The 41,156-nt window shown below is 40.0% G+C and carries 41 protein-coding genes and 2 tRNA genes; 24 read left to right on the top strand and 19 right to left on the bottom strand.

Annotated elements, in window-relative coordinates; all coding sequences use genetic code 11:
* From IAE19_RS15330 to IAE19_RS15360, 7 genes are all read right to left on the bottom strand, one after another.
* Window positions 1-908 (bottom strand): Ig-like domain-containing protein (locus IAE19_RS15330; protein ID WP_200461782.1); only part of this gene is annotated, 908 nt, incomplete at its 3' end.
* A gap of 314 nt (window positions 909-1,222) precedes the next feature.
* Entirely contained in the window at window positions 1,223-1,648 is a 426-nt protein-coding gene (locus IAE19_RS15335; protein ID WP_200461783.1) for a hypothetical protein, read from the bottom strand.
* Window positions 1,649-2,096: 448 nt separating this feature from the next.
* The gene (lptB, locus tag IAE19_RS15340; protein WP_200461784.1) at window positions 2,097-2,843 is read right to left on the bottom strand and encodes an LPS export ABC transporter ATP-binding protein; all 747 of its coding nucleotides are present in this window, start codon (window positions 2,841-2,843) and stop codon (window positions 2,097-2,099) included.
* Window positions 2,844-3,392, bottom strand: a complete 549-nt coding sequence (gene lptA / locus IAE19_RS15345) for a lipopolysaccharide transport periplasmic protein LptA (RefSeq protein WP_200461785.1) — start codon at window positions 3,390-3,392, stop codon at window positions 2,844-2,846.
* Complete coding sequence (gene lptC, locus IAE19_RS15350; protein WP_200461786.1) at window positions 3,376-3,924, bottom strand: LPS export ABC transporter periplasmic protein LptC; 549 nt, start codon at window positions 3,922-3,924, stop codon at window positions 3,376-3,378. Before lptC ends, lptA begins: the two co-directional genes overlap by 17 nt.
* A gap of 38 nt (window positions 3,925-3,962) precedes the next feature.
* Window positions 3,963-4,502 carry a KdsC family phosphatase gene (locus IAE19_RS15355; protein ID WP_200461787.1) on the bottom strand — a complete coding sequence of 180 codons (540 nt, stop codon included), beginning with the start codon at window positions 4,500-4,502 and terminating at the stop codon, window positions 3,963-3,965.
* Window positions 4,503-4,505: 3 nt separating this feature from the next.
* On the bottom strand, window positions 4,506-5,483 hold the full coding sequence (locus tag IAE19_RS15360; protein WP_200461788.1) for a KpsF/GutQ family sugar-phosphate isomerase: 978 nt from the start codon (window positions 5,481-5,483) through the stop codon (window positions 4,506-4,508).
* A 210-nt stretch (window positions 5,484-5,693) separates the two neighbouring features.
* Between IAE19_RS15360 and cysS the strand changes: the two genes are divergently transcribed.
* Entirely contained in the window at window positions 5,694-7,115 is a 1,422-nt protein-coding gene (cysS, locus tag IAE19_RS15365) for a cysteine--tRNA ligase (protein WP_200461789.1), read from the top strand.
* A gap of 64 nt (window positions 7,116-7,179) precedes the next feature.
* Window positions 7,180-7,255: transfer RNA gene (locus IAE19_RS15370), tRNA-Gly, on the top strand.
* Between the two features lie 50 nt (window positions 7,256-7,305).
* Here the strand turns inward: IAE19_RS15370 and tauD are convergent.
* From tauD to tauA, 4 genes are read right to left on the bottom strand one after another with little or no spacing between them, the layout of a single operon-like run.
* Window positions 7,306-8,151, bottom strand: coding sequence for a taurine dioxygenase (gene tauD / locus IAE19_RS15375; RefSeq protein WP_227612297.1), 846 nt, complete (start codon window positions 8,149-8,151; stop codon window positions 7,306-7,308).
* Between the two features lie 15 nt (window positions 8,152-8,166).
* A complete protein-coding gene (gene tauC / locus IAE19_RS15380) occupies window positions 8,167-9,039 on the bottom strand; it encodes a taurine ABC transporter permease TauC (RefSeq protein ID WP_200461790.1) in 873 nt (290 codons plus the stop codon).
* Window positions 9,036-9,827, bottom strand: coding sequence for a taurine ABC transporter ATP-binding protein (locus IAE19_RS15385; RefSeq protein ID WP_200461791.1), 792 nt, complete (start codon window positions 9,825-9,827; stop codon window positions 9,036-9,038). Before IAE19_RS15385 ends, tauC begins: the two co-directional genes overlap by 4 nt.
* A 13-nt stretch (window positions 9,828-9,840) precedes the next feature.
* Window positions 9,841-10,863, bottom strand: coding sequence for a taurine ABC transporter substrate-binding protein (gene tauA, locus IAE19_RS15390; RefSeq protein ID WP_200461792.1), 1,023 nt, complete (start codon window positions 10,861-10,863; stop codon window positions 9,841-9,843).
* Window positions 10,864-11,132: 269 nt separating this feature from the next.
* Between tauA and IAE19_RS15395 the strand changes: the two genes are divergently transcribed.
* The 9 genes from IAE19_RS15395 (at window position 11,133) to pal (ending at window position 19,345) form a co-directional block, all read left to right on the top strand.
* The gene (locus tag IAE19_RS15395; protein ID WP_200461793.1) at window positions 11,133-12,473 is read left to right on the top strand and encodes a deoxyguanosinetriphosphate triphosphohydrolase; all 1,341 of its coding nucleotides are present in this window, start codon (window positions 11,133-11,135) and stop codon (window positions 12,471-12,473) included.
* A gap of 55 nt (window positions 12,474-12,528) precedes the next feature.
* The gene (ruvA, locus tag IAE19_RS15400; RefSeq protein ID WP_200461794.1) at window positions 12,529-13,134 is read left to right on the top strand and encodes a Holliday junction branch migration protein RuvA; all 606 of its coding nucleotides are present in this window, start codon (window positions 12,529-12,531) and stop codon (window positions 13,132-13,134) included.
* A 6-nt stretch (window positions 13,135-13,140) separates the two neighbouring features.
* Window positions 13,141-14,142: a Holliday junction branch migration DNA helicase RuvB gene (gene ruvB / locus IAE19_RS15405; protein ID WP_200461795.1), complete on the top strand. Its 1,002-nt coding sequence runs from the start codon at window positions 13,141-13,143 to the stop codon at window positions 14,140-14,142.
* Between the two features lie 407 nt (window positions 14,143-14,549).
* Complete coding sequence (ybgC, locus tag IAE19_RS15410) at window positions 14,550-14,951, top strand: tol-pal system-associated acyl-CoA thioesterase (RefSeq protein WP_200461796.1); 402 nt, start codon at window positions 14,550-14,552, stop codon at window positions 14,949-14,951.
* Between the two features lie 32 nt (window positions 14,952-14,983).
* A complete protein-coding gene (gene tolQ, locus IAE19_RS15415; RefSeq protein WP_200461797.1) occupies window positions 14,984-15,682 on the top strand; it encodes a protein TolQ in 699 nt (232 codons plus the stop codon).
* Window positions 15,682-16,128, top strand: coding sequence for a protein TolR (gene tolR, locus IAE19_RS15420; RefSeq protein ID WP_200461798.1), 447 nt, complete (start codon window positions 15,682-15,684; stop codon window positions 16,126-16,128). Before tolQ ends, tolR begins: the two co-directional genes overlap by 1 nt.
* A 3-nt stretch (window positions 16,129-16,131) precedes the next feature.
* Window positions 16,132-17,349, top strand: a complete 1,218-nt coding sequence (gene tolA, locus IAE19_RS15425) for a cell envelope integrity protein TolA (protein ID WP_200461799.1) — start codon at window positions 16,132-16,134, stop codon at window positions 17,347-17,349.
* Between the two features lie 98 nt (window positions 17,350-17,447).
* A complete protein-coding gene (gene tolB / locus IAE19_RS15430) occupies window positions 17,448-18,731 on the top strand; it encodes a Tol-Pal system beta propeller repeat protein TolB (protein WP_200461819.1) in 1,284 nt (427 codons plus the stop codon).
* 44 nt (window positions 18,732-18,775) lie between these two features.
* Window positions 18,776-19,345, top strand: coding sequence for a peptidoglycan-associated lipoprotein Pal (pal, locus tag IAE19_RS15435; protein ID WP_200461800.1), 570 nt, complete (start codon window positions 18,776-18,778; stop codon window positions 19,343-19,345).
* A 63-nt stretch (window positions 19,346-19,408) separates the two neighbouring features.
* On the opposite strand, the gene IAE19_RS15440 is transcribed toward pal, so the two are convergent.
* Window positions 19,409-19,600, bottom strand: coding sequence for an NF038105 family protein (locus IAE19_RS15440; protein WP_200461801.1), 192 nt, complete (start codon window positions 19,598-19,600; stop codon window positions 19,409-19,411).
* Between the two features lie 179 nt (window positions 19,601-19,779).
* Between IAE19_RS15440 and IAE19_RS15445 the strand changes: the two genes are divergently transcribed.
* The 5 genes from IAE19_RS15445 (at window position 19,780) to IAE19_RS15465 (ending at window position 23,051) form a co-directional block, all read left to right on the top strand.
* Complete coding sequence (locus IAE19_RS15445; protein ID WP_200461802.1) at window positions 19,780-20,751, top strand: class 1 fructose-bisphosphatase; 972 nt, start codon at window positions 19,780-19,782, stop codon at window positions 20,749-20,751.
* A 50-nt stretch (window positions 20,752-20,801) separates the two neighbouring features.
* The gene (locus tag IAE19_RS15450; protein ID WP_200461803.1) at window positions 20,802-21,578 is read left to right on the top strand and encodes a TrmH family RNA methyltransferase; all 777 of its coding nucleotides are present in this window, start codon (window positions 20,802-20,804) and stop codon (window positions 21,576-21,578) included.
* Between the two features lie 163 nt (window positions 21,579-21,741).
* Complete coding sequence (locus tag IAE19_RS15455; protein WP_200461820.1) at window positions 21,742-22,365, top strand: RNA polymerase sigma factor; 624 nt, start codon at window positions 21,742-21,744, stop codon at window positions 22,363-22,365.
* Complete coding sequence (locus IAE19_RS15460) at window positions 22,352-22,672, top strand: hypothetical protein (protein ID WP_200461804.1); 321 nt, start codon at window positions 22,352-22,354, stop codon at window positions 22,670-22,672. The genes IAE19_RS15455 and IAE19_RS15460 overlap by 14 nt, the downstream gene beginning before the upstream one ends.
* On the top strand, window positions 22,662-23,051 hold the full coding sequence (locus tag IAE19_RS15465) for a DUF3106 domain-containing protein (RefSeq protein WP_200461805.1): 390 nt from the start codon (window positions 22,662-22,664) through the stop codon (window positions 23,049-23,051). The genes IAE19_RS15460 and IAE19_RS15465 overlap by 11 nt, the downstream gene beginning before the upstream one ends.
* Before the next feature lie 44 nt (window positions 23,052-23,095).
* Here the strand turns inward: IAE19_RS15465 and IAE19_RS15470 are convergent, their stop codons facing one another.
* Entirely contained in the window at window positions 23,096-24,352 is a 1,257-nt protein-coding gene (locus IAE19_RS15470) for a GGDEF domain-containing protein (RefSeq protein ID WP_200461821.1), read from the bottom strand.
* A gap of 151 nt (window positions 24,353-24,503) precedes the next feature.
* On the opposite strand from IAE19_RS15470, the gene pyrC reads away from it, so the two are divergent.
* The 6 genes from pyrC (at window position 24,504) to IAE19_RS15500 (ending at window position 30,123) form a co-directional block, all read left to right on the top strand.
* Window positions 24,504-25,538 carry a dihydroorotase gene (gene pyrC, locus IAE19_RS15475; RefSeq protein WP_200461806.1) on the top strand — a complete coding sequence of 345 codons (1,035 nt, stop codon included), beginning with the start codon at window positions 24,504-24,506 and terminating at the stop codon, window positions 25,536-25,538.
* Window positions 25,523-26,188: a ribonuclease T gene (gene rnt / locus IAE19_RS15480; protein WP_200461807.1), complete on the top strand. Its 666-nt coding sequence runs from the start codon at window positions 25,523-25,525 to the stop codon at window positions 26,186-26,188. The genes pyrC and rnt overlap by 16 nt, the downstream gene beginning before the upstream one ends.
* 240 nt (window positions 26,189-26,428) lie before the next feature.
* A complete protein-coding gene (locus tag IAE19_RS15485; protein ID WP_200461808.1) occupies window positions 26,429-27,328 on the top strand; it encodes an alpha/beta fold hydrolase in 900 nt (299 codons plus the stop codon).
* A gap of 123 nt (window positions 27,329-27,451) precedes the next feature.
* A tRNA-Glu gene (locus IAE19_RS15490) sits at window positions 27,452-27,527 on the top strand.
* A 123-nt stretch (window positions 27,528-27,650) separates the two neighbouring features.
* Window positions 27,651-29,069 (top strand): amino acid permease, encoded by a 1,419-nt coding sequence (locus IAE19_RS15495; protein WP_200461809.1) that lies wholly within the window; start codon window positions 27,651-27,653, stop codon window positions 29,067-29,069.
* 130 nt (window positions 29,070-29,199) lie between these two features.
* Window positions 29,200-30,123 carry a hypothetical protein gene (locus IAE19_RS15500; protein ID WP_200461810.1) on the top strand — a complete coding sequence of 308 codons (924 nt, stop codon included), beginning with the start codon at window positions 29,200-29,202 and terminating at the stop codon, window positions 30,121-30,123.
* A gap of 41 nt (window positions 30,124-30,164) precedes the next feature.
* Here the strand turns inward: IAE19_RS15500 and fdhD are convergent, their stop codons facing one another.
* The 4 genes from fdhD to hrpA form a co-directional block, all read right to left on the bottom strand.
* Window positions 30,165-30,968 carry a formate dehydrogenase accessory sulfurtransferase FdhD gene (gene fdhD / locus IAE19_RS15505; RefSeq protein ID WP_200461811.1) on the bottom strand — a complete coding sequence of 268 codons (804 nt, stop codon included), beginning with the start codon at window positions 30,966-30,968 and terminating at the stop codon, window positions 30,165-30,167.
* Between the two features lie 60 nt (window positions 30,969-31,028).
* Entirely contained in the window at window positions 31,029-33,440 is a 2,412-nt protein-coding gene (locus IAE19_RS15510; RefSeq protein ID WP_200461822.1) for an FdhF/YdeP family oxidoreductase, read from the bottom strand.
* 256 nt (window positions 33,441-33,696) lie between these two features.
* Entirely contained in the window at window positions 33,697-34,806 is a 1,110-nt protein-coding gene (locus IAE19_RS15515) for a beta-ketoacyl-ACP synthase III (RefSeq protein ID WP_200461812.1), read from the bottom strand.
* Between the two features lie 30 nt (window positions 34,807-34,836).
* The gene (hrpA, locus tag IAE19_RS15520; RefSeq protein WP_227612299.1) at window positions 34,837-38,658 is read right to left on the bottom strand and encodes an ATP-dependent RNA helicase HrpA; all 3,822 of its coding nucleotides are present in this window, start codon (window positions 38,656-38,658) and stop codon (window positions 34,837-34,839) included.
* A 384-nt stretch (window positions 38,659-39,042) separates the two neighbouring features.
* Between hrpA and ahpC the strand changes: the two genes are divergently transcribed.
* Together ahpC and IAE19_RS15530 are read left to right on the top strand one after the other, a co-directional pair.
* The gene (gene ahpC / locus IAE19_RS15525) at window positions 39,043-39,606 is read left to right on the top strand and encodes an alkyl hydroperoxide reductase subunit C (RefSeq protein WP_200461814.1); all 564 of its coding nucleotides are present in this window, start codon (window positions 39,043-39,045) and stop codon (window positions 39,604-39,606) included.
* 182 nt (window positions 39,607-39,788) lie between these two features.
* Window positions 39,789-39,995, top strand: coding sequence for a KTSC domain-containing protein (locus IAE19_RS15530; RefSeq protein ID WP_200461815.1), 207 nt, complete (start codon window positions 39,789-39,791; stop codon window positions 39,993-39,995).
* A 114-nt stretch (window positions 39,996-40,109) separates the two neighbouring features.
* On the opposite strand, the gene IAE19_RS15535 is transcribed toward IAE19_RS15530, so the two are convergent.
* Window positions 40,110-40,697: an O-methyltransferase gene (locus IAE19_RS15535; RefSeq protein ID WP_200461816.1), complete on the bottom strand. Its 588-nt coding sequence runs from the start codon at window positions 40,695-40,697 to the stop codon at window positions 40,110-40,112.
* Between the two features lie 25 nt (window positions 40,698-40,722).
* Window positions 40,723-40,938, bottom strand: a complete 216-nt coding sequence (locus tag IAE19_RS15540) for a DUF1653 domain-containing protein (RefSeq protein ID WP_200461817.1) — start codon at window positions 40,936-40,938, stop codon at window positions 40,723-40,725.
* Between the last annotated feature and the right edge of the window lie 218 nt (window positions 40,939-41,156).

Consider the following 41,156-nt stretch of genomic DNA (forward strand, 5'->3'; position numbering starts at 1 on the left):
TAGCTGTAACTGCCTGTCGCTGGATCAAGCGTCACTGTGCCGTTTGCAGCTGGCGTGCTCACTCCATACGTGAGGCTATCTCCATCCACATCCTGTGCCACCACCTGGCCAGTGACTGCGGTATCTTCTGCTGTGGTGAGTGGATCGGCACTGGCTGTCGGTGCATCGTTCACGGAGCTGATCGTTACTGGAACCGTCACGGTGGTCGTGCCACCATTGCCATCACTCACCGTCACTTCAAAGCTGTCGCTACCGTGGTAATTGGCATTCGGCGTGTAGGTGTAACTGCCTGTCGCTGGATCAAATGTAACTGTGCCATGTGTTGGTTTTTTAGTAACCGTATAAACTAGAGAATCACCATCTGGATCTGTAACATTTAAAATTTTTCCAGTTTTAGGTGTATCTTCGGTGGTACTAATAGCCTGCTGCTTACTACTTTCTAAAACCTGTGGAGGTTTATTGACTATAGTTTCTTTTTCATCATTACTACTCCCCTCGCTGCTTCCTAAAGCAACTCCCCCTGCAACAGCAACTCCCCCTGCAAGCCAAGGAAGAAATACACCTGAACTGCTACCACTCGCAATAGGCAACAAGACCTCTAAACCTGTAATTTCTCTAAATAAAGGAGCCCCATTGTTCCAGTCAAACCACAAAAAAGCACATTCGTTATCTTCAAAAACCAAATCTGAAACGACTTTATCTTCGTATTGTACAAAGAAGTTTTCAATCGTAATGACATCGCCATTTTGTAATTTTAAAATTAGAGTATTGCCATCTTGAATAAACTCAGCAACATCCTCTCGGTGTAAATTAACCTGAACGATAGCCGCCGCTTTTAAAATAACTTGCGAATTGTCTATACTGCTTTTTTCTAAAGATTTCTTTTCTGTTACTACAAATTTTGTCATGCGTATATACCCAAATAATGGGCAACCCCATTATTTAAACCCTTTATATAATTGGTAATCTGCTTTCTTTTCGGCTCTCATTCCTCTGAGCATCAGCCTGTCAAGAAAGATCGAATCCCGCCATTAACCATTTTTGTGCCGCCAAATGCCACTAAAAATGGGTTGCCATTTATCTCTTTAGAAACAATCATTTATTTAAAAAATTGAATCTATTTTTTTTGAAGTCATATTTAATTAGTTAGAGTAGTTTTACACTTAAATTTATTACCTAAAGATAAGTGTGCTTCATCACTAATGTGGGGTGCTTATCTGAATCAACTTAACTTTTCAGTATTACCTTGAACAATAAAAGGCTTATCATCACTATCAATTGAAATTGTAAAATCGCGATTTTCAAGCTGATTATTCACATTTAATTTAAGTTCATACGTCTCACATATTGTTCTACAACTTTTAACTTTAATGACATACGCATCAGGCTTTAAATAAAAATTAGCCTTATTATTAATATAAAAATCGCCTGCCTTAAAATCATCAATATAGAAACTAACCGGACAGTTCTGTCTACTTTTATCATCATTCAGACAAAGCTTATTATCTCGAAAAACATGAATAACTTGATTTCTAGTATTATCCTGTTTCTGAAATAATAAATTTGAAGGCTTGCTATACATATTAAAAGGTGTAACACAAGCTGTCAGAAAAAGGCTTAGAACGAGAAGACCGCCGCCACGAATCATAAAAACCCCAATAAAATGTTAAATTTTGTACAGATATTACAACATATAATTTACAATAAAAAGAGAAATATTTCACATTTTAATAAATAAATAAAACTCACAATGCACTCATAATTTAACTCAAAAGTCATTAATCATTTGCATCAATTTTATTGATATAAACCAAAATATTTTCTGTTGCTTTATTTAATTTTTATTAAATATATATTTAACTAATGCTTATTCAAAATCTAATAATTTTAAATATATTAATATTTATGTAACTATTCACATGCATTATGAAGAAATAAAGTTATTTTTATTTAAATGTATTTTTTAATTAATTTTCCCGACTCAAATATTTAATTTAATAAAATATATAAAAATTTATCATTTAGTAAAAAAAATCCCTTTTCAAATTTCAAGAAAAGGGATTTTTTAAATAAATTAATGACTATAAATAATAAGTTTAAACTGTAAAATCATCACCTAAGTAGACTTTACGAACTTGTTCATTCTCAAGGATATCCTGAGGTGTACCTTCTGCAATAACTGAACCTTCACTTACGATATAAGCATGCTCACAAATTGCCAGTGTCTCACGTACATTGTGATCAGTAATCAGAACGCCAATTCCACGCTCTTTAAGATTACGAATAATCTCTTTAATATCACCAACTGAAATTGGATCTACGCCTGCAAAGGGTTCATCAAGCAGCATAAACTTTGGATCAGCAGCCAAAGCGCGGGCAATCTCAGCACGTCGACGTTCACCACCAGAAACACTCATGCCTAAAGAATCTTTAATGTGGCCAATTTTAAAATCAGCCAACAATTCATTCAAGCGCTGTTGGCGTTGCTGCTTATTTAAATCTTTTCGGGTTTCCAAAATTGCCATAATATTTTCAGCAATTGTAAGCTTTCTGAAAATAGAAGCTTCCTGCGGCAAATAACCAATGCCTTTTCTTGCTCGTTCATGCATTGCTAAATGGGAAAGATCCTCTTGATCTAAATGAATTTCCCCTTTATCCATCCGCACCAAGCCAACAACCATATAGAAACTAGTAGTTTTACCCGCACCATTTGGTCCAAGCAACCCTACAATTTGACCGCTTTGCATCTGAAATGATACATCTTTCACTACCCAGCGTTTACTATAATTTTTAGCCAGATGCTTAATACAAAGTTTTTGTGATTTTAGAGGCGATTGATCCATTTAATCACGTGCTCCTGGGAAGCTTTTTGAACTAGACGGTGGGATAATCAATTGAACACGGTTTGAACTAGAACCCTGTGCTTCAATATCACCTTTATTCATACTATATTTTAAGCTATTACCACGAATACTTGCGCCATCCTGAAATAGATATGCATTCCCTGTTAAGGTAATAATTCCGCTATCTGCATTGTAAACAATCTTTTGTGCTTCACCACGAGCTACACCTTTTTCAGCGCTAATTTGTTGCTGAAATTTAGATGGTCGCCCATTGGCTGTAATGGTCTGAATTTCTCGTTTGGAATTAAGCTGGGCAACGATTGAGTCTGCCTGTAACTTCATGGTGCCCTGTTCAATGACTACATTTCCAGTATAAGTAGTGACACCCGTTCTATCATTAAATGTAGCTTTGTCAGCCACTAAAGAAATAGGTTGATTGCGATCTGCAGGTAGCGCAAATGCTGAAACAGACAGCATTGCCATCACAGTAAAACCAGCAATCTGTTTCAGGAAAGTCGAACGTGAAGTCGAATTAAGAATTTGGTGCATACTTTCCTCGAATATTAAAAAATTCGTATTGTCCATTTTCCAGATTGGCTTTTAGCCCACTGCTTACAAAAGAAGCTTGCGATGATTGCACATCCACCTGATGCGTTGTTTCTATTATTTTTGTTTTAGGATAAGTCGTTAGCTCATCGGTACGAAAAATAATTTCACCATTTTCAGCAAGTTTTGTTGCAACCACATCTCCAGAAAGAATTACTTTTTCATTATCATCATAGCCATTGGCGACCTTAGAAAAGAAAGTCGCATTTACTTGCCCATTTTGGTACATCGAAGCATGCAAGTTTTCAAGTTTTGAAGTTTGCTTTTGCATATTCTGTTCTAGCCGATCGACTTGAGCACGAATATATAGATGTCCTTGATCATTCGTTTGGGTCAAATGAATGTCCTGAGCAGAATAGGTCATATTTCGACTCGTATCTGCCTCAAGTTTATTTGCTTTCCCACTGTAGTAATAATAGCCACCACTTACAGCTGCGATTGCAATCGCCACGATATATAAAACTCTGGTATCCATAGGCGGCGTAATATCACCTTTTTATTTGGCTTAGAATATTAATGGGGTACTGTAAGATATTTTGCAAGAAGTTCTTCGTAAACTCCTTTTGCATTCAGTAACATATCACAGACCTCGCGTACTGCTCCACGACCACCCATCGCCTGAGTCACCAAATGGGCTCGACGACGTAACTCCACATGTCCGTTTGGTACCGTCACACACATACCTGCAAGCGCAAATGCTGATAAATCAGGCCAATCATCACCCATATATAAACAATCTTTAGGTTTCAAATTAAACTGGGCACAAGCTTCACGCAATGCAACGCCTTTATCTTCACGACCCTGAAAAACTAGATCAACCCCGAGATCCGACATACGTTTTTCAACAATCTGGCTTTTACGACCTGTAATAATAATGACTTTGAGACCTGCTTGCTGAGCCAATTTCATACCCAGACCATCACGAATATCAAAAGATTTGATTTCGTCACCACTATTGGTCAAGGTGACAAAACCATCACTTAAGATGCCATCGACATCTAAAACCAGCGCCTGAATATGACGCGCCTGTTCAAGTAATGCATAAGATGCCATGAATTAATTTACCCCTGCCTGAATTAGGTCATGCATGCTAATAACACCAATCACTTTATTTTCATCATCAACCACAACAAACTGGCTAATTTTTTTAGCATTCAATTGCTTTAAAGCTTCAACAGCGCGAACTTCCTGAGAAATAGTCGCCGGATGTTGAATCATTACTTCAGATACTGGAAGTTTCACATCGAAACCTTGTTGTTTATCGATTAAACGACGCAAATCACCATCCGTAAAAATACCCAATAAATGATCCTGTTCATCTACAATAGTGGTCAAACCCAGACGTTTATTTGAAATTTCGTAAAGTACCTGATTCATAGGAGTATCAGGTGAGACTTTTGGAAGTTCCTCGGCTGTATGCATCAAATGTTTAACATGTAAAAGTAGACGTTTACCTAAAGCACCTGCTGGGTGGGAACGTGCAAAATCATCTGCAGTAAAACCACGTGCCTCAAGTAGTGCCACAGCTAATGCATCCCCCAAAACCAATGTCGCCGTAGTGCTCGAAGTTGGGGCGAGTCCTAATGGACAGGCTTCATTCGATTCACCAAGTGTTAAGGCAACATCTGCATTTTTAGGCATTGGACCTGTAGCATCACGACTGATGGTAATCAACGGAACTTCCAGATGTTTGATCAATGGCATCAGCATCATGATTTCATCACTTTTGCCAGAATTAGAAATGGCAATAAGCACATCCCCGCGTACCAGCATGCCCAAATCACCATGTCCCGCCTCGCCAGGATGCATAAAGAAAGAAGGCGTGCCAGTGGAAGCAAAAGTTGCTGCCATTTTTCGACCAATATGACCAGATTTCCCCATGCCCGTCACAACCACGCGGCCCTGACACTGCAAAATAATTTCACAAGCCTGATTGAAATTGTCATCAATCTGATTTGCCAACACATCCAAGGCGTGCTGCTCAATCGCAATCGTTTCTAGTGCAATTTTTTTAAAATCGATGGTATTGGGCATAAAATATGAGCTCAAACAATTCGCGATAGCCAATCAGACTATCGCGTTTTTAACTGAAAATTTTGCAATATTCTAGCACATCTCATTTCCTATCACGTTTCTAAATGTACAAGTTTTCACTTACTTATAAAAATTATGGATAAACCTTTGTGAAATATGTGGCTTACGTTATGATGTAACGCTATTTTAGTGAATGTTTTTAAGAGTCTTATGCAACCATTCGTTTTATATAACTCAGAGCAACGTAAAAAAGTTGAATTTGTCCCACGTGTTGATGGCCAGATAGATATGTACGTCTGTGGCATGACTGTGTATGACTATTGTCATATTGGACATGCTCGAGTCATGGTTGCCTTTGATTATATTATTCGTTTTTTGCGTAGCCAAGGCTGGAAAGTCCGCTATATCCGCAATATCACAGATATTGATGACAAAATTATCAGTCGCGCCAATGAAAATGGCGAAACGATTCAAGAGCTGACAACGCGCTTCATTACAGCCATGAATGAAGATGCAGCAAGCTTGGGTTGTGCTGAACCTGATGAATCACCTAAAGCAACCGAATACATCAGTCAAATGCAAAATATGATTGGTACTTTAGTTGACAATGGCACGGCCTACCCTGCTGCAAATGGTGACGTGTATTATGAAGTCACCAAATTTGCTAAATATGGTCGTTTATCTGGCCGTAAGCTGGATGATATGCAAGCAGGTGCGAGCGAGCGAGTCGATGTCGAAGTAGAAAAAAAACATCCGTTTGACTTTGTCCTCTGGAAACATGCCAAAGCCAATGAACCATCTTGGCAATCGCCTTGGGGAAATGGTCGTCCAGGCTGGCATATTGAATGTTCCGCTATGTCAACTTGCTGCTTGGGTAATCATTTTGATATTCATGGCGGCGGTTCAGATTTACTATTCCCTCATCATGAAAATGAGATTGCACAAAGTGAAGCTGCGACAGGTGAACAATATGTTAATTATTGGATGCATGTCGGCTTTATTAATGTCGATGGCGAGAAGATGTCAAAGTCTTTAGGCAATTTCTTCACAATCCGTGATGTGATGGAAAAATTCCATCCTGAAGTCATTCGCTATTTTATTGTTTCTTCGCATTATCGTAGTCCTGTAAATTTCTCAGATACTGCCTTAAAAGAAGCAAAAACTGCACTGACCCGTTTTTATCATGCCTTTAAAGCGTATGAACAAAGTTATGGTCAAGTCCATTCTGAACAATTGGATCATGAATTTGTAGAACGTTTTAATGTTGCTATGCTCGATGACTTTAATACTCCTGAAGCAATGGCTGTTCTATTTGACCTAAACCGTGAACTCAATCGAGCTGTTAAAGAGCAACATGCTGAACAAGCCACACGCTATTATGCAACCTTGCGTCATTTAACTTCAATTTTAGGCTTGGTTCAGCACAATGTCGACGACTTCTTAAAATCAGATATTGGCCAACAAGCATTGGGTCTAACTGATGATGAAATTGAAGATTTAATTCAACAGCGTAGCGATGCCAAAAAAGCCCGAGATTTTGCCAAAGCAGATGGCATCCGCCAGTCTTTGCTTGAACAAGGGGTTGCCCTTGAAGATACGCGTCAGGGAACCGTTTGGCGACGTGCTGATTAAATCAACAATTAAAACCGATGCATGTTGACAGTTAAATGAAACTGTCTATAATGCATCTCACATTGCGGGAATAGCTCAGTTGGTAGAGCACAACCTTGCCAAGGTTGGGGTCGCGAGTTCGAGTCTCGTTTCCCGCTCCAAAATTTCAAAAAGCTCTAATCGAAAGATTAGGGCTTTTTTATACGTTGTTTTAACTTGCTTCCCGATAATAAGGAATGTCTCCATTTATCGTAGCGCGATGCATAATCCGATGAGCATTCCCATAATCAAACAATGCCTTATGCTGAGTACAGCGATTGTCCCAAATCGCGACATCACCTTCTTGCCATTTCCAGCGCAGATGAAATTGTTCCCGTGTTGAATGCTGAAATAGAAATGCAAGTAATTCCCCGCTTTCCTGTTCAGTCAACTCATTAATACGTGTAGTAAAACCCTCACTCACAAATAAAATCGGCTGACCTGTCACAGGATGCGTTCTTACCACAGGATGCACTACAGGAGGATTGCGTTTAAAGGTTTGTTCAAGTTTTTCACGCTCTACTTCGTTTTTTGCAAATCGCTCGCTCGGAAAAGATTTACGAATATCATGGATTGCGGTTAATCCTCTTAATTTGTGCTGTAAATTTCCATGGAGTGCTGTAAATGCAGCCACACCACTGGACCATAGCGTATCGCCTCCTGTCGCAGGAATTTTAATCGCTTGCAACACACAACCTAATGGTGGCGTTTGACTAAACGTTACATCGGTATGCCATAGTTCATTATCACGTAAATCTTGCTGCCAACTATCCAAAACCAAAACTTCGGGTGTTCCCTCTATTGAAGGATAAATTGGATGGATATGCAAGGAACCGAAACTACGCGCTAGTGCCGCCTGCGCGCGTGGGTCTAATTGTTGTTGATGAAAAAAGATCACTTGATGACGTAATAAAGCCTGTTGAATCTCAGAAGTTTGTTGTACATCCAAATGATTTAAATCAACCCCATTAATAATTGCACCAATAGCGGGTTTGATTATTTCTATAACTAAACTCATTTTATTGCCTATGCTCTATAATTGTTGGCCGTACCATGGAGATAATTGCTGTTGCAACCAGCGTAAAAATAATTCAAAACTCAACGCAACAATGGCAATCACGATAATGCCCAAAATCACAGTATCGGTGATCAGAAATTGCGCCGCCGATTGCACCATAAAACCAATACCTCGATCAGCAGCCACTAATTCAGATGCCACCAAGGTTGACCAACCCACACCTAAACCAATTCTTATCCCTGTTAAAATATGGGGGAGTGCGGTCGGTAAAATCACTTTCAAAAAAACTTGCGTCTGTGTTGCACCCAATGACAATGCGGCACGTTCTCGATTAACCTGATGACTGATGACACCATGTGTACTGCTGATAATGACAGGAGCTAAAATCGAGAAAAATATGAGTAATACTTTGGTCGTTTCCCCGATTCCAAACCAAATGACCAATAGCGGTAAATATGCCAAAGGCGGTATAGGTCGTAATAATTCAACTAAAGGATCCAATATAGCGCGCGCATATTTATTAAGTCCCATCCACAACCCAAGTGGGATACCCACTGCAATGGCAGCAACCAGTGCAAATAAAACCCTGGAAATACTGGCAGCCAAATGTTGCCAGAGTGTGGCTTTCATAAACCCCTGCTGACTGACTTCTAAAAACTTTTGCCAAACTGCCTGAGGACTGGGTAGAAATAATGATGGGACAATATGTAAAGCGGTAATCAAAAACCAAATGAGTAATACACTCAAAACACTCAGCCCACTTAAAGCAAGATTACGATGTCGCCCTAGAAATGCCAGAACCTTGCCCTTTAAACCCTTTGATGAATAAAGCGTTATATGTTTTGATCTCTGATCTTTATAATTTACCGACTCTGTTCGGGTATTCATAGCAACACCTCATCACTGGGTTGTTTTTGTTCGCGCAACCTTTCAAATAATTGTTCCCTTAAATCAATAAATTCAGGGTCAGATTTAATCGAACGTATGGACTCACCTTTCCGATAACGTTCCGCAAAATTCAAATGTAATGTTTCTACAATTTTTCCTGGATGAGCGGTCATCAATACCAATTGCTGACTCAATAAAAGAGCTTCTTCAATATCATGTGTAATAAGGAAAAAACCTTTATTCTGCTGAATCCATAAATCTAGAACCAGTTGCTGCATGGTTTCTCTAGTAAAGGCGTCTAAAGCAGCAAACGGTTCATCCAGTAAAATAAACGCAGCATGACTGACTAAAGCACGTGCAATACCAACACGCTGCTTCATGCCACCCGAAAGCTCCCAGATATTGCCCTGCGCAACATGAGATAAACCCACAATTTTTAAAATGCTTTGAACTTGTTGCTCAATGGCACTTTCCCTTAACCCTTTTAGTTCTAAAGCAAATCCAACATTTTGTTCGACATTTAGCCAAGGCAATAAGGCATGATCCTGAAACACCACTGCACGACGTACGTCAGGACCTGTCAATACTTCATCATCAATTTTGACTTGTCCCGCATCTACTTTTTGAAAGCCCGCCAAAATATTCAGCAATGTAGTTTTACCACAACCTGACTCACCTAAAATCACATTCAGTGAACCCGATTCAATCGATAAAGAGACATCCTGCAAAACGGGATATTGCTGTCTTGGAAACTGCAATTGTAAATGTTCAGCTTTCAATATACTCATGACCAACTCCTATCTATTGCAAAAAGGCTGTCGTGACATTTTCGGCATAACTTGTTTTGACTTGATCTACCTTGCCCTGACTCTTGAGAAAAGTGGCGGTATCAAAAATATTTTGAGCAAATTTGCCCGATAATGTTTTTTGTTGCTGCTCAAGGGTTAAATAATCATTCCCCGACAGTAATAATGGAATATCTTTAGTATCTGAACCTGTTAGTTTGGCAATTTTTTCAAGATTTAACTGATCCTGTTCAAAAGCTTGTGGATTCTGTTGATAAATATCAATTTGTTTGAGTGTTGTTTTGACAAAAGATTTAATAAAGTCAGGATTCTTTTCAGCAAAATCTTTACGCACTACCCATAAATCATAAGTAGGCGCGCCCCACTCACCTACTTGTTTGGAATCGGTCAATACAGTGCCTGTTGCTTTTGCTTTACTTAAGGCTGGCTCCCAAACATACGTTGCATCAATATCGCCGCGTTCCCAAGCTGCTGCAATTTCAGGTGGTCGCAAATTAATAATTTTCACCTGATTTTCACTGATACCCCAATGTTTGAGCGCAGACAGTAAACTATAATGTGTCGTCGAAACAAAAGGCACTGCAATGGTTTTCCCCCTAAGATCCTGCGGTGATTGAATTTTAGATTTTTGACTCACAACCAATGCTTCGGAGCCGCCAAGTTTTGCTGTAATTAAAAATACTTCAATTGGAACGTGACGACTGGCTGCCGCTGCCAATGGACTTGACCCAATGTTGCCAATAACCACATCACCCGACGCCAGAGCATTGACGACATCAGAACCAGCATCAAATTTCTTCCATTGAATCTGCTGACCACTCTCCTTTTCATAATCGCCGTTGGCCTGTGCAACTTTACTGGGATCAACACCCGTTTGATAAGCAATCACGACAGATTTGCCAGAAGTTTTTTGATTAATAGGTGTTTGATCTTTACGATTTTGATAGACAATAAAAGCAACAATCGCCGCAAGGACGATTACTGTAATCCACAAAGGCTTAGAATTTTTTTTGCTCATAACATTCAATAAAAGTCATCTTTAAGATAAATGGTATGGCACTCGCCTTTATAATTTTAAATAATAAAAAATGGATTGCTTATGCGTATATTAAAAATAAAACTAAAAATGCTCTCAATAAAAATATAAGCTAAAACCAACATATTTAACCAAGCATTTTTGAGAAGCTCAAAAAAATACAGTTAGCAGACAAATCATGTCGCACTGCCCTAGTGCTTTGCATTGTTTTTTGGCATGATGCAAAGTAGATCTCTTAAGAACAGTTATAAATGGAACAAATGCGTTGGATGGAGTTGCTTTCAGCAGTTCGTTTAGGTAGCAAAAAAAGTACAACAGAATTGGGACGTAGCCCATTTCATAAAGACTATGATCGCATCATATTTTCCCAAAGTTTTCGCCAGCTTAACCGAAAAACACAAGTTCATCCTTTTGCTCTGCAAGATGGAGTTCATACTCGTTTAACACACTCTCTTGAGGTTTCATGTATTGGGCGGTCGCTCGGCATGATGACTGCTGAAAAAATAAAAGATGAACTCCCTGCATGGATCTCTCCCTCTGATGTCGGTGCAATTATTCAGGCTGCGTGTCTTGCTCATGATATTGGCAATCCACCTTATGGACATGCAGGTGAATACGCCATTCGTGAATGGTTTGATGATGCTTCACATAACGATTTTTTAAAAGAAATTAGTCCCGAAGAAGAAGCAGATGTGCGCCAGTTTGAAGGCAATGCACAAGGTTTGCGTCTCTTAACGCGCATTGACTATCATCCAAATGATGGAGGCATGCGTCTCACCCATGCGACTTTGGGCGCTTATTTAAAATACCCCTGGCTTTCTAAAACCATTGATTCGCAAGGAGATCGCCCCTCTCATCAACGGGCTAAATTTGGCTGTTATCAGACTGAAAAAGATATTTTGACTGAAATTGCCGATCAGCTTGGATTGATCCAACTCGGTGAATATCACTATTGTCGTCACCCTTTGACTTATCTGCTCGAAGCCGCAGATGACATGTGCTATGCCCTGATTGATCTGGAAGATGGCATTATTTTAAATATGTTGACCTATGATGAAGTTGAACCCATTTTTCTAAATCTCATTGCAGATTATGGAATTCCAGAAGAGTTAGGGCAAAGCAATACCACATGGCAACAAAAAATCGCAGCATTACGTGGTCGAGTCATGAAACGTCTAGTTGCTGAGGTTTCCAGCGCCTTTGCACGACACCATATTGAAATATTATCGGGACAGCTTGAAGGAACCTTATTACAATATTGTCCTGCGGATATTGGTATTGGAATAGAAAAAGCCAAAGATCTAGCGCGAAATAAAATTTTTGAACATCGGCAAAAGTCAGATCTGGAAATTATTGCGCATAGTAGTTTGCAATCAATTCTGGATGCGTTTATTCCACTGTCCGTACCGCAAAAAACCTTAAGTTTCAAAGAAAAGCGACTAATGTCTATTTTGCAACAGTTTGGTGCCAATTTTCAGGACAATCACTACCAGAACATCATGCAAATACTGGATATAATCAGCAAATTTTCAGATCATCAAGCTTATGACCTAGCACAAGTATTACAGGGTCGACGCGAAAGTTTTATGTAATGTCTGCACAGTTTCAGACATATAATTTTATATTATTTTAGGAATGAAATATTCAATGATTGGTTGTTTAATTGGTGAAGTGTTTGCACTTGAAGCACCGACGGTACTCCTTAATGTCAATGGTGTAGGCTATGAAATAGATACTCCGCTTTCGACATTTTGCCAATTACAAAAAGGCCAGAAAGCGACCTTATGGACACATTTGGTGGTTCGTGAAGATGCACAGCAACTTTATGGTTTTTTAGAGGCTCAGGAAAAAACTATTTTCCGTACCCTGCTTAAAGTCAATGGAGTTGGTCCGAAAATGGCGCTGGGAATTTTATCGACATTAAGCGTTGAGCTTTTAATTCAGACCATTGAACATGATGACATTAATACCTTAGTCAAAGTTCCTGGCGTGGGTAAAAAAACGGCTGAACGTTTGATGATTGAACTACGTGATCGTTTTAAAGCCCTTGCTGGCCAAACCACATCGGCCTCAAACAATAGTAGTGCACAAATTCAGTTTGTATCGAATTCCCCAATCGCTGAAGCTGAAGCAGCATTACAATCATTGGGTTATAAGCCAATCGAGGCACAAAAAGCCGTGGCTGCGGTCAAGGCTGATCACACTGAAGCCGCAGACTTAATTCGTGCTGCACTTAAATCAATGATGAAGTAACCAATCATGCATGACCGTTTAATTAGTGGCAAAGAAAAACCAGAAGATCAATTTGATCGTGCCATTCGGCCAACGTCATTGGCAGACTATATTGGTCAGCCAGTAGTACGCGAGCAAATGGAAATTTTCATTGGTGCTGCACGTGGCCGTGGCGAAGCGCTAGATCACACTCTGATTTTTGGCCCACCGGGACTAGGTAAAACCACACTTGCCAATATTATTGCCCGAGAAATGGGAGGAAATTTAAAATCTACATCTGGTCCAGTTCTGGAACGCGCAGGTGACCTAGCCGCAATGCTGACCAATCTGGAAGAAGGCGATGTGTTATTTATCGATGAAATTCATCGTCTTTCGCCTGTCATTGAAGAAATTTTATATCCTGCCATGGAAGACTACCAACTCGATATCATGATTGGTGAAGGCCCGGCAGCACGTTCGATTAAATTGGACTTACCCCCTTTTACACTAGTTGCTGCAACCACTCGAGCTGGATTACTTACCTCACCGTTGCGTGACCGTTTTGGAATTGTGCAACGTCTGGAGTTTTATTCTGTCGAAGATTTAACCCATATTGTCACTCGTACTGCAAATTTAATGGATGTGCCTATTACTCGAACAGGTTCCGAGGAAATTGCTCGACGTTCACGAGGTACACCACGTATCGCCAACCGTTTATTACGCCGTGTGCGTGACTATGCACAAGTTAAAGGTACAGGCGAAGTTACTCAGGACATGGCTCAACGTGCCCTAGATATGCTTAACGTAGATAAATCTGGCCTGGATACCCTTGATCGGCGCTATCTCAGTATGCTTCTAGAACGTTTTGAAGGAGGGCCTGCAGGCGTTGAAGCCCTTGCCGCAGCTATGGCCGAAGATAGCGGAACTTTAGAAGATGTAATTGAACCCTATTTGATCCAGCAAGGTTACGTGATGCGTACCGCACGTGGACGTATTGCCACCAATCAAGCTTATATGCAATTTGGAATGACCCCACCTGAGCAGCGTTAAAAAAAGCAACGCTTTTTAGCTGCGCAAGGCGAACAGCTAGGCTGTGAGTAAAAGTGTTAAAAAAAGCAACGCTCCTTACAGAATATATTCCTCATGCGCAAGGCGAACAGCTATGTGGTGATTAAGGACACTCAAAATCCAAGGTTTTAGCTATTTAATCTCTGAAATCAGGCATTACCAAAAGTAGTTTTTTAGACTATACGCCTTCTGATTAAGCCCATATGACTCTAGAGCTTAATCAAATCAATAGTTGAGGGTGAGATTGAAAGCTTGTGCCATTTGACGAAATAGTCATTATGCTAAACTTCCACGCGTTTAAGAGCATTAAGTAAGAGTGTCTTAGCCGATAAAAATCTGGCACTCCCTGCTCACCTGTTATTGTTTATACCTTAGTACGGATATCTATCATGGCTAATCTTTTTGAGTTCAAAATTCGCGTATATATTGAAGATACAGATGCTGGAGGTATCGTTTATCATGCCAATCATATTCGCTTTATGGAACGGACTCGTACAGAATGGCTGCGTGCTTCTGGCATCGATCATTATTGGCATCAAAAAGATTATAATTTTGTCGTACATAAAATCGCATTAAAATACATGCGACCGATTATGATGGACGATATGATTACTGTTACAGCGAGTGTAGTTTCATGTAAAGCTTCGTCATTTGTATTGCAACAAAATATTTATCGTGGTGAAATCATGCTTGCTTCTGGCGAGGTTGAACTAGCCTGTTTAAACACAGAAATGCGACCACGCCGACTCCCTGATGAAATTCGTAATCTTATTCTACAAGAACTTGAATAAGAGTAAAAAAACATACTTTGGCACATGTAACTATGGCAACACAGATCCAATCATCTCTACATATTTCTGATCTTATTTTACAGGCAAGTCCCGTCGTTCAGGCAGTCATGCTTTTGCTACTGCTGGCATCAATTTATAGCTGGTATCTGATCGCCAAGTTGCATATGGGTTATAAAAAAGCGGCCCAACAGGATGAGCATTTCCAAAAAATATTCTGGTCAGGTGCCGAACTGAACACCCTTTACAATAATGCCCAGCTTAATTCTAAACGCCATGGCCTTGAAGATATCTTCTATCAAGGTTTAGGTGAGTTTTTTAAACTCAAAAAACGTCACGCAACTGCCAGTCAGACGCTCGAAGGAACTGAACGCATTTTACGTGTGGGTTTAAGCCGTGATCAAAGCCTGCTTGAACGAGGTCTTGGTGCATTAGCAAGTATTGGTTCCGTGGCACCTTATGTCGGTTTATTCGGAACTGTCTGGGGTATTATGAATGCATTTATTGGCTTGGCTGATGTTGATCAGGTTACGCTTGCCACTGTTGCACCTGGTATTGCCGAAGCTTTGATTGCAACTGCAATTGGTTTATTTGCTGCCATTCCTGCGGTTCTTGCTTTTAACCACTATACGGCTAAAGGTGAAGCGATTTACTCGGATCGTGCACTTTTTTCTGAAGAAATGGTGGCATTATTACAACGTCAGTCTGTGGGTTCTACACAGGAAGAAGTTTAATGGCCATTCAGCGTTCAGGACGCTTTGAGCGTATCAAAAAACCATTAAAAAGTGATATGAATGTCGTGCCGTATATCGATGTGATGCTCGTATTACTGGTGATTTTCATGGTAACAGCGCCTATGATTACTAGTGGTATCAAAGTTGATTTACCACAAGCGACAAATACTCCGATTGAAACTAAAGAACCTGCTATTGTCACATTAGGACAAGATGGCAATATTTATTTGCAATATAAAGATCATAAAAATGAACACGTTTCATTATCTCAGTTAAAAGAAATTTTAGGTGATGCCCAAACTCAGGCAGATGAAAGCAACCAAAAAATAACAGTATTGGTCAATGGTGAAAAAACTAGACCATACGGTGATGTGGTTTCTTTAATGTCAAGCCTACAGGAAGCTGGTTTAACCCAAGTTGGTCTACTCACTGAGCCATTAAAGTAAGTTATGAAGAATTTTCAAAAGCCACCTTTTCAGGAAAAAGCAATTGCACTGGGTTTTACGCTTGGCGTACATGCCATCGCCATTGTGGGCTTACTTTATTTAGGTTTAAGTAAACCGCCTGAACCACCAAAAAAGATTACGACAGTATTAGTTAATCCTGCAGATTTGACGATCCCGGTACAGGAAGCCGAAACCACTAGCACCCAAGTGACTGAACAAATTCAAACCACACAAGAACCAGAACCCACTGCTCCAATTGTACCTAGCAGCCCTCCGCCTGTTCCTGTGACCACTCCTACTGATGCGGTTGAAAAAGCCAAAGCGGATGCAGCAGAAAAGGCAAAACAACAAGCCGATGCAAAAGCCAAAGCGGATGCAGCAGAAAAGGCAAAGCAACAAGCCGATACAAAAGCCAAAGCGGATGCAGCAGCCAAAGCAAAACAGCAGGCCGATGCAAAAGCCAAAGCAGATGCAGAAAAGGCAAAACAACAAGCCGATACAAAAGCTAAAGCGGATGCAGCAGCCAAGGCAAAACAGCAAGCTGAGGCAAAAGCCAAAGCAGAAGCTGATGCCAAAGCAAAACAGCAGGCCGAGGCAAAAGCCAAAGCCGATGCAGCAGAAAAGGCAAAACAGCAGGCCGAGGCAAAAGCCAAAGCGGATGCAGCAGAAAAGGCAAAACAGCAAGCCGAGGCAAAAGCCAAAGCGGATGCGGCAGCCAAGGCAAAACAACAAGCCGAGGCAAAAGCCAAAGCGGATGCAGCAGAAAAGGCAAAACAACAAGCTGAGGCAAAAGCCAAAGCAGATGCGGCAGCCAAAGCAAAACAGCAGGCAGATGCAAAGGCTAAAGCAGAAGCTGATGCCAAACGAAAGGCTGAGGCAGATGCCGAAGCAAAAGCCTCGGCTGCCAAGCAAGCTGCTGAAGAGGCTGCGCAGAAAAAAGCCGATGCTAAAAAAATTGCATCAACAGCAAAACGTGATTTTGAACAAAAGATCCATCGCACTTGGGATATTCCAATGGGATCATCTGGCAAAAAAGCAACTGCTCGTGTCACCTTGACTGATAGCGGCGCAGTTGCATCCGTGATTGTGAATGCAAGTGATCCAGATATAAAAGCCAGTGTTGAAGCTGCTGTTCGAGCAGCCGCACCTTACCCTATGCCTTCTGATCCAGATGCACGTCGTGAAGCAAGAAGCTTTACTTCAACTTTTACTGCTAAATAATATTTTGGTCATAATTACATGGTTTAAATGGATTTTAACCCTGTAACTATGCTAAATACTTTTATTCCACAAAAATGAACCGCACTCACAATACGACTATGGATATGAATCGCAAACATCTATTATCAATCGCCATCATTACTGCACTGAGTTCAGCTTTTGTTCCCCAAGCATTTGCGCAATTACATCTTGAAATTGCGAAGGCACCCGAACAAGCCCCTAAAATCGCGATTGTTCCCTTTGCCAATGATCAATCCATTTATCCTATTGTCGAAAATGATTTAAATCGCTCAGGGCGTTTTACCAGTGCCTCAAATAATCTACCTGTCACTGGTGGAATTGACCAGATTCAAACGGATGCATGGCAAGCTGCAGGTATTCCGTATGTAGTGGTAGGAAATATTAAACCTGCTGCCAACAATAGTTTTGAAGTGCATTACCAGCTTTATGATGTACAAAAAAAGCAATTTTTGCTCAATGAGCTTCTGACTGTACCTAATTCGCGTGTCCGTCAGGCTGCCCACATGATCAGTGATGCGATTTATCAGGCATTAACAGGCATTCAGGGTGACTTTAGTGGTCGTATTGCCTATGTGTTGCGTAACCCCGCTACGCCTGAGCAACGTTACACCTTACAAATTGCAGATACTGACGGCGAACAACCGAAAACCGTATTGTCTTCTCGTGATCCTATTCTTTCACCTGCATGGACACCTGACGCGAAAAAAATCGCTTATGTTTCATTTGAAACCAAACGTCCAGCAATTTATTTACAGGATTTGGCTACGGGTCAGCGTGAAGTTTTAGCAAGCTTTAAAGGTCTAAACGGCGCCCCAAGTTTCTCGCCCGACGGCAAATCTATGCTATTTACTGCATCTATGCACGGCAATCCAGAAGTCTATCAAATGAATCTGGAAACCCGCCAATTACAACGCATGACCAATGACAGTGCGATTGATACAGAAGCTCGCTATGCCCCGGATGGTAAATCCTTTATCTTTACCTCAGACCGTGGTGGTTCTGCTCAGATTTATCGTTATAGCTTTGATGATGCCTCAGTAAACCGTATTACATTCCGCGGTGCGTTTAATGCACGAGGAACTTTGAGTGCAGATGGAAAAAATATTGCATTGGTCCATCGCCCATCTGGTAGCAATTACAAAGTTGCGATTATGAATATTTCAACGGGTATTGTGAATATTTTAACGCCAACCAGTCTGGATGAATCACCAAGTTTTTCGCCAAATGGTCAAATGGTCGTTTACGCCACCCGTGAAGGTAATCAAGGTTTGCTCTCTGTCATGTCAACAGATGGACGTTTCCGCATGAATTTACCTAGTGAACAAGGTGAAGTTCGTGAACCAGCTTGGGCACCCAAATAACCATTAAACATTTTTATTTGTAACTGAATTACATGGAGATCACAATGAATGCCGTTAAACTATTCATTTTACCTGTATTAGCCACTGCTGTAATAATGACTGGCTGTGCTAGCCGCAAACCTGCTGCCGAAGTTCAGACAGGGAATAATCCAACTAGTGCTGGCACAGTAAATACTTCAGGTCTGAGTGATGACGCTGCATTAAGTGCGCAAAACTTAACAGGTGCATCATCTAAAGGGGTGACTGCTGCGAACCGTGCCGCATTGGCAAAACGCGTCGTTCACTTCGATTATGACAGTAGTGATTTATCTTCTGAAGATTATCAAACGCTACAGGCTCACGCACAGTTTCTCATGGCAAATGCGAACTCTCGCGTTGCACTGACTGGACATACTGATGAGCGTGGTACACGTGAATACAACATGGCGTTGGGTGAGCGTCGTGCCAAAGCTGTTCAAAGCTTCCTAATCACCAATGGTGTAAATCCACAACAATTAGAAGCGGTAAGCTATGGTAAAGAAATGCCAGTGAATCCGGGTCATGATGAAGCAGCATGGAAAGAAAACCGTCGTGTAGAAATTAACTACGAAGCCGTTCCACCTTTATTGAAATAAGCAGAAATTATGCTGCAAAAAATCGCTTAAAGTCTCAAACTTTAAGCGATTTTTTCTGGGAATTTAAGAGGTTTGCTGTTCCTGCTCTGCCTGAGGCGGATGCATGGATTCAATCAAATCGTGTTTATTAAACTCTTTATATTCAGGTTTAGCTTCATACCCCTTCCACGCTTCATCTACAGACTCTTTTGAAATTTCGTCGAGACTAATCGGTTCATTTGGGGTTGGCATCGCACCGAAAGTTTTGGTCGTCATGCCTAGTCTCCTCTCATACTGTTTTTTACATCCTTATTGATATTCAACATAGCACGTTGCCCAACACTTGCAAGCATAAAATCGCAACAAATAAAGTCATATAATTTTTCTTTTAGATCGATCTCATCTACACTATAGCCATTTCTAAACAATCCCTTTTGATTTTGGAGTTTTCCTGTATGTCAAACCTGAATTTGACGCAATATTTACAACAACAATCAGGCCATTTGACACCTGAACTTGCTCAAGTGATTGAAACCATTGCTAGTACCTGTAATACCATTGATCAGGCACTACAAAAAGGTGCTTTAGCAGGAATTTTGGGCAGCGCAGGTAATGAAAATGTTCAAGGTGAAACCCAGAAAAAGTTAGATGTCATCTCAAATGACTATTTAATCGATGCATTAAAAGTACATCCACATGTGGGTGGTTTGGCGTCTGAAGAACTAGATGACTTTACTCCTGCTCAGGAAAATGGCAAATATCTAGTTTTATTCGATCCACTTGATGGTTCAAGCAATATTGACATTAACATGTGTGTCGGTACGATCTTCTCTATTTTGCCTGCAAAAAATACAGTCACTCAGGCGACGGATTTCATGCAAGCTGGAACTGAACAAGTTGCAGCAGGTTATGTTTTGTATGGCCCATCTACTATGCTGGCGTTGACTGTGGGTAACGGAGTTGCATTCTTTACTTTTGATCCAGAAAGTCAGCAATTCATTCTGACGGCTGATCAAGTCGAGGTAAGTCAAGATACTCAAGAATTTGCAATCAATGCTTCTAACCAGCGTCATTGGGAACAACCTGTAAAACGTTACATTGATGAACTTCTTGCAGGTAAAACCTCAGTTCGTGCTAAAGACTTTAATATGCGCTGGGTGGCTTGTATGGTTGGAGATATTCATCGAATTTTATGTCGTGGCGGTATTTTCCTTTATCCATACGATTTAAAAGATCCGAAAAAAGCCGGTCGTTTACGTTTAATGTATGAGGCAAACCCGATGAGTATGCTTATTGAACAGGCTGGCGGCTCATCTACGACAGGTCGTGTGCGTATTTTAGAGATTCAACCCACTGAATTACATCAACGTGTACCGGTGATCATCGGCTCCAAAAATGAAGTCGAACGTGTTACCAGTTATCATTAATCACTCTTTATAACGATGATGCATCACAGCATCATCGTGGATTTTCTTTTATGTCCATTATTTTCCTTGAATCTAAAGACAACGCTAAAATTAAGCATTTGCGCAGTCTGATTGAGCAACAAGCTTACCGAAAAAAACAACGTCAAACGGTGCTTGAAGGGACTCATCTGTGCCTGTCATGGTTACAGGAAAAAGGTAAACTTACTTCACTTTTTACCACTGAAGCAGCTTTAGAGCATCCAGACTTACAAGCCATTATTGAACAATATACAGGCGCTGTTTTTGTTATTAGTGAATCTTTATATAAAGATATCAGTACACTTGGAACCAGTCTGGCTTGCTTGGCAATCATTGATTTACCACAAAGTAGCAAAGCATTAGATTTTAAGGCAGACACACTTATCTTGGAAAATATTCAAGATCCAGGGAATGTTGGCACTCTTTTACGCTCCGCTGCTGCTGCCAATATTAAACAAATTATTTGTACCAAAGGATCAGCGTCACTATGGTCACCTCGCGTTTTACGTGCAGGAATGGGTGCCCATTTTAGTCTACATACCTATGAAAATATTGAACTCGAAACCCTACTTGATCAGTTCCAGATTCCCGTATTTGTCACAAGTTCACACCGCTCAACTAGCCTGTATTCACAAGATTTGACTGCACCTTGTGTCTGGATTCTGGGCAATGAAGGTCAAGGGGTTTCTGATTATGCCTTGGCTCATGCAAAGGCTGTGAGCATTCCTCAACCGGGGGGGCAAGAGTCACTAAATGTGGCGATTGCAGGTTCAATTTGCTTCTTTGAAATGGTGCGTCAACGAATATAAAAACGTTAATTTATATTAAAGCCACTCGATCATTTGGAAAAATCATTTAAACTAGCAAAAATAACATCTTATATTGTCAACCTATTCTTTCTTTTTAGCGTTATATAAGTAGGTAACTGTAAAAAGGAAGAATGGGGATCGAATGACAGGATTTTCCATTTCTATGGACTTAGCGCCAAAGCAGTCTGGATCTAGAGTTGATAGTGTTCATGAGAATACGGCTGAACATCGCCTGAAGCTTTTTATGAACGAAGTCACAGGACGCGCGCTTGTTATGATGGAAAGTGCTACACAAGGGCAACAAGGGGTTGCCATGGATTTAGTGCAAGAAGCCTTTATATCACTGCATAAATCTTATGCCGACAAAACCCTAGATGAATGGTATCCCCTGTTCTATACGATTTTAAATAATAAATTGCAGGACTGGCGACGCAAAGAAGCACGCCGTTCTAACCCTTTTTCTTTTTTTAAAAAGGTGAGTCTAGACAGTGATAATGATGAAGTTATTGAGATCGTTGATGAAACAACACTCAATCCTTCTGATTTTTTAAGTCAAGAAGTCACCATTGAAGAAATTCAGGAAGCCATCGCAGAACTTCCCCTACGTCAGCAGCAAGCATTTATGTTACGTGCATGGGAAGGTTTTGATACACAAACAACTGCACAGATTATGAATTGTAGCGAAGGGAGTGTAAAAACTCATTACCATCGTGCCATTCAGGGGCTTCGTACTGCTTTAGCTCATTTAAATCCATCTTTGGGAGGTTCATCAGATGAATCGAGATGATTTTACCAAGCAGGTAACGTCCAAGCTTGATGGACTTGCACGTCACCATAAGCATAAACCTCTGGTCATAGCCAACGTTTTGGATACGATCAAGCGAGAACCACGTTCTTTTTATAATATATGGAGAATGTCAGGTTTTGCTCTTGCTGCGGCTATTACTGGGTTTGTGATCTTGCCGAATAACTTTGATGCTTCGGATCAACCACAGAATCAGGTGATTGCAAGTCCAAAACTTTCTCCACAAATGGTGGAAGATCTGGAAATGCTGAGCGTTTTAGGTGAGGACAGAGTTTCCCATGGTAGCTAAAAAAATAGCTCTGGCACTCTGTGCGCTCGGTTTTTTACAAACCAGTTTTGCTGGATTTGAGCGCTTTTGGATATTTTCAAAAAGTGCAGATACTCAGGTAAATGAAACATGGAACACCTTGTCTGAAAATGAACAACGGGCCTTGATCAAACGGTATGAATCTTTAAAAGATGCACCAAAAGATCAGAACGTTGATTTGCAACAACGGATGGACTGGTTTACTCAGCTACCTGAACAAGAAAAGGAAAAAATGCGGGATGCTTGGCAAAAAATGAGCACTCAGGAGCGTAATGATTTACGTAAACGTATGCAAAAAGCTCCCTTGGAAGAACGTGCAGCGATACGTGAAGAATATATCGAAAAATATTTAACGCCCTGATGTATGTTCATAAAAAACCAGTCTTAAAGACTGGTTTTTATTGGTTAAATTTTATTGCCGCGTAAAGAATGATAATAAATCTGATTACGTCCTAATTTTTTAGCACGATATAAAGCTTGGTCAGCATAAGAAAGTAACTCTTGTTGATCGATGTTGGCCTCTCCCCGATAAACGGTAATGCCCAAGCTAATAGTGATTTGATGAGAAATTAATGACTTTTCATGAGGAATTTCAAGTTTTTCGATAGATTTATAAATATTGGATGCCACTGCATAAGCCCCTTGCGCGTCGGTTTCTGGTAATAGCACTACGAATTCTTCTCCACCATAGCGGGCCACAAAATCCATATGTCGAATCGAGTTTTTAATCGCTTTTGCCAAACTAGCAATCACATGGTCTCCCATTTGATGACCATAAAAATCATTATAGTTTTTGAAAAAATCGATATCGATAAATAAAATTCCTAGCGAGCTATTGTCCCTTCGCGCCTGTAAATAGAACACATCCAGCATTTCATCAAACGTCCTGCGGTTGGAAAGTTGGGTCAATCCATCGTGCTGACTCAGATGCAAGAATTCAGAAGCATGAATTCTTTGAATATTTTCATTAATTTCAGCCAGTTTCGCATTTAAAAATAACATCCGCTCCTTAGATACCAACATTGAACTAATCGCGAATCCTAATAAACAACTTCCAATCAACGCTCTGGTTAAAATGACAAGATGAAAATGAATATTAAAAATTGAAAGCCAAGCCAAAGTGATAAGGGCTGAAACCATTCCTACCATCATCATATGAAAAGGTTTTAAGCCACTTAAAATAAAACCCAGCATATAAATAAATGAAATCAACAGCATAGCCTGATTTTTGAGCGCTTCACTTTGAACTGTCATCATCAAAATTGAAGTCAAAACAATTGCCCAAAGTACGATGACACAAACTACTTTATAAAAGTAGGGTTTTAAAGATGGCGTTTTGGCAAAGGCAAAATAGGTTAGCAAACATACTGCACCATTGACCACACTCAAAATACAACGTGTGAAATCCGAAACAAAATACTGCTCCTCGATGACCATATAATCGCCAGGAACAGTGAACAGCATAAAAATAATGTAGGTGACGAGGCCACTCCAAAAAAATTGAATGGTATTCAATCGTGTACGTTCAATATGCATCTTCCAGAACTGCTTTTCCAAGACCTTGGGTAAAGCACGATTGGTATGTTTTTCACGTACATGTGAAAGTTGTTCAATTTCTTCTTTTGTCCTATGAAGCTCGTCAAGGTTGTATTTGTAATCCATTACACCCTGCAAGAATTTATCCTTATTTGAATAAAAATAGCACAATTATTTTGAATTTTATCAAACTGTTTTAAGTTTTTATCCGTAAAACTGGTTACCATTTTGAGCGTATATGGATTATCATCGGTTTTATTTTTCAGTTTGAATCGCCTTGGATACTATTACTCTTCTTCAGCCCGATGACTGGCATGCTCATTTACGTGATGGTTTAGCCCTACAACGTACTGTTCCCGATTTAGCTCGACAATTCGCCCGCGCAATCTGTATGCCTAATTTGGTTCCGCCCGTAAAAACGGTCGAAGAGGCTAATGCTTATCGCGAACGCATTATGGCGTATGTACCTGAAGGAATAAACTTTGATCCGCGTATGGTATTGTATTTTACTGATCATACACCTCCTGATGAAGTCCGTAAAATTAAAGCTTCTGAACATGTAAACGCGATTAAACTGTATCCAGCGGGCGCCACCACTAATTCAGACAATGGTGTCAGCGATATACGTAAAGTGTATGCTGTGATTGAACAACTGGAAGAACATCAGGTTCCATTGTTACTACACGGTGAAGTCACTCACAATCACGTTGATATCTTTGATCGTGAAAAACGCTTTCTTGACGAAGTGTTATCGCCATTATTAAAACAATTTCCAAAACTTAAACTGGTACTAGAACACATTACGACCAGTGAAGCTGCTCATTTTGTGCTTGAACATGATCGCAACGTTGCAGCGACTATTACCCCACAGCATTTGTTATTTAATCGGAATGATATGCTGGTCGGTGGAATTAAACCGCATTTTTATTGCTTACCCATTTTAAAACGTCAAACTCACCAACAAACGCTGATTGAAGTCGCTACAAGTGGCAATCCTAAATTCTTTTTAGGTACCGATAGCGCACCGCATTCTAAAAATGCAAAAGAAAATGCATGTGGTTGCGCTGGCTGTTATAGTGCACCGACAGCAATTGAACTGTATGCACAAGCCTTTGATCAAGTGGGTAAACTTGAGCGACTTGAGGGTTTTGCCAGTCACTTTGGGGCTGATTTTTATGGTTTACCGCGTAATACATCTACTATTACGCTGGTCAAAGAAGAACATACCATTCCAGAACAACTGGAATATTTAGATGGTGAAAAGATTATTCCACTGTATGCAGGTAAAACTCTTCAATGGAGGAAAGTGTGAACCAACAAATCAACGCTCAACCTCTTATAGGACAGCGTTTCCGTGGTTTCTTACCTGTTGTGGTCGATGTTGAGACAGCAGGTTTTAATTCACAAACAGATGCTTTACTCGAAATTGCATGTATTCCCATCATTTATAATGAGGCTGGAGATTTTGTACCGGGCGAAGCGTATCATGCTCATATCAATCCATTTGAAGGAGCGAATCTAGACAGAAGATCTCTGGATTTTATTGGCATTGACCCTTTTAATCCGATGCGTGTAGCTATGGCTGAAGATGAAAAAACAGCTTTGCGCCGTATTTTTAAATCGATCAATGATGTTCGTCGCCAACAGCATTGTACTCATGCAGTGTTGGTGGGTCATAATGCTCATTTTGATCTTGGTTTTTTACAAGCAGCGATTGCACGTACATCAACCAAAAATCAAAATCCATTTCATAGCTTCTCCGTGTTTGATACGGTGACTTTAAGTGCTGTTATGTTTGGTCAGACTGTTTTGGCAAAAGCTTGTATACAAGCTGGGATTGAGTTTGACGGTAAAGAAGCCCATTCGGCTTTGTATGACACGCAGAAGACAGCTGAACTGTTTTGTTATATTTTGAACAAACTCGCCCCCTATTTACTAGACACTTTGCCGGCGGATTCTTAAGATACCGCCCTCTTCCACATCCCTATCGCCGAAAGGCTAGAAACAGCACTTTTTTTCAAAGCGGTAGTGGTGTTCGCCCGTATAGAGACATTATATTTTCAAAATAAAACCAATAGTGTAAACAACAAACAAATTAAACATTACATCTCTTCATTTTTTATTCAGAACAAATCATGTAAATTAGAATTCATATGATGTTTGTTGCATTGATCTTCATCTTAAAATTTTTATAGGTCATTTATGAATATTCTTTTTATTCATGGTATGAATCAACAACACTATACAGCCCAATCACTTAGGCAGCGCTGGTTAAACATTTTTAAACAAGGGCTTTCGTTGACGCATTTACCTTATAATGCTGAAACTACACATTTAAGTTTTCCATTTTATGGAGATTTACTTACCCAAAGCCACTTAAGTAATACGCTTGATTTAGAAGCTTTTTTGCCAAAAACATTCATGCATTTACATTTTCCGCTACATTTATATAAAACCCCTCAACCCGTACAAGAACATAAAGAGTATTCCATTCCACCGCTTTCCACTCAGGAAGCTTCACTACGTTCACGTTTATACGAAGAAGCATTTCTAATTAAAGATAAGACCCTTAGAGAATTTATGATTTTATTGGATCATTTTCCAAAACTTCATGAAAGCTTGATTCATGAGTTTCTAGTAGAAATGTATTGTTATTTGTCCAATACTAAATTTATGCAAGATGTTCATTTGCGTATCCTAAAGAAAATCAAAAAAGATGAAGAACTTATCGTTATTGGTCATTCCTTGGGCTCCGTGATTGCCTATAATTTATTACAGCAAATCCAATATCCTATAAAAATAAAACGATTTATAACTTTAGCTTCGCCTCTGGCCTTTCGTATTATTCAGGAAAAAATTACCCACCCAATTTCTCGCCCTAAGAACCTGCAAGGCGACTGGTTTAATTTTTATTCAAAAGATGATTTTCTTACTGCTTTTCCATTAAATGCAACACCGTTTAATTTCACTCCACCTATCATCAACCAAGAAATTTCCACTACAGTCGACCATCCACATGAAATAGCAGGATATTTACGGCATCCCGATGTATTAAAAAGGATTCTTGAAATGACTATTCCAAATGAACAACTTAGCTTTTAAAGTTCCCTCATATCCATATATTATGCTTTAATTTTAATCACTTAAATTTAATCTTCTGCGCTTGTGCATGAAATTATTTGACACATTTATTAAATAAACCTAATATACGCCCACCTCTGAAACGTCCCTATCGTCTAGAGGCCTAGGACATCGCCCTTTCACGGCGGTAACCGGGGTTCGAATCCCCGTAGGGACGCCATATTTTAAAATTCTTTTCTATTTCTCTTGTATTTATTGGCTATTGTTTGTCTGCCTCCAGATTGCACATTTTTAATTTTTCTCTACAATAGCGCGCTTCTCCATTTTGATCGTGACGTTGTGTATGCAACCATCTGAATCTTCAAATATAGCCTCATCCAATGATTCTGCACCTTTAAAACGGGCAATGAGTACGCGCCATTTGGTCATGCTTTCTTTGGGCGGTGCAATTGGTACAGGCCTTTTTTTAGGCTCAGGTGAAGTGATTTCACAAACAGGTCCTATTGGAGCAATCCTTGCCTATATACTCGGTGGACTGATCGCCTATATGGTGATGTTGTGCTTGGGTGAATTAGCTGTTCACATGCCAGTTTCTGGATCTTTTGGGGCATATGCTGCCAAATATATTGGGCCCGCTAGTGGCTACATGGTGTCTTGGTTATACTGGCTAACATGGACGGCTACATTAGGAACAGAGTTTACTGCTGCGGCTCTACTCATGCAGGAATGGTTTCCTCATATTTCGATGTGGATCTGGACTCTTATTTTTGCAGCAACAATTTTTATACTCAATCTAAGTTCAACTAAAATTTTTGCTGAGTCTGAGTTCTGGCTATCATTAGTTAAAGTTATCACAGTGATCAGTTTCATTATATTAGGCTTAATGGCTATCGTGGGCCTAATTTCCTTTCATGGCTCTGAAACAGCCCCCCTATTTAGTAATTTGACAGCACAAGGCTGGTTCCCTCAAGGACTTATGCCAATTTTTGCAACCATGCTCATTGTGAATTTTGCTTTTTCTGGTACAGAACTCATTGGAGTTGCGGCAGGAGAAACCAAGAATCCTGCGGATAATGTACCTAAAGCGATTAATGCCGCGATCTGGCGATTACTAATTTTCTTTGTCGGCACCATCGTTGTCATTAGTGCATTATTGCCATTTGAACAGGCAGGCTTAGGTAGCCATAGTGTAAGTAATAGTCCGTTTGTCACGGTATTCAATTATATTGGTATCCCTTATGCTGATGATATTATTCGTTTTGTAATTATTACCGCATTACTCTCAGCGGCAAATTCAGGTTTATATGCTGCATCACGAATGATGTGGTCACTTTCCTCACAACAACATTTACCACGTGTTTTTTCCACGCTTACTAAAAGTGGTACCCCGATAATTGCATTGATTGTCACTATGTTTGGTGCACTTCCAGGATTATTATCTGAACAATTCGCCCCTGAAACTATTTTCAAAAATTTATTAGGTGTGGCTGCATTTACCATGGTCGTGGTTTGGATGAGTATTTGTTTAAGCCAGTTTAATTTTAGAAGGCAATGGTATAAAACAGGGCATACTGTTCAGGATTTAAAATTTGCAGCTCCGCTTTTCCCAATCGTCCCAATTTTAGGCTTCTTATTTTGTCTAATTACTTGTTTAAGTATGGCAGCAGATCCTGAAATGCTCGCAGGCTTTATTGGCTGTCTTATTTTTATTGCACTATGCTATCTCAGCCATTTTATATTTTACCGTAATCCCAAGAATTAAACTCTATTAACTTCATTTTTCTAGCAAAAGTGTAGCAAATCGCTACACTTTTTTTCTTTGGATTGCTGGCATATCCAGAGATCTCAATGCTACATTCAAATCAAGCATAAGAATAATTGATACGATGACAATGAAACTAATTTTTATACACGGTGCGCAACAACAGAGCTTTAATGCCCAAGGCTTACAAGACCATTGGTTAAATATTTTTCAGCTTGGTTTAACAAATCTAGATGTTCAAATTCCACTTCAAAATCTAAACTTGGCTTTTCCGTATTATGGTGATTTAATCCATCAGCATACACTGGCTCAACTTGAAATGCCTTTAGATGCTTTTATGCCACAAGCATGGCAGGATTGGCATTTACCTTATTTGCAAAATCATGAACCACAACAGATTGATCAGGATCAAAAATTAATTCCTCTACTGGCAAAACATCATGAAGAGCTCTCTTTTACGTCGCGATTATATTTGTTCTCACATCTAGCAAAAGATCATGTATTGCGCGAATTTGTAATGCTACTCAACAAATTCCCCAAACTACATGAAAATATGTTGCATCGTTATATTCTGGAAGTCTATCTATATCTCGCCAATCCAGACTTTATGAATGATGTCCACAAACGTGTACTTGAGTCCTTTGATGAAGACGAAGAATACATCATCGTGGCGCATTCGCTAGGAACGGTAATCGCTTATAATCTATTACAACAACTTTCAAAGAAAATAAAAATTCGACGATTTATTACCCTTGCCTCTCCACTTGCTTTTCGAGTCGTACAATCCAGACTGAACCGTCCAGTTGAACAACTAGACGTATTGCAAGGAGATTGGCATAATTTTTATTCACATGAGGATTATTTAACCACTTTCCCACTTGATCATAGTTTTTTCAATTTTCAACCCTCGATTATTAATCAGGGTATTTCTACTTTTGCACATAAACCTCATGAAATTGTGGGTTATTTACAGCACCCTTTAGTGGTACAAAGTATTATTGAATCGATTTGTCCCAATGAAGCGTTACGACTTGATCCTGAACAAGCAGGTTAAATCTCTTTATTCAATTTAAAGATTTGTACTAAAGATCATCGTTACGATGGAGTATACAACACGAAACCTTGCCCTCGACAAAAAGCAGCCAAGGCCAAACCTGATTGTTTAGCCATGTGAATAGCCAAACTGGTCGGTGCTGAAATACAAGCCAATAGTGCTATGTTGAGTTGAGTACATTTTCGTACTAACTCATAACTGGCTCGACTGGTCATGAGTACAAACCCAGTTGTTACATCTAGCTGATGCTGAGCCATATACCCAAGCAATTTATCCAGTGCATTATGCCGGCCTACATCTTCAAACAAGATTATAATTTCACCCTTTACAACCCATGCTGCCGCATGTGCGCCACCAGTCAATGCAGTAATTTTTTGCTGCGTGTTTAAGTGTAAAACTGCATTTGGAATATCCTTTAACCACTCAGATAAAAAATTTGTGGTGACGGGCTCCAGATCTTGATGCAATTGCTGCAAACTTTCTATCCCACACAGCCCACACCCTGTCGGCCCTATCATGGCACGACGATGCATCTTCAACGCGGAAAAGGCACGAGATGAAATTGTCATTTCGACGTGTACACCCAGTTCATTTTCTACAACATCTAGCGCATAAAGTTCACCCAAATGTTGCAAGATACCCTCAGATAAACTAAACCCTTTGGCAAAGAATTCTAGATGAGTGGGAGTTGCCATCATAACTGCATGTGAAATTTCATTATAAACCAGCGCTACTGGAATTTCCTGTACCACATCATCTTGTTGCTGTCCCAGAAAGGTGCCCTGACTGTAGCGTTGAACGGTCAAATGCTCATAACCTAATGATGATTGTAAAATATCATCCATCATCTTTTTCCTTATAAGAAAATGGCGCATTTGACGCGCCATTTTCACATGAATAGAGAACTAACTCACTTTCGCTGTAGAAATGATTTGATCTGCTTTTTCAGGATTAACCTCTGCCGCGAGATTAAAATGTTCAGGCGCCTGCCCCGCATGCAAAATAACTGGCACACTTTTAGAGGCCGGAATCTTGGCATATTTATCATGACTACTCAGTGCCACAAGTGGATTAGTTTCAGGATAATAAGCGGCCAAGCTACCCCGTGGAATGTTATATGGCACGATACGGAAACTATGTACGATCCGCTTTACACCATCCGAATAAATACTTTCGATATCGACCCATTGATCTGGCTGAAAACCCGCTGCTTGAATATCCTGCTCATTCATAAATAACACACGGCGCTGTCCATATACCCCACGATAACGATCATCTAAACCATATAAAGTCGTATTGTATTGGTCATGCGAGCGTGTAGTCATTAACGTATAAACTTTAGATTGAGTATAAGCATTAGCATACTGGTGTTCTTTATCTGCATAAACTTCAGATATCGGAGTAATTAAAAATTGTGCTTTGCCACTTGGTGTATTCCAGACATGCTGATTGGCTGGATGTTCTAGATGAAAACCACCAGGTTGATAAACACGCTGATTAAAATCATGAAAATCATCAAACACTTCGGAAATAGCGTCACGAATACGATCATAACTTTCGATATACCAGCGCCATTTGATTTTGCTTTCTGGCAAAGTCGCTTCTGCTATTCGAGCAATAATATCTGGTTCAGACAATAAATCTGAAGAAATAGGTTCATTTCGTCCTGCCGATAAATGCACATTACTCATAGAGTCTTCGACAGAAATCGATTGTGGCCCATGCTTTTGAAGATCAACTTCTGTACGTCCCAGACATGGCAACATCAGTGCATCTTGTCCACAAACCAAATGACTTCGATTCATTTTAGTAGTGATATGTACCGTCAATTTACATGTACGCAATGCTTGCTGTGTATATTCGGTATCAGGGGTCGCAACTGCAAAATTACCGCCTAAACCAATAAAGACTTTAACTCGACCTTCCGCCATTGCCTGAATGGTTTCCACCACGCCCATTCCATTTTCACGTGGAGATTGAATCCCGAACACCCGATCAATATTATCCAGCATTTTAGGACTTGGCAGTTCATTAATGCCCATAGTTCTGTCGCCCTGAACATTACTATGACCGCGTATAGGTGCCAATCCAGCACCGGGACGACCAATATGTCCTCGGGCCAACATTAGATTGGCCAACATATGAACATTGGCTGTACCATGACGATGTTGAGTGATTCCCATACCCCAACAAAAAATAGCACGTTTCGATTCAAGATAAAGCTTGGCTAATGCTTCTAAATTTTCAGGGCTTAGTCCAGTATGTGGATGAATCTCTGACCATGAGGTATTTTGAATTTCTGCCATCATCTCATTAAAGCCAAGGGTATTCATCGCAATAAAAGAGCGGTCAAATACACTTTCTTGGCCTTTGATCGCAGCGCTTTGATCCCACTCAACCAAATGTTTGAGCATACCAAACATAATGGCATAGTCGCCTCCCACTTTGGGCTGGAAATAATAACGACTAATTGGGGTACTGCCATTCGTGATCATTTCCAGAGGTGCCTGCGGATCCTGAAAACGCTCTAAACCACGCTCTTTAAGTGGATTTATGGCAATAATAGTTCCACCACGTTTAGAGACTTCACGCAAGGTCGCCAGCATTCGAGGATGGTTAGTGCCCGGATTATGTCCAAAACTGAAAACAGCATCGGCTTGATCGAAATCCTCCAATGTGACTGTCCCTTTACCTAAACCAATTGAATCCTTTAAACCTACACTGGTCGTTTCATGGCACATATTGGAACAATCAGGAAAATTATTGGTGCCATAACTGCGAACAAAAAGCTGATATAAAAAAGCCGCTTCATTACTGGCACGTCCAGACGTATAAAAAGCTGCTTCATTCGGGTCATCCAACGCCTGTAAATGCTTGGCAATGAGTAAAAAGGCCTCATCCCAGCTAATTGGAACGTATTTATCGGTTACGACATCATAACGCATGGGATCGGTAATGCGTCCCGCATCTTCGAGAAAGAAATCACTTTGCTCAGATAACCAACTCACTGTATGGGCTGCAAAAAACTCTGGGCTTACGCGTTTACTCGTTGCTTCAAAGGCAACGGCCTTTGCGCCATTTTCACAAAAATTAAAAGCATGTGCATTTTTCTTTTCTGGCCATGCACATCCCGGACAGTCAAAACCAGTTGGCTGATTAATATTAAGAAGAGAAATAGATCCTTTTTTAAAGGTTTCCTGACGTTTTAAATTTCGAGCGACGCTGAGTAATGCTCCCCAACCTCCAGCAGGTTGATCATAGGGTTCAATTCTTGCATAACCCTGATGTTCTTCTGGCGTTTGATTATCATGCTCCATCATTTCACCTGCTTTTTATCTATTTATCTTGTACTAGACGATTACATATTGAGTTAATTGTTGAATGACAGCATCGATATTTTAAACCGCCTGAAATTTGAATTTGTCAGCTCAATCCTTAACTTTAAAGCGTCTTGATCTTTGAATTAATATCTACTTTTCGGACACGATTTTCAACGGGTTATTACATAAATCCAAACACATCAAAATAAAAAAACTCCACCGAAGTGGAGTCTCAAAAATAACGCGATTGAAATTAAGCAGCGTTCTGTTTTTGTACAATGAGTGAACCCACTGAATAACCTGCGCCAAATGAGCAAATGACGCCGTATTCACCAGCATCAACCTGATCACCTGTACGGTGCAAAGCAATAATCACGCCTGCTGATGAAGTGTTGGCAAATTCATCGAGAATAATCGGAGTACGCTCTGGCTCTGCTTCTTTACCTAAGACCAGTTTTGCAACCAGTTGATTCATATTGGCATTGGCCTGATGCAACCAGAAACGTTTAACATGGTCAGCAGGAATTTGCATTTTTTCCAATTGACCTGTAATAATTTTTGCGACTAAAGGACAGACATCCTTAAAGACTTTTCGACCATCCTGACGGAACTGTTTATCGTCACGGCTAGTGTCTTCACTGGCATTTAGAAAACCGAAATTGTTGCGAATATTGTTTGAGAACTGAGTAAATAAATGAATGTCTAAAATTTCAAAACCTTGTTTGGTTTCAGTCTCTTCAATAATTGAAGCTGTAGCGACATCTCCAAAAATAAAATGACAGTCACGCGAACGGTAATCCGTATGGCCTGAAGTAATTTCAACATTCACCAAAAGTACACGGCGCGCACCTGTTTTAATCGCGTCAAAAGCTTGTTTTAAACCAAAGGTTGCTGCTGAACATGCGACGTTCATATCATATGCATAACCTTGAATACCTAATGCCGACTGGATTTCAATGGCAACAGCAGGATAAGCACGTTGCATATTTGAACATGCCAAAATGACGACATCAATATCCTCTGGCCCTACCCCTGCATTTTGCATTGCTTGTTTTGCTGCAATAATGCCCCATTCTGCTTGTAATGAAAGCTCATCATCGCTGCGTTCACGTAAATGTGGACGCAAACGCGCTGGATCAAGCACACCAGATTTTTCAACCACATAACGACTCTTAACGCCAGAGGCCTTTTCAATAAAGTCAGCACTTGAACCCCGACGTTCTGGCAACTCACCTGCTGCTATTTTGTCTGCATTTTCACTATTATAGCGTTCCACATAAGCATTAAGACTTTCAACCAGCTCTTCGTTGCTAATGGTTTCAGTCGGGTGGAAAAGACCTGTTCCAGTAATACGGATGCCCATGTAAAACTCCTTGTTAAGAATGCAAGTATTCTAACTGATTCCCAGTTTTTCCCATAGTTTTTGTAGCCGAGCGGGAGAAACTGGTATCTTGGTTTTCATCGGTTGAGAAAATAAGGAAATTCTAAATTCCTCAACCATAAAATATAAATCTTTCATTTGAGCCTGCTGTTTAAACTTAAACAGTTTATCCATCCACGGATCAATTTCGTTAATTGCAGCTTCGTCACGCTGCAAATTATTGGGTAAACGTTCCAGACGCATTAATAATGCTTTTAAATAGCGCGGATATTCAAGCCAAACCTCTGACGCACAGGTATAAACAAAATCACTGAGTTGCATTAAATCCAGTTGATCTTCAATATCATCAATACTGCGACCAAAAATATCGGCATCTAGCATCATTAATTGGCGACGTATACTTTGCCACTGAATAAAAATATCTGAAATCACCTGAAGCGCTTGTTGTCCAAAGGTTAAAAACTTTTGCTTAACATGTTCTAACAACTGCTGAAATTCAGCTTCATGAACAGGTAGTTGTTCAACACTAAGTTGCAACGTCGCATATACCAACATTTGTTCAAGTTTGGCTTTATCCCCTAAAGGAGAATAAGCCAAAGCCAATGGTTTAGAAATCTGTTTTTTTAACTGTCTGACCAAATCACCGAGTTGCATGTGTACTAAACGAATAATACCTTCACGATGCTGTCTGATCGCTTCAGCATGATCATTAAATGTCTGAATTACCACACCAGATTCATCTTTTTGCTCTAATTCAGCAAATGCCTTGACTGGAACTAAAGCTTGATATTGCTTAACTATTACCCCTGTCACTTTTTGCGAGGCTTCAAAAACAAAACTTTCAGGGAAGTTTTTAAACTCACCTTGCATTTGTTTCACGGGTCGATGGGTTTCAGTCCGGCAACGGGCTTTTAACTCGGCCAGATCACGCCCTTTTTCAATGAATCGACCTTTTTCATCTACAACTACAATAAATGGCACCAAGTATTGATCAATTCGCTCAAACGAAAAATCTTTTTCAGTAATCTGTTCACCACGTAAAGCAAAAGCCAAGAACTTAAAAATATGCTGGTGCAGATGTGTAGCATCGACACTTTGCATGAGTTTTTTTGCGGTATCAGGAATCGGTACCAGATAACGACGTTTGTCCTTAGGTAAAGCTTTAAGTAAAGCTTCAATTAAATCCAATCGCCATCCCGGAATTCCCCATGACCATAAATTTTCGTCCACTTGAGCCAAGGCTTGCACAGGAATTTTGACTGTTGCCCCATCTTGATCATGACTCGGGTCAAAACGATAAGTGGTCGCTAAACGTAAATCTCCATTGTGTAAATAATCAGGAAATTGTTGAGTCGTTGGACGATCACTTTGCCAAAGTGCATCATCTTCAACAAATAAATAACGCGGCTGTTTAGGTTCAATAGTTGCGCGCCAATCTTCAAAACTACTTCGACTTGCAATGTCCGCGGGGACACGTTCTGCGTAAAATTGATAAATGGTTTCTTCATCCACCACCAAATCACGGCGGCGTAATTTATCTTCAACCCGTTCTACTTCTTCAAGTTTGAGTAAATTATGCTTTAAAAATGGCGGCATGATCCCCAGATGACCTGTCGTCAACGCATCTCTGAGAAAGATTTCACGTGCCGCTGGATGATCAACCTTTTCAAAATTAATTAATCGTTTTGGCTCAATAATGAGTCCAAACAAAGAAATTTGAGCATAAGCATTTACGATGCCTGCTTTTTTCGACCAATGGGGCTCATAATAATGATATTTCAACAAGTCACGCGCAGCCAGCAAAATCCATTCTGGATCAATTTTGGCCAATGTACGCAAATAGACCTGAGAGGTTTCGACCATTTCAAAAGCCATAACCCAAGGAGTATTAGACTTATGTAAGGTACTGGCAGGAAATACTTTGGCTTTTTGCTGGCGTACAGCCATATAAATATTACGTTCATCCGTTTTATTGGCGACAAAGGACAATAGACCTGTTAATAAGGCACGATGTAGATTTTCATAACTGGCCTTTTTATCATTAAATGACAATTTAATACTTTGCGCCAAATCCACCAATTGAGAATGAGTTTGTTTCCATTCACGTAAACGTAACCAACTTAAAAAATGCTGACGGGCAAACTGCCGACGCTTATTTTCCGTTGCCAAGTCTGGATTATTTTGTACAGTATCCCAAAGTTTTAAATAAAACAAAAAGTCTGAATCTGCTTCACGAAACAAGGCATGTTTTTGATCGGCCTGCATTTGTTTGTCCGCTGGGCGCTCGCGTGGATCCTGCACGGCTAAGGCACTGACGACCACTAAAATTTCATTGAGTACACCGAAATGAGAGCCGCCAACAATCATACGAGCTAGACGCGGATCAATCGGCATTCGCGACATCATTTGCCCGACTTTGGTTAACTCATTTTTGCGCTCGCTCATGGCGCCTAATTCAACCAGAAGTTTGCGACCATCATTAACCAAACGATGATCAGGCGGTTCAATAAAATCAAACTCTTCAACCGTTCCCAAGCCTAAACTTTGCATTTGCAAAATAACTGAAGCCAGATTGGTACGCTTAATTTCGGGTTCGGTAAACTCAGGCCGACTCAGGAAATCTTCTTCACTATAAAGACGAATACAAACACCCGGTGCAATACGGCCACAACGCCCTTTACGTTGATTTGCCGCTGCTTGAGAAATGGCCTCAATCGGTAAGCGTTGAACCCGTGAGCGATAGCTATAGCGAGAAATACGCGCAAAACCACTGTCAATCACATAGCGAATATTTGGCACAGTCAAAGCAGTTTCAGCGACGTTGGTCGCAATGATAATGCGTCGGCCTTTGCCACTTGGACTAAAAATTTTCTGTTGTTCACCCAAGCCCAAACGCGCATACAACGGTAAAATTTCAGTATGACGTGGCCCATGTTTTTGCAAGGTTTCCTGTAACTCTCGAATTTCCTGTTCAGTACTAGAAAAAATCAGAATATCGGCATGTTCTGGATGACCTTTTTCCTCAGCATCAGCAAAGCATTCTTCTACCGCTTGAACCACAGCGCGTGGTAAATTTTCTTCAAAATCATCAAATTCATCGTCATCACTTCCGCCAATACTGAGTTCAGAAATTGGTCGATAACGCACTTCAACTGGAAAGCTGCGCCCTTCTACTTCAAAAATCGGGGCATCATAAAAATATCGACTAAAACGGTTAACATCCAAAGTAGCTGACGTGACAATGACCTTTAAGTCTGGACGCTTTTTTAAAATCTGCTTGAGATAGCCCATAATGAAATCGATATTCAGCGAACGTTCATGCGCTTCATCGATAATAATCGTATCGTATTTATTAAGATAGCGATCATGACCAAGCTCGGCCAATAAAATACCGTCGGTCATTAACCGCACAATTGAATCATTTGAGCCCTGTTCATTAAAACGAACCTTAAAGCCAATCGATTCGCCTAGTTTTTCTCCAACTTCTTCAGCAATTCGTTGTGACACACTACGCGCAGCCAAGCGTCTAGGCTGAGTGTGACCAATCATTCCTGTTGCACCACGGCCAGCTAACATGGCAATCTGTGGCAACTGAGTCGTTTTACCCGAACCCGTTTCACCAGCCACAATAATCACTTGATGCTGCTGAATCGCTTCAATTAATCGATCAGCATATTGGGTTACAGGTAAATCCTGATTCAGTTTAATTTTTGGAAAACGCGCAATTCGAGCTTTAACTTGAGCATTCGATTTTTCAAATAATTGTTGGTACTGCTCTAAATTTTTTTCTTTACCCTTGCTTAGCCGATTTAAACGATGTCGATCACGCACCATAACCCATTGATTTACATCTAAACCACTCTGCACAGATAAAATTTCCTAATATTTTCAATATGTGCTCTATTTTACGTTGGATTGCAACATAACGAAAGCCATTCATTTTTTCTAGATTTGTTGTTTTTTACATTTTGCCCTTGAATTTTTTATCAATCACCTGCATGTTCTTATGCAAATCAAATTTAGAGGCTTTTGTCATTTTCAGATCATATTATTGCGCTGAAATGATAGACGCTAAAATGTGGTTAAGGCTTTTTTTGCAGTGTTATTAGTTTTTCCGATTCTAATCATGCAAAAATACCATTTCCCCAATAAAATAAAATTCTTTATGCTAAATCAGAATTTTACGTTTAAATATAAACCTCAGTCATGGAGAAAATGATGAGCTTAATTAATACAGAAGTTAAACCATTCACAGCTACTGCATATCATAACGGTCAATTTGTTGAAGTTTCTGAAGCAAACTTTAAAGGCAAATGGTCTGTTGTATTCTTCTATCCAGCTGACTTCACTTTTGTTTGCCCAACTGAACTTGGTGACCTTGCAGACAACTATGCTGAATTCCAAAAATTAGGTGTAGAAATCTACTCAGTTTCTACTGATACTCATTTCACGCACAAAGCATGGCATGATTCTTCTGAAGAAATCAAAAAAATCCAATATGTAATGGTGGGTGATCCAACGTGGACATTGGCTAAGAACTTTGATGTTCTTATCGAGTCTGCTGGTCTTGCTGACCGTGGTACTTTTGTCATCGATCCAGAAGGCAAAATCCAAATCGTTGAAATCAACGCTGGCGGTATCGGTCGTGACGCGCAAGAACTTCTTCGCAAAGTAAAAGCAGCTCAATACGTTCACGCTCATCCAGGTGAAGTTTGCCCAGCAAAATGGAAAGAAGGTGATGCCACTCTTGCTCCTTCAATCGATCTAGTTGGTAAAATCTAATTCTTAGATTTTAAAACCATCAGGAACCACCCTTTTGGGTGGTTCTTTCATTTTAAGTGATTAATTTATCATGAATTACACTTTTACAATTCTCATCTTTAGGCGCAACATGAATTACATTAATGTTCAAATAAGCAGCACGATCTTTTCCTGTATGCTGCTTAGTTCAAAGGGAGAATTTTATGGAAAAACTGGTTGCCGTAACTTCCTGGAAATATAATGCGGCTTCACGTTATTTAAAGATTTTTTATAACAATGGCAAAGGGGAACTGTATCACCCAGTGCCAGAATTTATTTATGACAACTTGCTACGCTCACAAGACAAAACCGCTTTTGTGCAGAAATATTTAGAATTCGATTTACACTTTAGCCGAATGTCGATCTTCTAAAAATAATAAGATATTCAGCATACTAAATATCGCTATTTAAGTCAGACAAAATGAAAATAATCTCTATATTTATTGTGGATTATTTTCCTTTACGCTGCGTATCAATTTTATGTCTTATTTTGCCACGACCATAAATAGCCCCGCACCAAATCCAATTGTTGTTGTCATAAAATCTGCATCCAGTTTAACCATATTTAAAAACTGTTTCACTTCCGCAGCATGTGAAGTTACGTTATCTACCATCATTACGCCCCCGTTTTTACGGATGAGACGTTTAAGATCATGCCAATATGCTGGATAATAACTGCGCTCAGCATCTAGTAAAATAAAGTCGAATGTAGTTGTGGCGTGTTGTAAATATTGGGCGGCATCCCCTGTCCAAAATTCAACAATATGATCCAGCTTAAAAGCCTGTATATGAGATTGGGCCTGTTGACTACGTTTTTCCTCTATCTCAAGTGTCACCACTTTAGCCTGTGTCGCCTGAGCCGCCTCGGCTAACCATAAAGTTGAGTAACCTGTGGATGTCCCAATTTCCAAAATAGTGCTAGGTCGTTGTGTACGAATCAACATAGAAATAAATTGCGCTGAATCAGGTTCGATATTTCTGAAACGTTGTATGCGATCAACCTGTTTGGCATCATGTTGCTGAAACTTATCATAAAGCTCTGATATACGCACTAAAAAATCATGATTTGGCATACACTTATCCTTTTAGTTTATTGTTCTAAACCTGATGCATAAAATTAAAACGGGGAACCAGTTGAGCATCAACTTCAACTGTTTCAATAAACATGGTTAAAGGCCGAACCCAGATCGAATAATCGCCATATAAACATTGATATACAACAAGCTCTTCTTCTGTTTCACTGTGTCTGGCGACATGCAAAACTTGATAAAGATTACCTTTATAATGCTGATAAATTCCTGTTTGTAGTTTCATGTCGATATTCCTTAGGCTTAAGGCTAACCATCTTATCTCATCTAATGATGTCATTTATATAACAAAGCTGCTTTAACTAATTATGAATCTTTAGAACGTGATTTTTACCACAACCAACCATTCAATAAACCGATCGAATTAATAAAAACATACTGTTTCCCCTATGCAACCTTTTACCGTATCATCCTCATTAAGTTAAGAATTTACTCCTCTGGAGA

Origin of the sequence: Acinetobacter sp. S40 (assembly GCF_016624705.1) — a bacterium.
GTDB lineage: Bacteria > Pseudomonadota > Gammaproteobacteria > Pseudomonadales > Moraxellaceae > Acinetobacter.

What these genes read in the sequence shown, in the direction of transcription:
- pal (WP_200461800.1), top strand. Translation starts at nt 18,776, where the DNA reads ATGAATGCCGTTAAACTATTCATTTTACCTGTATTAGCCACTGCTGTA.
- ahpC (WP_200461814.1), top strand. Translation starts at nt 39,043, where the DNA reads ATGAGCTTAATTAATACAGAAGTTAAACCATTCACAGCTACTGCATAT.
- IAE19_RS15510 (WP_200461822.1), bottom strand. Translation starts at nt 33,440, where the DNA reads ATGGAGCATGATAATCAAACGCCAGAAGAACATCAGGGTTATGCAAGA.
- IAE19_RS15470 (WP_200461821.1), bottom strand. Translation starts at nt 24,352, where the DNA reads ATGGATTACAAATACAACCTTGACGAGCTTCATAGGACAAAAGAAGAA.
- IAE19_RS15495 (WP_200461809.1), top strand. Translation starts at nt 27,651, where the DNA reads ATGCAACCATCTGAATCTTCAAATATAGCCTCATCCAATGATTCTGCA.
- tauA (WP_200461792.1), bottom strand. Translation starts at nt 10,863, where the DNA reads ATGAGCAAAAAAAATTCTAAGCCTTTGTGGATTACAGTAATCGTCCTT.
- IAE19_RS15485 (WP_200461808.1), top strand. Translation starts at nt 26,429, where the DNA reads ATGAATATTCTTTTTATTCATGGTATGAATCAACAACACTATACAGCC.
- IAE19_RS15540 (WP_200461817.1), bottom strand. Translation starts at nt 40,938, where the DNA reads ATGAAACTACAAACAGGAATTTATCAGCATTATAAAGGTAATCTTTAT.
- tolB (WP_200461819.1), top strand. Translation starts at nt 17,448, where the DNA reads ATGGATATGAATCGCAAACATCTATTATCAATCGCCATCATTACTGCA.
- IAE19_RS15530 (WP_200461815.1), top strand. Translation starts at nt 39,789, where the DNA reads ATGGAAAAACTGGTTGCCGTAACTTCCTGGAAATATAATGCGGCTTCA.
- IAE19_RS15450 (WP_200461803.1), top strand. Translation starts at nt 20,802, where the DNA reads ATGTCCATTATTTTCCTTGAATCTAAAGACAACGCTAAAATTAAGCAT.
- tolA (WP_200461799.1), top strand. Translation starts at nt 16,132, where the DNA reads ATGAAGAATTTTCAAAAGCCACCTTTTCAGGAAAAAGCAATTGCACTG.
- cysS (WP_200461789.1), top strand. Translation starts at nt 5,694, where the DNA reads ATGCAACCATTCGTTTTATATAACTCAGAGCAACGTAAAAAAGTTGAA.
- IAE19_RS15535 (WP_200461816.1), bottom strand. Translation starts at nt 40,697, where the DNA reads ATGCCAAATCATGATTTTTTAGTGCGTATATCAGAGCTTTATGATAAG.
- tauD (WP_227612297.1), bottom strand. Translation starts at nt 8,151, where the DNA reads ATGAGTTTAGTTATAGAAATAATCAAACCCGCTATTGGTGCAATTATT.
- IAE19_RS15460 (WP_200461804.1), top strand. Translation starts at nt 22,352, where the DNA reads ATGAATCGAGATGATTTTACCAAGCAGGTAACGTCCAAGCTTGATGGA.
- IAE19_RS15455 (WP_200461820.1), top strand. Translation starts at nt 21,742, where the DNA reads ATGGACTTAGCGCCAAAGCAGTCTGGATCTAGAGTTGATAGTGTTCAT.
- IAE19_RS15335 (WP_200461783.1), bottom strand. Translation starts at nt 1,648, where the DNA reads ATGATTCGTGGCGGCGGTCTTCTCGTTCTAAGCCTTTTTCTGACAGCT.
- IAE19_RS15445 (WP_200461802.1), top strand. Translation starts at nt 19,780, where the DNA reads ATGTCAAACCTGAATTTGACGCAATATTTACAACAACAATCAGGCCAT.
- hrpA (WP_227612299.1), bottom strand. Translation starts at nt 38,658, where the DNA reads ATGGTGCGTGATCGACATCGTTTAAATCGGCTAAGCAAGGGTAAAGAA.
- ruvA (WP_200461794.1), top strand. Translation starts at nt 12,529, where the DNA reads ATGATTGGTTGTTTAATTGGTGAAGTGTTTGCACTTGAAGCACCGACG.
- ruvB (WP_200461795.1), top strand. Translation starts at nt 13,141, where the DNA reads ATGCATGACCGTTTAATTAGTGGCAAAGAAAAACCAGAAGATCAATTT.
- ybgC (WP_200461796.1), top strand. Translation starts at nt 14,550, where the DNA reads ATGGCTAATCTTTTTGAGTTCAAAATTCGCGTATATATTGAAGATACA.
- lptA (WP_200461785.1), bottom strand. Translation starts at nt 3,392, where the DNA reads ATGCACCAAATTCTTAATTCGACTTCACGTTCGACTTTCCTGAAACAG.
- lptC (WP_200461786.1), bottom strand. Translation starts at nt 3,924, where the DNA reads ATGGATACCAGAGTTTTATATATCGTGGCGATTGCAATCGCAGCTGTA.
- IAE19_RS15500 (WP_200461810.1), top strand. Translation starts at nt 29,200, where the DNA reads ATGAAACTAATTTTTATACACGGTGCGCAACAACAGAGCTTTAATGCC.
- fdhD (WP_200461811.1), bottom strand. Translation starts at nt 30,968, where the DNA reads ATGGATGATATTTTACAATCATCATTAGGTTATGAGCATTTGACCGTT.
- IAE19_RS15360 (WP_200461788.1), bottom strand. Translation starts at nt 5,483, where the DNA reads ATGCCCAATACCATCGATTTTAAAAAAATTGCACTAGAAACGATTGCG.
- tolQ (WP_200461797.1), top strand. Translation starts at nt 14,984, where the DNA reads ATGGCAACACAGATCCAATCATCTCTACATATTTCTGATCTTATTTTA.
- IAE19_RS15465 (WP_200461805.1), top strand. Translation starts at nt 22,662, where the DNA reads ATGGTAGCTAAAAAAATAGCTCTGGCACTCTGTGCGCTCGGTTTTTTA.
- IAE19_RS15515 (WP_200461812.1), bottom strand. Translation starts at nt 34,806, where the DNA reads ATGGGCATCCGTATTACTGGAACAGGTCTTTTCCACCCGACTGAAACC.
- IAE19_RS15355 (WP_200461787.1), bottom strand. Translation starts at nt 4,502, where the DNA reads ATGGCATCTTATGCATTACTTGAACAGGCGCGTCATATTCAGGCGCTG.
- lptB (WP_200461784.1), bottom strand. Translation starts at nt 2,843, where the DNA reads ATGGATCAATCGCCTCTAAAATCACAAAAACTTTGTATTAAGCATCTG.
- rnt (WP_200461807.1), top strand. Translation starts at nt 25,523, where the DNA reads ATGGAGGAAAGTGTGAACCAACAAATCAACGCTCAACCTCTTATAGGA.
- IAE19_RS15440 (WP_200461801.1), bottom strand. Translation starts at nt 19,600, where the DNA reads ATGACGACCAAAACTTTCGGTGCGATGCCAACCCCAAATGAACCGATT.
- tauC (WP_200461790.1), bottom strand. Translation starts at nt 9,039, where the DNA reads ATGAATACCCGAACAGAGTCGGTAAATTATAAAGATCAGAGATCAAAA.
- IAE19_RS15395 (WP_200461793.1), top strand. Translation starts at nt 11,133, where the DNA reads ATGGAACAAATGCGTTGGATGGAGTTGCTTTCAGCAGTTCGTTTAGGT.
- IAE19_RS15385 (WP_200461791.1), bottom strand. Translation starts at nt 9,827, where the DNA reads ATGAGTATATTGAAAGCTGAACATTTACAATTGCAGTTTCCAAGACAG.
- tolR (WP_200461798.1), top strand. Translation starts at nt 15,682, where the DNA reads ATGGCCATTCAGCGTTCAGGACGCTTTGAGCGTATCAAAAAACCATTA.